This window comes from Citrobacter sp. FDAARGOS_156, from assembly GCF_001559235.2.
GTDB lineage: Bacteria > Pseudomonadota > Gammaproteobacteria > Enterobacterales > Enterobacteriaceae > Citrobacter > Citrobacter youngae.
The window spans coordinates 4,663,869-4,721,539 of sequence record NZ_CP014030.2; the positions used below are offsets into that span (position 1 = coordinate 4,663,869).

The following is a 57,671-nucleotide window of genomic DNA, read 5'->3' on the forward strand; positions in this document are numbered from 1 at the left end:
GGTTTTTAGCAGCCCGGAGAAAACCCCAGCTTTCAGTTGCTGATGCTGCGCCACCAGCAGATTTTCAATCACCGTCATTTCGCGAAACAGACGCACGTGCTGGAAGGTACGCACCACGCCCATACGCGCAATTTGCTGGCCCGGCAGCCCTTCAAGGTGCTGGTCGCGCAGCTTAATCGTCCCGCCGGTCGGCTTATAGAACCCGGTCAGGCAGTTGAAGACCGTGGTTTTCCCCGCGCCGTTCGGGCCAATCAGGGAGACTATCTCTTTTTTATGCAAATCCAGAGACACATTGTTGACTGCCAGCAGGCCGCCAAAACGCATCATCAGGCCGCTAACCGATAATAATGGCTGACTCATGCCTGCTCTCCTTTTGCTTCCCCGTTTTTCAGCTTCAACTGTGGACGGGTCATCGGCAGCAAGCCCTGCGGACGCCAGATCATCATCAGTACCATTAAACCACCCAGCATTAACATGCTGTATTCATTGAAATCACGCATCAGCTCGCGTGACACCACCAGCAGGATGGCCGCCAGGATCACCGCAAACTGTGAGCCCATTCCGCCCAGTACCACAATCGCCAGCACAAAGGCCGACTCGGCAAAGGTGAAGGATTCCGGGCTGACGAAGCCCTGGCGCGCGGCAAACAGCGTACCGGCAAAACCGGCAAACGCGGCGCTGATGGTAAAAGCTGTCAGCTTGATGCGCGTAGGGTTTAAGCCCAGTGAACGGCAGGCGATTTCATCTTCACGCAACGCTTCCCATGCACGGCCCAGCGGCATACGCAACAGGCGGTTGATGACAAACAGCGAGAAGACCACCAGCAGCAGCGCCACCAGGTAGAGGAAAATCACACGGTCAGAGGGATCGTATTTCACGTTAAAGAAGTTGCTGAAGGTATCCCAGCCGCCCTCACGGGCGCTACGGCTGAATTCAAGACCGAAAAAGGTCGGTTTCGGGATCTGGCTGATACCGTTCGGGCCACCGGTGACTTCAGTATTATTGAGCAACAGGATACGCACGATTTCGCCAAAGCCTAAGGTCACTATTGCCAGGTAGTCGCCGCGCAGACGCAGAACCGGGAAGCCAAGCAGGAATCCTGCCGCCGCCGATACCAGTCCCGCCAGCGGCAAACAGGTCCAGAAACCAAGACCGTAATAGTGGTTCAGCAGCGCAAAGGTGTACGCACCAATGGCGTAGAAGCCGCCGTAGCCCAGCACCAACAGGCCGGAAAGCCCCACCACCACGTTTAAGCCGAGGCCGAGGATGATATAAATCATCGTCAGCGTGGCGATATCCACCGTGCCGCGCGACACCATAAACGGCCACGCCACGGCAATCACCAGCAGCGCCACCAGGAACAGCTTCTGTTTAACAGTGGAGCCGTCAATCGCCGGCAGAATAAACTTCGGCCCGGAGACGCTCTTCAGGCTCTTCTGGAAAACGGGACGCAGCAACTGGAAGAGGAAGACCACGCCAGTACCAATAAACACCCACTGCCAGCGAATATCCGCCGCGGAATCCACCACCAGTTTGGTGCCGTCAAGCTCTAACTGAACGCCCATAAAGACGCCCGCCAGGACGAAGAACATCGCGGCAGAGAGCAGCGCCATTGCAAAATGCATCGGTTTCATACTTTCTCTACCTCCGGGCGACCCAGAATACCGGTCGGCATCACCAGCAGCACCAGAATCAGCAGCGCGAATGAAACGACGTCTTTGTATTCAGTACTCAGATAAGCAGAGGAGAGCGCTTCCGCGACGCCCAGAATCAGGCCGCCGATCATCGCCCCAGGAATACTACCGATGCCGCCCAGTACCGCTGCGGTAAAGGCCTTCATCCCGGCCATAAAGCCAATATAGGGGTTAATTACGCCGTAGAACTGTCCAAGCAACACACCTGCTACCGCCGCCATTGCTGCGCCAATCACAAAAGTCAGCGCGATCACGCGATCGGTGTTAATGCCGAGCAGGCTGGCCATTTTCAGGTCTTCCGCGCAGGCACGGCAGGCGCGCCCCATACGGGAATAACGGATAAACAGCGTCAGCGCCAGCATCGCCAGGAAGGTTACAATCCAGATAACCAGCTGCATAGTGGTGATGGAAGCAGAGAAGTTTTCGCTACTGCCAACGGTCCACTGGCCATTAAACAGGCTGGGCAGTGCCACATCGCGCGAACCTTCCGTCAGGCTGACGTAGTTTTGCAGGAAGATGGACATCCCGATAGCGGAAATCAGCGCGATCAGGCGCTTGGAGCTGCGCACGGGTCGATACGCCACGCGTTCAATGCTCCAGCCGTAGGCGCTGGCAATCACAATCGCGCCGACGAAGCCCGCCGCGACCAGTAGCCAACTGGAATCAATGCCCATCATCATTAGCGCGGCGATGATCATAAAGGAGACATAACTGCCGATCATATACACCTCGCCGTGGGCGAAGTTGATCATGCCGATAATGCCGTACACCATCGTGTAGCCAATGGCGATCAGCGCGTAGGTGCTTCCCAGCGTGACGCCGTTAAACATCTGCTGCAAGAAATAGAGGAACTGCTCGGACATAAGGTAACCTTTCTTAACCCGCCCGTTTTACACGGGCGGTGGGATAACTCGTCTTCAGGTATTACTTCGCGACGGTCGATGAACCATCCGCGTGCCACTGGAAGACACCAAACTCAAATCCCTTCAAATCGCCTTTTTCGTCCCATTTCAGCGGCCCAATCACGGTATCAGCCCCGTGTGCTTTCAGATCTTTCACCAGGTCCAGCGGCTCTTTGCTACCGCTACGATCCATTGCGGTCGCCAATGACTGGACTGCTGCATAAGTGATCCACACGTACGGTCCAGTTGGATCTTTCTTGTCAGCTTTGAGCGCATCGACGATAGCTTTATTCGCCGGATCCTGGTCATAGCGTTTTGGCATGGTCACCAGCATGCCTTCAGCGGCATCACCGGCAATGTTAGACAGCGACGCATTGCCGACGCCCTCTGGTCCCATAAACTGGGTTTTCAGCCCGACGGAACGTGCCTGGCGCAGCATTTGCCCCATTTCCGGGTAGTAGCCGCCGTAATAAACAAAGTCGATATTTTCTTTTTTCAGGCGAGCGATCAGCGCAGAGAAATCTTTTTCCCCGGCGGTGATACCGTCAAAGAAAACGATGTTGGCTTTACCTGCTTTCAGGCTGTCCTGCACCGAACGCGCCAGGCCTTCACCGTACTGCTGTTTGTCATGAATGATGGCGATACGCTGCGGCTTCACCTTCTCCAGGATGTATTTCGCGGCAGTCGGCCCCTGAGAGGAGTCCAGACCCGCTGTACGCATAATGTGAGCGTAACCGCGCTGCGTCAGCTCCGGGTTAGTCGCTCCCGGAGAAATCATCAGAATGCCTTCGTCTTCGTAAATATCTGATGCCGGTTGAGTCGATGAAGAACACAGGTGGCCAATTACGTACTGAATGCCGTCGTTGACGATTTTGTTCGCGACGGCAACGGCCTGTTTCGGATCGCAGGCATCGTCATATTCCACAGCGACCAGTTTGTCGCCTTTGATCCCACCTTTGGCATTGATATCTTTAATCGCCTGACGTGCGCCATTAAATTCCATATCGCCCCACTGCGCGACCGGACCTGACATCGCGCCAACAACAGCGACCTTGATATCCTCCGCCATGACAGCGTGCGACATTGCCAGTGCTATCACCCCTGCGATGATTGTTTTCGCATTCCGTTTCATTACCTGAATCCCCATTCGTGACGTAATTAATATTTTGTATTTATGTGGTTAAAAAGCAGTCTGTGCTTTTTTTGAACTGCACTATTTTTACCAGTCTCATTAATGGTTTAGCGCAGTCATTTAAGCAAAATCAGGCTAAAATCTCTATTTTTCAGTCGATTAAGAAAAGATAATATTCTGCTTTTCACTATAGATAAACAAAAAAAAGCACGTTTGTCAGCATAAAATAACGGTACAAAGAGCCGAATAAAATGCTGCATTCCAGGGTATTATTCTGCCTGTTTTTCAATCTCTACGGTTTCAAACTGTCATTACTGTTGTTACAAAATTATTAATCTGGTTATTCACATAAAAAAGAGAAAGCATCCGGACGAATTATTTCGGTACACTCATTCCATCTTTTGTGATTTGGACATGCTGTTAATGAAGCTGACCATCGTTCGTTTAGAAAACTTCAGTGATCAGGATCTCATCGATCTTGGCAAAATCTGGCCGGAATATTCCGCCTCATCATTAAGCGTAGATGAAACGCACCGGATCTATGCAGCACGCTTTAACGAGCGCCTGCTTGGCGCAGTACGTGTCACCCTGAGCGGTACGCAAGGTGCACTGGATTCCTTACGTGTACGCGATATCACCCGTCGTCGTGGCGTTGGGCAGTATTTGGTTGAAGAAACTCTCCGCGAAAACCCGGACGTGAGTTCATGGTGGATGGCCGACGTCGGCGTGGAAGACCGCGGCGTGATGGCCGCGTTTATGCAGGCATTAGGGTTTACGGCGCAGCAAAATGGCTGGGAGAAACGGTAGAAAACTGCCCCCAACCAATTGTATTACGAGTATTTTCCCAAGAATTTCGTGTTGCAGGAAGGCGGCAAGTTATGAAATCCCCGGGAGCTTACATAAGTAAGTGACCGGGGTTGAATAACACAGCCAACGCACCTGCAGCGCAAAAGGCGCCGGGAAAATTACTTGGCGTCTGTCGCCGTCCCGTTGGCATGCCAGTCAAACACACCGAATTCGAAGCCTTTCAGGTCGCCTTTCGCATCCCATGACAGTGGCCCCATTACGGTTTCCACTGAGTTTGCTTTCAGGTATTTGGCAATTTCAGCCGGGTCGTCAGACTGGTTCAGACCGGCCTGCAAGGATTGCAGCGCGGCGTAAGTCGTCCACACAAATGCACCGCTTGGGTCCTGTTTCTTGGCTTTGATCGCATCCACAATCGGTTTGTTTGCCGGAACCTGATCGTAGTTCTTCGGTTTCGTTACCAGTAAGCCTTCTGCAGACTCACCCGCGATGTTAGACAGCGACACGTTCGCTACCCCTTCAGGTCCCATAAACTGAGTTTTCAGACCCGCGGCGCGAGACTGGCGCAGGATCTGTCCCATTTCCGGATGGTAACCGCCGTAGTAAACGAAATCGATGTTCTCTTTCTTCAAACGCGCCACCAGCGTAGAGAAATCTTTCTCACCGGCGGTGATCCCGTCAAAGAACACCACGTCAGCGTTAGCTTTCTTGAGGTTGTCCTGCACGGAACGCGCCAGGCCTTCACCGTACTGCTGTTTGTCATGCACGATCGCAATGCGCTTCGGCTTCACTTTTTCAACGATATATTTGGCGGCCGTTGGGCCCTGATCGGAATCCAGACCAGTGGTACGTAACACCAGGTTATAGCCGCGTGCGGTCAGCTCTGGCGCCGTTGCCGCTGGGGTAATCATCAGAATGCCTTCGTCTTCATAGATATCTGACGCAGGCTGAGTGGAGGAAGAACACAGGTGGCCGATAACGTATTTAATCCCGTCGTTGACCACTTTGTTAGCAACCGCTACCGCTTGTTTCGGGTCACAGGCATCGTCATATTTCACCATGACCAGTTTGTCGCCTTTCACGCCGCCTTTAGCATTGATATCTGCAATCGCCTGCTCTGCGCCGGTAAATTCCTGATCGCCATACTGCGCCACCGGGCCGGACATCGCGCCGACGACAGCAACTTTAATATCCTTAGCAAATGCCATATTGCTCAAAGACAGGGCGATACATCCTGCCAATAACGCTTTACCCTTCATATTCATCCTGACAATCCCCATTATTGTGGTTATTACGTGTGTTGTGATGTTGTTGTTCAGCACTTTATTTCGATTATTGGATAGCCACCCGTGCTTTAGCAGCATACTCTGCTAAAACATACCCGATTTTTATGATTTTGGAATAGCTAAATTTGACATGCAGATAACAACTTGATGACAAAAAGCATAGAACGTCAGGAGAGAGCAGGAGAGATAAAAACAAAAAACCCCGGATTTTCATCCAGGGTTTATCAGCATTTTCAGTTTGGCAGAAAGTTTACGCTTCGATCGCCGCACGCAGTTTTTTCATCGCGTTCTTTTCAAGCTGACGAACACGTTCAGCGGAAACGCCGTAGCGATCGGCCAGTTCCTGCAACGTCGACTTGTTGTCTTCGTCCAGCCAGCGGGCACGAATGATGTCCTGGCTACGCTCGTCCAGACCTTCCATTGCGTGGGTCAGTTTGTTCGCGGCCTGATCTTCCCAGTTATCCTCTTCAATGCCGTCGGCAAAGTTGGAGGATTTATCCTGCAGATACAGAACCGGAGCCATCGGCTGGCTGTCGGACTCGTCGTCCGAAGACATGTCAAACGTCATGTCCTGCGCCGCCATACGGGATTCCATTTCGCGCACGTCTTTGCTGGAAACACCCAGCTCACGAGCAACCATTTCAACTTCGTCCTGGTTAAACCAGCCCAGACGCTGCTTGGTTTTGCGCAGGTTAAAGAACAGCTTACGCTGCGCTTTAGTGGTCGCGACTTTCACGATACGCCAGTTACGCAGAACGTATTCGTGGATCTCGGCTTTGATCCAATGCACGGCGAAGGAAACCAGGCGCACACCCACTTCCGGGTTGAAACGGCGCACGGCTTTCATCAGGCCGATATTACCTTCCTGAATCAGATCCGCCTGCGGCAGGCCATAGCCCGCGTAGTTACGAGCAACATGAACAACAAAGCGCAGGTGAGACAGGATCAGCGTTTTAGCTGCTTCCAGATCGCCCTGGTAATGCAGCTTTTCAGCCAACGCCCGCTCCTCGTCAGCCGACAACATCGGCCACGCGTTCGCAGCCCGGATGTAAGACTCCAGGTTACCAACAGGGGCTAAAGCTAAATTTTGCATTTCTTTGGTCATTCAAATCCTCTCAATCTTTGTCATCTGGCGTTGGTAAAAACCAATAGCAACAACCATGCCAGAGCTTATGAGCAACGAGAATATCATTCAATCTTTTATCAGACAGTGATTTTATCCACAAGTTCCATGTCGTAATGTGTATAAATTACGCACAAAATGTGACATCACGATGAATGCGCCGGGAAGAGAAAACAGGGCTCTTTCCCTGCAGAGCGAACTACTCAGTGCAGGGAAAGATTATACCAGAGATTTTTTAATCGGGGGTAAAGTGGCGTAAATGTTGAACCGTGGCAAGCCAGGCTGCCACCCAGCCAATCATTGAGCATACCAGCAGGAGTAGCAAGCACTCATCGAATGATAAGCCGTTGATATCAAACTTCGTTCCGAAAACCTGTGCCACTTCAGTCACCGCTGATGACAGTCGCATCACCAAAATTTCTGACAAAATCAGTGAAAGAAATGCGCCGGAAAAACCCAGCAGCGCGCCGCCGTAAAGGAACGGACGCAGGATAAATCCATCCGTCGCACCAATCAGTTTCTGTACGTTAATGGTATCGCGACGCGCAAAAATGCTCAGACGCACGCTGTTACCGATGACGAGGAAGACCGCCGCCACCATCAGCACGCCAATCATCGCGGAAACGCGTCCGACCAGGCCCGTTAACGCCGCCAGTCGTGCAAACCAGCTGTCATCCATGCGTACTTCATCGATACCGTTGATTTGTGCAATACGATCACGCAGCGTGTTCAGTGATTCCGTGCCCTGGAAATCCAGTTTCGGGATCACCACCGCCACGGCGGGCAACGGGTTCTCTTCCAGCATATCCAGCGCGCCGCCAAAGCCAGACCAGTTACGGAATTCGCCCAGCGCATCGTCACGGGAGAGGTAATTCACTTTCTCCACGCCCTGTTCGGCCTGTAACTGCCCCACCACACGTGCCGCCGCATCATCATCCAGCGTTTTTTGCAGATATACGGTGATCTGCGGGGACGGGTAATACTGGCTTGCCGCCTGGTTCACGTTCTTGTAGACCATGTAACAAACACTTGGCAACGTCAGTGAGATAGCGATAACCATCACCGTCAGAAATGTCGCCAGCGGTTTACTTTTCAGGTCCTGTAACGCGCCCTGGAACGCATAACGTACCTGCTCGTTAAAGACGTTGGTTTTACGCGAGTTCGGTTTTGGCGACGCTTTCGCACGTTTTGGCGCGTTGCGACCGCCATCACCCGGTGCGCCGCCCGATTTACGAAAGCGATCCAGTCGTCCACCGAACTGTTTGATTTGATTGATAGCGTCACGCCTATTCATGCGCCAGGCCTCCATGCAGGTGTCCGTCACTCAGGACAAGCTGGCGATAAGAACGACGGGAGATCAGCCCAATATCGTGCGTCGCCATTAATACCGTTACCCCGACGCGATTAAACTCTTCGAACAGACGCAGGATCCCTTCTGACAGCGCGTCATCCAGGTTCCCCGTCGGTTCATCCGCCAGCAGTACCGCAGGCTTGTTCACCACCGCGCGGGCGATGCCCACACGCTGCTGTTCACCGCCGGAGAGTTGAATCGGGAAGTTCTTCGCTTTGTCCAACAGCCCGACCTTATCCAGCGCCGCTGACACGCGACGACGAATATCGTCCCCGCTGGCACCCGCAATGATCAGTGGGATTGCCACGTTGTCGAAGACGGTTCTGTCCATCAACAGGTGGTGATCCTGAAAAATCATGCCGATCTGGCGACGCAGAAACGGCACTTCACGGTTTTTCAAACGGCTGATGTCATGCCCGCTGAAGTAGATTTTCCCGGCGCTGGGCCGTTCAATTCCACAGATCAGCTTCAGCAGGGTACTTTTACCCGCGCCAGAGTGGCCGGTCAGAAACGCCATCTCGCCAGGCTGCATATGGAATGTGACTCCCTGCAGCGCTTGTCTCCCACCGAGATAGGCCTTGCTGACATGTTCAAAGCGAATCATTGTTAATCCTCTCGGGCAAAAAGTGCCTCTATAAAATCGCCCGCTTTAAACGGACGTAAATCCTCGATACGTTCGCCCACACCGATATAGCGGATAGGGATGCCAAACTGATCGGCAACCGAGAAAATGACCCCGCCCTTCGCCGTACCATCCAGCTTGGTCAGAGTGATACCGGTTAAGCCCACCGCTTCATGGAACAGTTTGGCCTGGCTTATCGCATTCTGCCCGGTGCTGGCGTCGATAGTCAGCATAACTTCATGCGGCGCATCAACGTCCAGCTTCTTCATCACGCGAACGATTTTTTTCAATTCTTCCATCAGGTGCGATTTATTCTGCAAACGCCCTGCGGTATCAGCGATCAGCACGTCTACGTTACGCGCTTTCGCCGCCTGGATGGCGTCAAAGATAACGGACGCAGAATCTGCGCCGGTGTGCTGAGCAATCACCGGGATATTATTACGCTGACCCCAGACCTGCAGCTGTTCTACCGCCGCCGCACGGAAAGTATCGCCCGCCGCCAGCATCACCGATTTACCCTGCTGCTCAAACTGACGCGCCAGCTTACCGATAGTGGTGGTTTTACCCACGCCGTTAACGCCAACCATTAAGATAACAAATGGCGTCTTACCCTCAACATTCAGTGGTTCGTCAACCTTCGCCAGAATCTCACCCATCTCATCTTTCAGCAGGCCGTACAACGCTTCTGCATCTTTGAGCTGCTTGCGGCTGGCGCCTTCTGTCAGATTTGCAATGATCTTGCGGGTTGTTTCTACGCCCACATCGGCGATCAGCAGTTGCTCTTCCAACTCTTCAAACAGATCATCGTCGATCTTTTTACCACGGAACAGACTGATAAATCCGGAACCGAGGTTTTCTTTTGTTTTCAGCAGGCTGCGTTTCAGGCGCGCAAAGAAACCTTCTTTGGTCGGTTTTTCCTGCTCCTGAACCACCTCTTCTTCTGCCGATTCTTCTACAGCAGGTTCTTCTGGCGGCTCCACTATGACGGCTTCTTCAGCAGCCTCAGCGGCCAGCGCCTGCGCTTCCAGCTCTTCGTCGGTCAGTTGCGGTTCGTTTTCGGCTTCTTCTTCAACCGCCTCAACGATTTCTACGGTTTCCGCTTCGGCCTGCCACTCTTCGGCAGAAACGTCTTCGGTTTTCACCTCTTCCGGCAGCGGTAATTCTTCGCGTTCGATAACTACCGCTGCTGGCGTTTCCATTACAGTTTCAGCAACGGGTTCAGCAACCGGCTCAATTTCCGGCTGCGCTTGTTCGGCGACAGGTTCTTCTTCCGGCTGCAGTTTTTCGATTTCCGCAACCTGTTCAGTGACTTCAACGACTTCAGCTGCAAAGGCTTCTGTTTCCGCCTCGCTATGCGTTTCCTGCGCGCGTGACGGCTCATCAACGACGGTAGCTTCTTCAGTAACCGGTTGTTGTTCTTCGTTTTTTACTTCTGTCTCGTTTTCCGGTGCCTGCTCTTTTTGACCAAAGCCCAGCCAGGAAAAAAAGCCACGTTTTTTCTCTTTCGCCATTTGCGACTACACTCCCCCGCTGTTGCTTCATGGCACAGCGTCAACGCTATGTACATAGCAGCTAAAAAAATGATGAAATAGTCTATCACTTATACCCAATGAATTTCGAGTTACGTCAAGGCGGCAAGCGCACGAATCCCGATGAGCTTACTTTTAGTAAGTGATTCGGGTGAGTAAGTACAGCCAACGCAGAGGTAACTTGAAAGGCGACGGGTTAACTTAACTCACATCACCGCCTGGAATGACATGCTATAGGCGGATTGAGCAATAATAGAAATGAAAAAACCTAATCACTCTGGCAGCGGACAGATCCGCATTATTGGCGGGCAATGGCGAGGCCGTAAACTCCCGGTTCCGGACAGCCCCGGACTGCGTCCGACCACCGACCGCGTACGCGAAACGCTGTTTAACTGGCTGGCCCCGGTGATGGTCGATGCCCGTTGCCTTGATTGCTTTGCCGGCAGCGGCGCGTTGGGTCTGGAAGCACTCTCCCGCTATGCGGCAGATGCCACGCTGCTGGAGATGGATCGCGCGGTATCTCAGCAGTTGCAAAAGAATCTCGCCACGCTGAAAGCACCCCATGCCCGCGTGGTCAACACCAATACCCTGACATTTTTGGCCCAGGCCGGTACGCCGCATAACGTGGTGTTTGTGGATCCGCCGTTTCGTAAAGGATTACTGGAAGAAACATTAACTCTTCTGGAAACTCGCGGCTGGCTGGCAAATGAAGCGTATATTTACGTGGAAAGCGAAGTCGAAAACGGCCTGCCGCCGGTTCCGGTTAACTGGTCGTTATACCGCGAAAAAGTGGCTGGGCAGGTTGCTTATCGTCTGTATCAACGTGAAGCACAAGGAGAGCAACATGCTGATTAATCTGGGACGTCTGTTGATGCTGTGTGTCTGGGCATTCCTGCTACTGAATATTTTTCAACCGTTCCCACGTCCGCTCAATATCTTCGTGAATGTGGCTCTGGTGTTTATGGTGCTGATGCACGGCATGCAGTTGGCGCTGCTGAAATCAACCATGCCGAAAGATGGCCCGCAAATGACCAGCGGCGAGAAAGTGCGTATTTTTCTGTTCGGCGTATTTGAACTGCTGGTATGGCAGAAGAAGATTAAAGACCAGTTGAAGAAGTAATGGTGCTCACTTTGCCTGGTATCGCATAGCGAGCCGGAGCGACAAAACCAGGAGGCCGGATAAGGCGTAAACCGCCATCCGGCATCAGCCAAATGAAACCTTAGCGTTCAGCCGTAAAATCAACAAAACGCGAACCTTTGTAGCTCAGTATACCTTTGTCGCCAACCGTTAACGCATGATACTGCTGGGCATCCAGACGAAATGTCTGCTCCAGGCCGCCGTTTTGTGGCTTAAAGCTGGCTTCATAGCGCATGCTGGTGCCCGCCGGGCTCACTTCCTGTTGACGGGAGCGCCGGTCGTTTAGCGGCTTTTCCCGCTTATTCGTCACCGCCACCTGCTTTTGCACCAGCGGCGCGATCATTATCCGCTTTTTCACGTCGCTGCTGAACAAAGCGAAACGACGCTGCGACAACGATTAAGACAATGATAACAATGAAAAAAAGTGGTGGCTTGCTCATATTATTAACCCATCAGAAAATGCGGAAATAAGCATACATTGCCCGTTATGGTGTTGTCATCTGGCAGTATCGACCTCTACACTGGACAGTAGAGCCGTGAGCACCCCGCTTACGAAAAAATAACGAATTCAAGGAACTAAGATGCTTTGGTCGTTTATCGCTGTCTGCCTTTCCGCATGGTTGTTCGTGGATGCTTCCTATCGTGGGCCTGCCTGGCAACGCTGGGTCTTTAAACCCCTGACGTTACTCCTGCTGGCGCTGCTGGCCTGGCAGGCGCCAATGTTTAACGCTATCAGTTACCTGGTACTGGCCGGCTTGCTGGCTTCACTGCTGGGCGACGCGCTGACGCTATTGCCGCGCCAACGCCTGCTGTACGCAGTGGGGGCATTCTTCCTGTCGCATCTGCTGTATACCATTTACTTCGCCAGCCAAATGACGCTGTCGTTCTTCTGGCCTTTGCCGTTGGTGCTGGTGGTACTGGGGGCGTTGCTGATCGCCGTGATCTGGACGCGCCTGGAAGAGTTGCGCATCGCTATTTGTACCTTTATTGGCATCACACTGATGATGGTCTGGATGGCTGGCGAACTGTGGTTCTTCCGCCCGACCGCTCCGGCGCTGTCGGCATTTATGGGCGCATCGCTCCTGTTCATCGGCAATATTGTCTGGCTGGGTAGCCATTACCGTCGCCGCTTCCGCGCCGATAACGCCATTGCCGCCGCCTGCTACTTCGCCGGACATTTCCTGATTGTTCGTTCGTTGTATCTTTAAAATGCTTGACTCTGGAGTCGACTCCAGAGTGTATCCTCCGGTTAATACGAAATGATTATCAATCGGAGGATGCCATGTCGACACCCGATACCAATGGCAAAAAAGCCCCACAATTCTCTTCTTTCAAGCCAGCGCCTGCGCCAAAGAAGGCTGATGACTGCTGCTGCGAAGGAACTTGCTCCACTACGCCACCCGTATCCGATACCGTTGACGGGACTCGCTATTCCTGGAAAGTGGCAGGCATGGACTGCGCGGCCTGCGCCCGAAAAGTAGAGAATGCGGTCCGCCAGGTCAGCGGCGTTAACCAGGTTCAGGTGCTGTTTGCCACCGAAAAACTGGTGGTCGACGCCGGTTCCGATATCCGCCAGCAAGTTGAAAATGCGGTGCAGAAAGCAGGCTATACCCTGCGTGATGAGCAGGCACCAGAAGAAGCCCCCGAATCGCGGTTTAAAGAAAATCTGCCACTGATTTCGCTGATTATCATGATGGCGATTAGCTGGGGGCTGGAGCAGTTCAATCATCCCTTCGGTCAGATAGCGTTTATCGCCACCACCCTGGTCGGTCTGTACCCCATTGCCCGTCAGGCTCTGCGTCTGATGAAAACCGGCAGCTACTTTGCCATTGAAACATTAATGAGCGTGGCCGCCATCGGCGCACTGTTTATCGGCGCGACAGCGGAAGCCGCCATGGTACTGCTGCTGTTTTTAATCGGCGAGCGTCTGGAAGGATGGGCTGCCAGCCGTGCCCGTAAAGGGGTTAGCGCGCTGATGGCGCTCAAACCGGAAACCGCCACGCGCCTGCGTAACGGCGAGCGCGAAGAGGTGGCTATTAATAGCCTCCGCCCTGGCGATGTTATCGAAGTGGCCGCGGGTGGGCGTTTACCTGCCGACGGCAAACTGGTTTCCGGCTTTGCCAGTTTTGATGAAAGCGCCCTGACCGGCGAATCGATCCCGGTTGAACGCGCCACCGGCGAGAAAGTCCCGGCAGGCGCCACCAGCGTGGATCGTCTGGTTACGCTGGAAGTGCTCTCCGAACCGGGCGCCAGCGCCATTGACCGTATTTTGAAGTTGATTGAAGAAGCGGATGAACGTCGCGCCCCCATTGAGCGTTTTATTGACCGTTTCAGCCGGATTTACACCCCAGCCATTATGGCGGTTGCGCTGCTGGTCACCCTCGTGCCGCCGCTGCTGTTTGCCGCATCCTGGCAGGAGTGGATTTATAAAGGACTGACGCTGCTGTTGATTGGCTGTCCTTGCGCACTGGTGATTTCAACCCCCGCAGCCATTACCTCTGGTCTGGCCGCTGCGGCGCGTCGTGGGGCGTTAATCAAAGGCGGTGCCGCGCTGGAACAGTTGGGTAGAGTCACGCAGGTGGCGTTTGATAAAACCGGCACCCTGACCATCGGTAAACCGCGCGTCACAGCGATTCATCCGGCAAGCGGAATTGGTGAGGCTGAACTGCTGGCACTGGCGGCAGCGGTAGAGCAAGGCGCGACACACCCGCTGGCGCAGGCGATTGTTCGGGAAGCACAAACGCGCGAACTGGCTATACCTGTCGCGAAAGAACAGCGCGCATTAGTCGGATCTGGCATTGAAGCGCGGGTCGACGGCGAGCGCGTGCTGATTTGCGCCGCCGGTAAACAGCCTGCCGATGCCTTTGCCGGGCAGATAAGCGAGCTGGAAAGCGCGGGTCAAACGGTGGTGCTGGTGTTGCGTAACGATACTGTACTCGGCGTGCTGGCCTTACAGGACACGCTGCGCGACGATGCCCGCACCGCCATCAGCGAACTTAATCAGATTGGCGTGAAAGGGGTGATCCTGACTGGTGATAACCCACGTGCAGCGGCCGCCATTGCCGGTGAACTGGGCCTTGAATTCAAAGCGGGGCTATTGCCGGAAGATAAAGTGCAGGCAGTTTCCCATCTTAACCAACAGTCGCCGCTGGCGATGGTTGGCGACGGCATCAACGACGCTCCGGCGATGAAAGCAGCCACCATCGGTATTGCCATGGGGAGCGGAACCGACGTCGCGCTGGAAACCGCTGATGCCGCCCTGACCCACAACCGCCTGCGTGGTCTGGTGCAAATGATTCAACTGGCGCGGGCCACCCACGCCAATATTCGCCAGAACATTGCGATTGCGTTGGGTCTGAAGGGGATTTTCCTCGTCACCACGCTGCTCGGGATAACCGGACTGTGGCTGGCGGTACTGGCAGATACGGGGGCGACGGTACTGGTGACTGCTAACGCGCTGCGGTTGTTACGTAAAGGATAGTTTTTGCCGGATGACGGCGTTGCCCTATCCGGCCTACGGGTTACACGTTCTTTGTTTGCCGGATAAGCGTTAGCGCCATCCGGCAAACAAAACTAGTGACCTTTACGCAGCAGATAGCGGTACGGCAGCGAGTCGGTCTCTTTAGCCACCAGCTCATGCTCCATAAAGGTACAGAAGCCAGGAATATCGCGGGTTGTTGCCGGATCGTCGGCGACAATCAGCAGTGTTTCACCGGCCTGCATGCCACGTACGGTTTTACGCACCATCATCACCGGTTCCGGGCAGCGCAGTCCCTGGGCATCAAGAGTATGGTCGGGAGAGGTAAACAGATCGCTCATCGTAGTCTCGTTCATTCAAAAACGGCGTTATTTTACGCTCTGTTGTGGCGTAAGCCAATCAGGTTAACGATTGCGTGAAAAACAACCATTGCAATGTGCTCTTAAAGCAGTATCATGCGACGGTTTTTTATTGGGTTCCCTCACCCCATCCAACAAAAAGGTCACAATATGACTCCGTTTACACAAACTCAGCGCGTAAAAGCGTTGTTCTGGCTATCGCTATTTCATCTGCTGGTGATCACCTCCAGCAACTATCTGGTGCAGCTTCCAATCTCCATTTTTGGTTTCCATACCACATGGGGCGCGTTTAGCTTTCCGTTTATTTTCCTCGCCACCGACCTGACCGTGCGTATTTTTGGCGCGCCGTTGGCTCGACGTATCATCTTTGCGGTGATGATCCCCGCGCTACTGATCTCCTATGTCGTTTCGTCCCTGTTTTATATGGGATCATGGCAGGGATTTGGCGCACTGCTGCACTTTAACCTGTTTGTCGCCCGCATCGCCGCCGCCAGCTTTATGGCTTACGCGCTGGGACAAATTCTGGATGTGCATGTCTTCAACCGCCTGCGTCAGAACCGTCGCTGGTGGCTGGCGCCAACGGCTTCCACGCTGTTTGGCAACATCAGCGATACGTTAGCCTTCTTCTTTATCGCCTTCTGGCGCAGCCCGGATGCCTTTATGGCCGAGCACTGGATGGAAATCGCGCTGGTCGACTACTGCTTCAAAGTGCTGATCAGCATTATTTTCTTCCTGCCGATGTACGGCGTGCTGCTGAATATGTTGCTGAAAAGGCTGGCAGATAAATCCGAAATCTCTGCATTGCAGACGAGTTAAAGGTTCATTTTCCGAGTTGTGATAAGATGGACGAATGAGCCGTTATGGCCGTTTATCGAAAGGAAGAAGTCAATGCGCAATCTGGTTAAATATGTCGGTATTGGCCTGCTGGTTATGGGGCTTGCGGCCTGTGATAATAGCGATACAAAAGCGCCAGCAGAGAAAGCTGCCGCAGAAAGTAACGCCACCGGACAACCGGTCAGCCTGCTCGACGGCAAACTCAGTTTTTCCCTGCCAGCGGATATGACCGATCAGAGCGGCAAGCTGGGCACTCAGGCGAACAATATGCACGTCTATTCTGACGCAACCGGCCAGAAAGCGGTGATTGTGATTGTTGGCGACAACACCAACGAAGACCTGGCTGTGCTGGCAAAACGTCTGGAAGATCAGCAGCGTAGCCGTGACCCGCAGCTGCAGGTCGTCACCAATAAATCTATTGAGCTGAAAGGCCACACGCTGCAGCAGTTAGACAGCATCATCTCGGCTAAAGGCCAGACCGCTTACTCTTCTGTGGTGTTGGGCAAAGTGGATAACCAACTGCTGACCCTGCAAATCACGCTGCCTGCTGACGATCAGCAAAAGGCGCAGACTACCGCAGAAAACATCATTAACACGCTGGTTATCCAGTAACGGTTAAGACGATGACGCGGCCTCCGGTGACACCACCTGAGGCCGTTTTTTTAACCGCCAGGTCAGCAATAACGCCACCGCCACCAGCCCTGCTGCCGCCAGATAGATAACCGGCACGCCCGCCCACGTCATTACCAGCCCAGCCAGCGGCCCGGTAACACCCAGCGATAAATCCATAAATACCGTGTAGGTCGCCAGCGCAGCGCCCTGATTTTGCTGCGGGACGGCTTTTACCGCTACCACGCCCAGCGCCGGGAAAACCAGTGAAAACCCAGCCCCGGCCAGCAGAACGCCGATTTTCGCCATCCACGGCATGGAAGCCATCCCGACCAGTAGCAGCCCGACAATCTCGACGCTAAAGCAGATCATCGCCACATTCAGCCCGCCTAAACGGTTGATACCATTTGGGAACAACAGACGAGTACCGACAAACGTGCAGCTAAAAAGCGTCAGCGCGAAAGCAGCGCCATCCCAGCCTTTGGCATCATAAAACAGGGTAATAAACGTGGCGATCACCCCAAAGCCGGCAGAGGCCAGCGCCAGCGCCATGCCATACAACCAGACGCGTCCGAGCACCGCGCGGAACGGCAACGGTTTGCCTTTGCTGGCCTTCACCGCAGGACGAGGGAGCGCCAGCAGTATCGCCAGCAGCGCCACGCCCATCACGGTCAGCGCCAGCCCCTGTAAGCCCCCCCAGGCATAAAACAGAACGCCCAGCGGCGCGCCTATCGCCATCGCGCCATAGGTCACGATGCCATTCCAGGAAATCACCCGTCCGATGTGCATTGAGCCAACCACCCCCACGCCCCACAGCGTAGAGCCAGTTCCGGCAAAGCTTTGCCCGACCCCGAGAATCACCCGCCCCAGACACAGCAGCAGCAGACTAGCCAACGGCCAGCCGTTCGTTGATCCAGCCAGCAAATAGCCCAGACCACTTAAAAAGCAGCCACACAGCCCGAATACCACAATCTTCTTTGGCCCCAGCAGATCGGCATAGCGACCGGCATGCGGACGGCTCAGCAGCGTAGCGAAATATTGCAGGCTGATGACCAGTCCAGCCCAAAAGGCGCTGAATCCCATCACATCATGGACGTAGCCCGGCAATACCGCGAGCGGCAGGCCGATGGTCAGATAGCTGGCGAAGTTAAACATCACCACGGAGACAATGCGCAGATTAAGGCGTAAACCGCTCAGCGTCGGTTCAGCGACGGGTTCGGGCATGGAGGGTCACCACATATTCACAACAGTGTTTCATTTCTACCATGTTGCAGCCCAGAAATCAGTAACCAGATTAGGAATATCGGCAGCAAGCCAGCCGCTACACTTAATGCAAAAATGCACACAGGAAGAAGACATGACAACCATTCAGCCTGACAAAACAGGTTTGCACATTTTACTTAAACTGGCCGCGCTGGTGGTGATCCTCGCCGGTATTCATGCCGCGGCGGATATCATTGTGCAACTGCTGCTGGCTCTCTTTTTTGCCATTGTGTTGAATCCGCTGGTCACCTGGTTTATTCGCCGGGGAGTACGTCGCCCGGTAGCCATTACGCTCGTAGTGGTGGTCATGCTGTTCGTCCTCACGGCACTGATCGGCGTTCTGGCGTCTTCGATCACGGAATTCATGGCTATGCTACCCAAATACAATAAGGAGCTGACGCGCAAAGTCCTGTATCTGCAAGAGATGGTGCCCTTTCTGAATTTGCATATGTCGCCAGAGCGCATCCTGCAACGTATCGATTCCGATAAACTCATGACCTTCACCACCACACTGATGACCAGCCTCTCTGGCGCCATGGCCAGCGTCGTTCTGCTGGTGATGACGGTCGTCTTTATGCTGTTTGAGGTGCGCCATGTTCCTTATAAGCTGCGCTTTGCGCTGAACAACCCACAAATCCATATTGCAGGGCTGCATCGGGCGCTCAAGGGCGTATCTCACTATCTGGCACTGAAAACGTTGCTCAGCCTATGGACTGGCGCTATCGTCTGGCTGGGACTGGCGCTGATGGGGATTCAGTTTGCTCTGATGTGGGGCGTGCTGGCCTTCCTGCTCAATTATGTGCCCAATATAGGCTCGGTTATTTCCGCCGTGCCGCCCATGATTCAGGCGCTGCTGTTCAACGGCATTTACGAATGCGTACTGGTCGGCGCGCTGTTTCTGGTGGTGCATATGGTGATTGGCAATATCCTCGAGCCGCGCATGATGGGGCATCGCCTGGGATTATCGACGCTAATTGTCTTCCTCTCTCTGTTGGTATGGGGATGGCTGCTCGGCCCGGTAGGCATGCTGCTCTCTGTGCCGTTAACCAGCGTGTGTAAAATCTGGATGGAAACCACCACCGGTGGCAGCAAACTGGCCATTTTGCTGGGTCCCGGCAGACCCAAAAGTCGGCTACCCTGAAAAACTACCAACCGAGGTAGTTTTTATCTTTTTATATGCCCGTTAAACTGATATCCATACAGGTATATATCGCAATTTATCTTAAATAAAGAGTGAAAAGGATTTCATTTTTTAATAAAGAAAATACATAAGTCAACGTCCGGATGTCTTTGCCAAACCACATATGAATAATGAATCCCCCCACAGCATTTAACTCAAACTATCTGCCTATATTTAAAGGTTATTTTATTTGATACGTTTTATCTAAAAATCTATACTTCTCGCCGATGATTACGCTGAAAAATTTCCGTTGAAGAAAGTCACCGAATATTACCATCCGGCAACCTCATCGCCTTGCTATCGGACACGTGAAATAAAATGCTGATTAGCTTAAATAAAATCACGGGAACTGCAGGGTGATCATTATTTCGAAGCTTATTATTAAACACGTATAAACAGTACTTTGAGAGGGAGTTTTAATGAAACAGTATATTAAGTGGTTTGCGGCCATTGCCGTTGTCGGTGCGCTGGCGGGATGTGCACGTACTGCGCCGATCGATCAAGTTCACACCAGCGTAAGCGCGGGGCACACTCAGGATCAGGTTAAAACCGCCATTCTGAAAGCGGGCATTCAACGCCAATGGGTCATGTCTGAAGCCGGTCCTGGTGTCATTAAAGCACGCCAACAAACCCGAGATCATGTGGCTGAAGTCCGTATCACCTATACCGCCACCAGCTATGACATTAAATACGACAGCAGCCTTAACCTGCAGGCTTCTGGTGGAAAAATTCATAAAAACTACAACCGCTGGGTACGCAATCTGGATAAAGACATCCAGCTCAATCTGTCAGCCGGTGCCAATCTGTAATTACGCCTAAAGTCGGGCCGAAAAGGCCCGATACTCTTACTCTCTGCCATTTAACAGGTTGTCCCCACATGTACGAACAGGATTCGCTTAGCGCACTGGATGCCATTACTGAAGCACAACGTATCGCCTTTGCCCCTATGCTTTTTCAAACCGCGTTGTGTCTGCGAAATGCGGGAGTACTCACCTGGCTGGACAAGCAAGGTAAACGCGGCGCCACGCTCGACGAAATTACCGAAAACAGCACCATCAACGAATATGCCGCCAGCATCCTGTTGGATATGGGGTTAAGTGGGCGAATTATTACCCACAAAGAAGGATATTATTACCTCGCTAAAGTCGGCCACTTCCTTTTACATGACACGATGACGCGTGTGAATATGGATTTCACCCAGGATGTTTGTTATCAGGGACTGTTCTATCTGGAGAATGCGCTGAAAGAAGGGAAGCCCGCGGGATTAAAAATTTTTGGCGACTGGCCAACAATCTATCCTGCACTGTCGCAATTACCCCTGGCTGCGCGTGAAAGTTGGTTCGCTTTCGATCATTACTATTCAGATGGCGCATTTGATGCCGCATTGCCATATGTATTCGCCAGCGCCCCTGCAACCCTGTACGATGTCGGCGGAAATACTGGGAAATGGGCATTACGTTGTTGTCAACATGATGACAATATTGCAGTCACTCTATTAGATTTGCCGCAACAAATTGCACTTGCCCGCGAAAATATCGAAAATACGGGATTATCCCATCGCATAAATTTCCATGCTGTGGATATGCTTAGCGACTCGCCTTTACCCGCAGAGGCAGATATCTGGTGGATGAGCCAATTTCTGGACTGTTTTTCCCCGGAACAAATTATCGCCATTCTGAGCAACATTGCTCGGGTGATGAAACCGGGCGCGAAGCTGTGCATTATGGAACTGTTTTGGGATGCCCAAAAATTTGAAGCGGCCTCATTTAGCCTGAATGCGTCTTCGCTTTATTTTACCTGTATGGCGAATGGCAACAGCCGTTTCTACAGCGTAGAGAAGTTTTATCACTATCTGAATCAGGCAGGTTTTCAGGTAGATGAACGCCACGACAACTTAGGTGTTGGACATACTTTATTGATATGTCAGAAGAAAAAATAAGAAACAATCGGAACAACCGATTTACCGCGGATACGCGTTGATGAAATTTGCTTTCAACATTATCGACTGGCAGGCCAAGGCGCCAGGATTAAGCGAAACAGAACAGTGGCATGAATGGTCACGGTTTTCGCACGCCATCGATCCCACCGCGCCATTGGCTAAACTCAGCGAGTTACCGATGATGACGGCTCGCCGCCTCAGCTCCGGTAGCAAACTGGCCGTTGATTGCGGGCTGGCGATGCTACGCCGTCATGATATCGATGCCGTGTTGTACACCAGCCGCCATGGTGAACTGGAGCGTAACTACAGGATCCTGCACGCCCTGGCGACTGAGCAGGCTCTCTCACCAACCGATTTCGCCCTCTCTGTGCATAATTCTGCCGTGGGAAACCTGACCATCGCCGCGAAAAAGCCGATTGTCTCCTCCTCACTTTCCGCTGGCAGGGATACGTTCCAGCAGGGGCTATGCGAAGTCATCGGGCTGTTGCAGGCGGGATATCAGCGCGTATTGATGGTCGATTTCGACGGTTTTCTGCCCGAGTTTTATCATCCGCAGTTGCCGCCTGATATGCCGACATGGCCGTTTGCCGTCGCGCTGGTTATTGAATCCGGTGATCGCTGGCAATGCGAAACCCGTCCACACTGCGCGCAAGGTGAGACGCCATTGCCACAAAGCCTGTTGTTTTTACAACATTATTTGCAAGATACCGCGGCGTTTACCCTGCCAGGTGAGCGCGTACAGTGGCAGTGGAGTCAGGGATGAACACGATTTTCCTGCGGCTTAATTGGGTATGGCGACTGGTGATGACCGGTTTTTGCTTTGCCCTGTTTGGCCTCGGCGGACTGCTCCTTTCTACTGTCTGGTTTAACGTATTGCTCATCGCAGTATGGGATAAAGCCCGACGTCGGCGTATCGCCAGACGCAGCATTGCTGCCAGTTTTCGCCTCTTTTTAACGGTGGCGAAGCGACTTGGCGTGCTGGATTACCAGATTGCAGGACGAGACATTTTACGCAACGAACAAGGGTGCCTGGTCGTCGCCAATCATCCGACGCTCATCGACTACGTGCTACTGGCCTCGGTCATGCCAGAAACCGACTGTCTGGTGAAAAGCGCATTACTAAAAAACCCGTTTCTTGGCGGCGTGGTCCGGGCAGCAGATTATCTGATTAACAGTCAGGCTGATGCGCTGTTACCCGCGTGCCAGCAACGTCTGGAACAAGGCGATACCATTTTAATTTTCCCCGAGGGAACCCGTACACGCCCCGGAGAGGAAATGACGTTACAGCGTGGTGCGGCGAATATCGCCGTACGCTGCAGCAGCGATTTACGCATCGTAACCATAAGCTGCAGCGAACAAATGCTGGATAAAGAAAGCAAATGGTACGACGTCCCATCGATAAAGCCCATGTTTACCGTTTCAGTACACGAACGGGTTAAGATCGACCAATTTTACGACGCAAATTCACAAGAACCGGCGCTGGCCGCAAGGCAGTTGAACCGGCATCTTTTGCTTCAATTACAACCAGGTACTTTACCTCTTTCAGGAATTAATGATGCAAGCGCTTTATCTTGAAATCAAAAATCTCATTATAACGACATTGAATCTCGACGAACTGACAGCTGACGATATTGATACCGAAGCGGCACTCTTTGGCGATGGATTAGGTCTGGACTCAATCGACGCCCTGGAGCTGGGGCTGGCGGTGAAAAACGAGTATGGCGTGGTCCTCTCAGCAGAGAGCGAAGAAATGCGCCAGCACTTCTTCTCCGTCGCCACGCTGGCATCGTTCATTCACGCGCAACGTGCCTGAGGATAGTCCGTTATGACCGAACAAAAAGCCATTTACGAAGAAGTCTCCTCACTGCTGGTCAAGCTGTTTGAAGTCGACCCGCAGGACATAAAGCCTGAGGCGCGCCTGTACGAAGATCTGGAACTCGACAGCATCGACGCCGTCGACATGATCGTGCATCTGCAAAAGAAAACCGGTAAGAAAATTAAACCGGAAGAGTTTAAAGCAGTACGCACCGTACAAGATGTCGTCGACGCGGTAGAACGCCTTCTCAAAGAAGCGTAATTCACCGTGTCGGGCACTCGCTCGCTGCCAGTCGTACAACTGCTAACAGGCCTACTGTTGTTGGCCTGGCCGTTTTTGATCTGGTTTGGCCTTGCGCATAACAGTCTGCACTGGTTGCTACCGTTGATGGCGCTACTCCTTTTTTTACGCTTTCGCCAGACCCGGCGACAGGCGGGGCCGTTGCGCGTTGTAACACAGGTCGTGGCGGTTGCGGGTATCACGTTGTGCATTGCCAGTTATCTGCTCAAAACGCATCAGTTGCTGCTGTTTTATCCGGTAGTGGTAAACGCCGTGATGCTGTCGGTTTTTGGCGGATCGCTTTGGTCCGCGATGCCCATTGTTGAACGCCTGGCGCGGCTGCGCGACCCAAATCTGCCCGAGGCAGGAGTACGCTACACACGCCGTGTGACACAAATCTGGTGCGCCTTTTTCATCATCAACGGCAGCGTTGCGCTCTTTACCGCACTGAATGGCGATATGACCCTGTGGACGACCTGGAACGGTATGGTTTCCTATTTACTGATGGGAACATTGATGGCCGGCGAGTGGTTAGTTCGCCAACTGGTGATAAAACGAGATACCCAATGAAGCAGCCCCTCACACTTGCGCAATGGCTCTGTGACCCACGCCCGAACGACGTCCCTGTTGCGTGGCAGGAAGAGCATACCTGGACGCTGGGTCATCTGCGCCATGATGTGGCCCAGTTGATAACATACCTGCAGCAGCAGGAAGGCGAGCGCTGGGCATTGTGCTTCGAGAACAGCTATTTATTTATCGTCGCGCTGCTGGCCACACTACATGCTGGCAAAACGCCGGTGATCCCTGGGCATTGTCGCGTTTCGTTGTTAAACGAGCAGCACAGGCTGTTTGACGGCGTACTGAGCGATAAAACGCTGGAGTGGCAGGGAACGCTACGGGTGGTCAGTTCTGCCATGACATCCGTGACCCACGACATCACGTTTCCGGCAATACGCAGCGACGCCTTTGTGGAGTTGTTCACTTCCGGTTCGACCGGCCAGCCGAAACGCGTGATCAAACCGATCGCTCGTCTGGATAGCGAAGCGGCATTGCTCGCGACGCGCTTTGCCGATCGTCTCGCAGGTTGCCGGGTGGTCGCGTCAGTGGTTCCGCAACATCTGTATGGTCTGACGTTTCGTATCTTCTTGCCGATGGCCTTAGGTCTGCCGCTGCACGCGGCAATGCTATGGTATGCCGAACAACTGGCGGCGCTGAGCCATGAGCATCGGTATGCGTTTATCAGCAGTCCGGCGTTTCTGAAACGCCTCGACCACCATCTGGCACCGCCGCCGGTCGAACTGATTCTGTCTGCGGGCGGTATGCTGCCCTGGCAGGACGTCGCACAGGCTGCTGACTGGCTGAATGTCTGGCCCGATGAGATCTACGGCAGCACTGAAACCGGGATCCTTGCGTGGCGTTATCGCCATCAAGATGATGTGGCATGGCTGCCTTTTCCCGGCGTCAGATTTCAGCCAGAAAATGACGCGTTTCGTGTATTTTCACCGCTAATTACCGCTGATGATGGCCTGTTGCTGGATGATATTCTGCAATTTACCGAAAATGGTCAGTTTCGCCTGATGGGCAGGCGCGGGCGAGTCGTCAAGATTGAAGAGAAACGCATTTCACTCAGCGAAGTGGAGCAACGCTTGCTGGCACTGGACGGTATCCGTGATGTCGCGGCATTGCCGGTCTCGCGCGGGGGACGCCAGGGTGTTGGCGTCCTGCTGGTACTGGATGACAAAACCCACCAACGCTGGCTCGCGTGCGGAGGAAAACAGCAAGAACTGACCTGGCGACGTTCGCTGTTGCCCTGGCTGGAGCCGGTCGCCGTTCCCCGCTACTGGCGGGTGATTGATGAGATTCCGGTCAACAGTATGAACAAGCGTGTCTATGCGCAATTACAGGAGTTATTTCATGAAACCCCATGAAATCGAGCGCCATCAGGCACAGCCTCAACAGGCTGAGATTGTTTTACATCTCGACCCTTCGCTGTTTTGGTTCAGCGGGCATTTTGCCGTGCAGCCACTACTGCCAGGCGTTGCACAGCTGGATTGGGCGATGCATTACGCCACCACGTTGCTGGTCCCTGGCTGGCGTTTTCACAGTATTCAGAACGTGAAGTTCCAGTCACCGCTATTGCCTGGAACCACCATCACCCTGAGTCTGAGCTGGCAGGAAGAACGTCAGATGCTCTCTTTTAGTTATCAGCGCCACGACGGTGAAGCGCGCCATACCGCCAGCAGCGGGAAGATTCGGTTATGTCGCTGACGTTTTCCCCGTGCGTGTTGATCCCCTGCTATAACCACGGCGCAATGATGTCGGGCGTATTGGATCGTCTTCAGCCATTCAATCTCCCCTGCATTGTGGTGGACGATGGCAGCGACAAGACCACACAAGATGAACTGGCACGCCTGGCGGCAGAATACGGCAATCTGACGTTAATTCGCCTGCCGGTCAACGCAGGCAAAGGCGCGGCGGTGATTAGCGGAATTCAGGCGGCGGCAGATGCCGGGTTCAGTCATGCCGTGCAGGTCGATGCCGACGGTCAGCATGCCATTGAAGATATTCCCAGGCTGCTTGCATTGGCAAAAGAACATCCGGCAGCGCTCATTTCCGGGCAACCGATTTACGATGATTCTGTCCCTCGCTCGCGCCTGTACGGACGCTGGGTAACCCACATCTGGGTGTGGATAGAAACGCTCTCGATGCAGCTAAAAGACAGCATGTGCGGCTTCCGGGTGTATCCGGTGACACCTACACTGCAACTGGCACAGCGCGTGACGCTCGGCAAACGGATGGATTTTGATACAGAAGTAATGGTGCGTCTCTACTGGCAAGGCAACCCCAGCTATTTTATCCCCACACGAGTCATCTATCCGCAGGACGGGCTATCCCATTTTGACGCGCTCAAAGACAATCTGCGCATTTCATTAATGCACACTCGCCTGTTTTTTGGCATGTTGCCACGCATCCCCTCCCTGCTTTTTCGTCGTTCATCAACACACTGGGCGCAGCAGCAGGAAGTCAAAGGGCTGTGGGGAATGCGTCTGATGTTGCTGGTCTGGCGTTTACTGGGTCGCAAAGCCTTCTCCCTGCTACTGTATCCGGTAGTCGGCGTTTACTGGCTCACCGCATCAACTGCCCGAAAAGCCTCTCAGAGCTGGATTCGCCGCGTACGGGCGCAACTGATCGCACGCCGGATGCCAGTACCGTCAAACCTGACCAGTTATCAGCATTTCCTGCGTTTTGGCGGCGCGATGCTGGATAAAATTGCCAGCTGGCGCGGTGAGCTGCACCTCGGCCGCGATGTTGTTTTTGCACCAGGCGCAGAAGAGACGCTAAATGTCAGCGACCCGCGAGGAAAACTGCTGCTGGCCTCACATTTGGGCGATGTCGAAGCCTGTCGGGCACTCGCCCAGCTACAGGGCAGTAAAACAATCAATGCGCTGGTATTTAGCGATAACGCCCAACGCTTTAAAAAAATTATGGAAGAGATGGCCCCGCAGGCCGGGTTAAACCTGCTACCGGTGAACGATATTGGCCCGGATACCGCCATTCTGCTCAAAGAGAAACTGGATCGTGGCGAATGGATAGCCATCGTTGGTGATCGCATCGCAGTCACTACCCAACGTGGCGGCGAATGGCGTGTCTGCTGGAGCCGCTTTATGGGGCAAGTTGCGCCCTTCCCACAGGGCCCGTTCATTCTTGCGTCTATTTTACGCTGTCCGGTGGATCTGATTTTCGCCCTGCGCCAGCAGGAGAAACTACGCATCCACTGCGAACCATTTGCTGACCCGCTGCTCTTGCCGCGTGCCACCCGACAACAGGCATTACAGAATACCGTCGATCGCTACGCCGAACGCCTTGAGCACTATGCACTTCAGTCGCCACTCGACTGGTTTAACTTTTTCGATTTCTGGCAGTTGCCGGACACCAAAGACAAGGAGTAAAGGGTGCTTAACGATCCCCGCTTTACGGCTGAAGTCGAGCTGACTATTCCGTTTCACGACGTCGATATGATGGGTGTAGCGTGGCATGGCAACTACTTCCGCTATTTCGAGATTGCCCGCGAGGCACTGCTGAACCAATTCAATTACGGTTATCGGCAGATGAAAGCGTCCGGCTATTTGTGGCCCGTGGTCGACACCCGGGTGAAGTATCGCAACGCCCTGACTTTCGAGCAGCGTATCCGTGTGCGTGCCCGTATTAAAGAGTTCGAAAATCGCCTGCGTATCGACTACGACATTTTCGATGCTGAAACAGGAAAACGCGCCACAACGGGCTATACCATCCAGGTCGCCGTGGACGAAAAAAGCCGTGAGCTGTGCTTTGTCAGCCCGGATATTTTGTTTGAACGAATGGGAGTGACGCCATGAAATTATGGCCATTGTTGGTGCTGCTCATCAGCCCTTTTGTCAGCGCCCTGACGCTTGATGACCTGCAACAGCGTTTTACCGAACAGCCGGTCATTCGCGCCCATTTCGATCAAACCCGGACGATAAAAGATCTGCCGCAGCCGCTGCGGTCTCAGGGCAAAATGCTGATCGCCCGTGACCAGGGTCTGTTGTGGGACCAAACCGCGCCGTTCCCGATGCAACTGTTGCTTGATGATAAGCGGATGGTTCAGGTGATTAACGGTCAGCCACCGCAGACCATCACCGCCGAAAACAACCCGCAAATGTTCCAGTTCAATCATCTGCTACGTGCATTATTCCAGGCGGATCGTAAGGTGCTGGAGCAAAACTTCCGCGTGACCTTTACCGACGTAGGGGAGGGGCGCTGGACGTTACGCCTGACGCCAATCACCACGCCACTGGATAAGATTTTCGCGACGATTGATTTAGCTGGCAAGACCTACCTGGAGAGCATTCAGCTCAATGACAAGCAGGGCGATCGCACCGATATCGCGCTTTCCCAACACCAACTGACGCCAGCGCAACTGACCGATGATGAACGCCAACGCTTTGCCGCCCAGTAAACGTCCCGCGCTGTTATGGGGGCTCGCCTGCCTGATTATGCTGGGCGTCTTGTTGACGCTACTCCCGCAGGCCAGGCTCAATAGCAGCGTGCTGGCCATGCTGCCAAAACAGGCAATGGGCGACATTCCCCCGAGCCTGAACGAAGGCTTTATGCAGCGCCTCGACCGGCAACTGGTCTGGCTGGTGAGTCCCGGTAAGCAACCGGACCCGTCGGCGGCGCAAGACTGGCTGACGCTGCTGCAAAAATCGCACGCGCTGGCCCAGGTGAAAGGCCCGATGGACACCGACAGCCAGCAGGCATGGGGGGCTTTCTTCTGGAAACACCGTAACGGCCTGATAGATAACGATACCCGCGCTCGTCTGCAAAACGGCGGCGAAGCCCAGGCCCAGTGGATCCTGTCCCAGCTTTACTCCGCATTCTCCGGTGTCAGCGGCAAAGAGTTGCAAAACGATCCCCTCATGCTGATGCGCGGCTCGCAGTTGGCCATGGCCAAAAATGGCCAGCGTTTACGCCTGATGGACGGCTGGCTGGTCACTCAGGACGAGCAAGGCAACTACTGGTATCTGTTACATGGCGAGCTGACCGGCTCATCGTTTGATATGCAACAGACGCACCAATTGGTCACCACGCTGAATACGCTGGAAGGTGAGTTCAAAGCCCACTATCCGCAGGCACAATTACTGTCTCGCGGAACGCTGTTCTACAGCGATTACGCCAGCCAGCAGGCGAAACAGGATATCTCGACCCTCGGCATAGCGACCGTGATCGGGGTGATCCTGCTCATCGTGGCCGTGTTTCGTTCGCTGCGTCCGCTGCTGCTGTGCCTGATTTCAATTGGTATTGGCGCGCTGGCGGGAACCGTCGTCACGTTGCTGATTTTTGGCGAACTCCATCTGATGACGCTGGTGATGAGCATGAGCATCATCGGTATTTCCGCCGACTATACGCTCTACTATTTGACCGAGCGGATGGTGCACGGTGCAGAAACATCGCCATGGCAAAGCCTTGCCAAAGTACGCAATGCCCTGCTCCTGGCACTGCTCACTACCGTGGCGGCTTATCTGATTATGATGCTGGCCCCCTTCCCCGGTATTCGCCAGATGGCGGTATTCGCGGCGGTGGGTCTGAGTGCCTCGTGCCTGACGGTCATTTTCTGGCACCCATGGTTGTGTCACAGGTTGCCGGTGCGCCCGGTTCCGGCAATGGTACTCATGCTACGCTGGCTTGCCGCCTGGCGGCGGAATAAGAAATTATCCGTTGGCCTACCGGTGGCGCTCGCGTTGTTCTCGTTGGCAGGCATGGCGACGCTACGCGTAGACGATGATATCTCCCAGTTACAGGCGCTACCGCAGGACATTCTCGCTCAGGAAAAAGCGATTACCGCCCTGACCGGGCAAAGCGTCGACCAGAAGTGGTTTGTCGTGTACGGCAAATCTGCTCAACAAACGCTGGAGCGACTGGAAGCCTTTACTCCCGCGCTGGAAGAGGCAAAAAAAGACGGATTACTCAGCGGATATCGCACTATTCCGTTAAATTCGCTCGCCCGGCAGCAGCAGGATCTCACCCTGTTAAAAGATGCCGCGCCCGCCGTCACAAAAGCCTTAAACAGCGCCGGGCTGACAACGGTGAAACCCGATCTTAGCGCTATGCCGGTCACCGTCGATGCCTGGCTTTCCAGCCCGGCCAGTGAAGGCTGGCGCTTACTGTGGCTGTCGCTGGCAGACGGTGAAAGCAGCGTGCTGGTTCCCGTTGAAGGAGTGAAACAAAGTGATGCTTTAAACACGCTCAGCACGAAATATTCCGGCGTTGCGTGGGTGGATCGTAAGAGCAGCTTTGACACTCTGTTTGCGCTGTATCGCCATATTCTGACGGGCTTGCTATGCGTTGCGCTGGCAGTAATTGCCTGTGGCGCCGTCATTCGACTTGGCTGGCGTAAAGGCTTTATTAGCCTGGTCCCCTCGGTGCTGTCTTTAGGTTGTGGTCTGGCGGTACTGGCTCTGAGTGGGCACGCGCTCAACCTGTTCTCGCTGCTGGCACTGGTGCTGGTGCTGGGGATTGGCATTAACTACACGCTGTTTTTCAGTAATCCACGCGGTACGCCACTGACGTCGCTACTGGCTATCACACTGGCGATGATGACTACGCTCCTGACGCTCGGCATGCTGGTCTTTAGCGCCACTCAGGCAATCAGCAGTTTTGGCATTGTATTGGTGAGCGGTATTTTCACTGCATTTTTGCTGTCACCGCTGGCGATGCCAACGAAAAGAGAGAAGAAAAAAAGATGATGTTATCGACATTTTTTGCCGGGTGGCGGATTCGCCTTATCAGGCCGTTAATGATAGCGCTCGCCGCACTGATTCTTGCCGGTTGCAGCCACACACAGCCGGAACAGCAAGGCCGCCCACAAGCCTGGTTAGAGCCGGGAACACGTGTGACGCTACCTGCTCCGGGGATTTCTCCCGCGGTGAATTCACAACAGTTGCTGACCGGAAGTTTTAACGGCAAAACGCAGTCGCTGTTGGTCATGCTTAATGCTGATGATAAGAAAATCACACTGGCCGGGTTGTCATCAGTTGGCATTCGCCTGTTCCTCGTGACTTACGATGAAAAAGGATTGCACACCGAACAATCGATCATCGTTCCGCAACTGCCGCCCGCAAGCCAGGTGCTGGCTGACGTGATGCTTAGTCATTGGCCAATTAGCGCCTGGCAACCGCAATTACCTCAAGGCTGGACGCTCGTCGATACGGGCGATACACGTGAACTGCGCAATAGCCGCGGCAAACTGGTCACGGAAATCACGTATCTGAATCGCAAAGGAAAACGCGAACCGATCAGCATTGAGCAGCACGTATTTAAATACCACATCACCATTCAATACCTGGGTGACTGAGATGATCTACATTTCTGCCGTTGGCATGATTAACGCGTTGGGCAATAACACCGATGAAATCGCCGCCAACCTCACACGTGGCATAGCGCCGGGAATGCGTCCGCGCGCGAACTGGCTACAAGGACATCCACCCGCCGTATTAGCAGGTGTAGACGGTGATCTGCCCGCGATCCCTCAGCAATTTAGCGCACATCGTTCGCGCAATAACCAGCTACTGCTGGCTGCACTGGCACAAATCCAGCCACAGGTAGACGACGCTATCGCCCGGTTTGGCCGCGATCGTATTGCTGTCGTTCTCGGCACCAGCACCTCCGGTCTGAATGAAGGTGACGTTCACGTTGATCTGATGCTCAACGACAAAGAGAGCACCGACTGGCGCTACCCGCAGCAGGAACTGGGCGATCCGTCGCGTTTTCTTAGCCACTGGCTGGCGCTGGATGGCCCGGCCTTTACGCTCTCAACCGCCTGCTCGTCCAGTGCACGGGCAATCATGAGCGGGCGTCGCTTAATCGAATCTGGTCTGGTGGATATTGCCATTGTCGGCGGTGCCGATACGCTAAGTCGGATGCCCATCAACGGTTTCCACAGTCTGGAATCGCTCTCCCCAACGCGATGTCAGCCGTTTGGCCGCGACCGCAATGGGATCACCATCGGCGAAGGCGCCGCATTGATGGTATTAACCCGCGAGCCACAGCCCATTGCGCTGCTGGGTGTCGGCGAATCCAGCGATGCATACCATATTTCGGCTCCCCACCCGCAGGGAGAAGGTGCCATTCGCGCCATAGGCCAGGCACTTAACGACGCAAGAATGACACCGGAACACGTGGGCTATATCAATCTGCACGGAACGGCCACTCCGCTCAACGATCAGATTGAGTCCAACGTCGTAAGCACGCTATTTGGCGACACGGTCCCATGCAGTTCAACCAAACACCTGACCGGGCACACGCTGGGCGCGGCCGGGATCACCGAAGCAGCAATCAGTATGCTGATTCTGCAACGCAACCTGCCCCTGCCACCGCAGGATTTTAGCCAGTCGCCGCGCGATGAAACATTGCCACCCTGCGGCATCATTGAACAACCGCAGCCGCTGACTCGCCCGGTAATCTTATCTAACTCGTTCGCCTTCGGCGGTAATAATGCCAGCATCCTGCTCGGGAGAATCTCATGAGCCACTATTTATCACCGGGCGATTATTTACCGCATGACGCGCCGATGCAGCTCCTTGAAGAGGTCGTCAGTGTGGCGGACGAAACCGCCACCTGCCACGTGACGGTATCGGCAAACAGCGTACTGGCCCCTTTCCTCGACCCCGATGGCAATCTGCCCGGCTGGTTCGCACTGGAATTAATGGCGCAGACCATTGGCGTCTGGTCTGGCTGGCACCGCCAGCAACACGGTCAGGCGAGTATTGCATTAGGTATGGTGCTGGGCGCACGCGAGTTAGTCTGTGCTGCGGGTGTTCTGCCTGCCGGAAAGCGGCTGAGCATTCATGTCAAATTGCTGATGCAGGATGCACGATTCGGTAGCTTTGAATGCGTCATTCAGGCAGACAACAAGACGCTGGCAACCGGTCGCGTCAACACCTTCCAGCCGACAACAGAAGAAATTAACACGCTATTTCAACAAGGAGCGTCCACATGAGTCGTTCAGTTTTAGTTACGGGTGCCAGCAAAGGTATCGGTCGCGCCATCGCCAGACAACTGGCGGCAGACGGCTTTGTGGTCGGCGTGCACTATCATCGCGATGCACAAGGTGCACAAGACACGCTGGAGGCTATCCTCGCCGCTGGCGGCGCAGGGCGTCTGTTGACGTTTGACGTTGCCAATCGCGAGCAATGCCGTGAAGTACTGGAGCACGATATTGAGGTTAACGGCGCATGGTACGGCATTGTCAGCAACGCCGGGGTAACGCGTGATGCCGCCTTCCCTGCGCTCAGCGATAACGACTGGGATGCGGTGATCCACACTAACCTCGACAGCTTTTACAACGTCATTCATCCGTGCATTATGCCGATGATTAGCGCACGCCAGGGGGGTCGTATCATCACACTGTCTTCGGTATCCGGCGTGATGGGCAACCGCGGTCAGGTTAATTACAGTGCAGCAAAAGCCGGTATTATTGGCGCCACCAAAGCGCTGGCCATCGAACTGGCAAAACGCAAAATTACCGTAAACTGTATTGCACCAGGACTGATTGATACCGGGATGATCGAGATGGAAGAAGCCGCATTGAAAGAGGCGATGTCGATGATCCCCATGAAACGGATAGGTCAGGCTGAAGAAGTGGCCGGGCTTGCCAGTTATTTAATGTCGGATGTGGCGGGCTATGTCACTCGCCAGGTGATTTCCATCAATGGAGGGATGTTATGACACGTCGTGTCGTGATTACAGGCATGGGCGGCGTCACCGCCTTTGGGGAAAACTGGCAGGATGTCTCAGCCAGGCTATTGGCGTATGAAAATGCGGTACGCAAAATGCCGGAGTGGCAGGTTTATGACGGACTGCACACGCTGTTGGGTGCGCCGATCGATAACTTCACTCTGCCGGAACACTATACCCGCAAGCGCATTCGCGCCATGGGTCGCGTGTCGCTGATGTCCACTCGCGCATCAGAACTGGCGTTAGAACAAGCCGGACTGATTGGCGATCGGGTACTGACCAACGGTGAAACCGGAATAGCATACGGTTCCTCCACAGGCAGCACCGGGCCGGTGAGTGAGTTCGCGACCATGCTGACCGAGAAGCACACCAATAACATCACCGGCACGACCTACGTGCAAATGATGCCGCACACCACGGCTGTTAACACCGGATTGTTTTTCGGCCTGCGTGGGCGAGTCATCCCGACATCCAGCGCCTGCACCTCCGGTAGCCAGGCAATTGGTTACGCATGGGAAGCCATCCGACACGGTTATCAAACGGTGATGGTTGCCGGCGGTGCAGAAGAACTGTGCCCTTCCGAAGCCGCCGTATTTGATACGCTGTTCGCCACCAGCCAGCGCAACGACAAACCGAAAACCACCCCCTCCCCATTCGATGAAAAACGCGATGGTCTGGTCATCGGGGAAGGTGCTGGTACGCTGGTGCTGGAAGAGTTGGAACACGCTAAAGCGCGCGGAGCAACGATTTACGGTGAAATCGTCGGCTTTGCCACTAACTGCGATGCTGCCCATATCACCCAGCCACAGCGTGAGACAATGCAGATTTGCATGGAAAAATCGCTGAGCATGGCCGGTATTAGCGCCCGGGATATCGGCTATATTTCAGCGCACGGTACCGCTACCGATCGTGGCGATATTGCAGAAAGTCAGGCGACTGCCGCAATTTATGGTGATAATGTGCCGCTATCCTCGCTTAAAAGCTATTTTGGGCATACCCTTGGCGCTTGTGGCGCACTGGAGGCCTGGATGAGTCTGCAAATGATGCGTGAAGGCTGGTTTGCGCCTACGCTGAATTTGAGTCAGCCAGATGCCAATTGTGGCGCGCTGGATTACATTATGGGTGAAGCCCGCAAGATTGATTGCGAGTTTTTGCAGAGCAATAACTTTGCGTTTGGCGGCATCAATACTTCTATCATCATCAAACGTTGGCCGTGATATGTACCGGATCGTTCTAGGGAAAGTTTCTGATTTAAGCACCGGCGTGCTGCCTCATGCGCTCTATGAGCAGGCACCGCAGGGTGCTCGCCGCGCACGCTGGTTGGCTGGCCGCGTGCTGCTTTCCCATGCCCTTTCCCCATTGCCTGATATCGTCTACGGCGAGCAAGGAAAACCGGCCTTTTCAGCCGACACGCCGCTGTGGTTCAATCTTAGCCACAGCGGTGATGACATTGCTCTGCTGCTTAGCGACGAAGGGGAAGTGGGCTGCGATATTGAAGTCGTGCGCCCGCGCGAAAACTGGAAGACGCTGGCGAATACGGTGTTCAGTCTTGGGGAACATGCCGAAATCGAAGCAGAACATCCGGACCACCAACTGGCGGCTTTCTGGCGCATCTGGACGCGCAAAGAAGCCATCGTTAAGCAGCGTGGCGGCAGCGCCTGGCAAATTGTCAGCGTCGATAGCACTACACTGACATCCTCGCTCTCCGTTAGCCAGTGCCAGCTCGAAACCCTGAGTCTGGCCGTGTGCACGCCAACGCCATTTACCCTGACAGCCGACGCCGTGCAGAGGCTGTAACTCCCGCATTCCCTGTGCGCCGACGCGCGACATGAAAGGTTAACTGCAGATGCAACGAGTCACCATTACTCTCGATGACGATTTACTGGAAACGCTGGATAGCCTGAGCCAGCGCCGTGGTTACAACAACCGTTCTGAAGCGATTCGCGATATTTTGCGTGGTGCGCTGGCGCAGGAAACGACCCAGGAGCATGGCACTCAGGGCTTCGCGGTACTCTCGTATGTTTATGAACATGAGAAGCGTGATTTGGCCAGCCGCATTGTTTCGACGCAGCACCATCACCATGATTTATCGGTCGCTACGCTACACGTTCACATCAACCATGACGACTGCCTGGAAATCGCCGTACTAAAAGGCGACATGGGCGATGTTCAGCATTTTGCCGATGATGTGATTTCCCAGCGCGGAGTGCGCCACGGTCATTTGCAGTGCCTGCCGAAAGAAGAGTAATTACCTGTTTCGTTGCCGGGGGCGCTTCGCTTACCCGGCCTACACCCGTTCTCGTTTGTAGGCCGGATAAGGCGTAGCCGCCATCCGGCAATAATGTTCACGCCATCGTGCCAATCGTCTTTCTAAAGCGCAGCAGCGCTATCAGGAAGAATGCACTGCCAATCGCCAGCAACGTCAGAAACTGCGGCCAGACGATGCCGAACCCTGCGCCACGATAAAGAATCGCCTGCGCCAGGCTGACAAAGTGGGTGGTCGGCATCGTCAGCATGATGTCCTGTACGGCCTGCGGCATGCTTTCACGCGGCGTGGAGCCACCGGAGAGCATCTGTAACGGCAGCAGCACCAGAATCATCAGTAACCCTAGTTGCGGCATAGAGCGCGCCAGCGTGCCCATAAAAATGCCGATCGAGGTGGTGGCGAACAGGCTCAGCGCCACGCCCAGCATAAACAGCGGTATCGAACCTTCAATCGGTACGCCGAGCACGCCTTTTACCATCAGCATCAGCGATAAACCGGAAACCACCAGTACCACCAGACCCATCGACCAGATTTTTGCCATCATGATCTCAAACGGCGTCACCGGCATCACCAGCAGATGCTCAATGGTCCCGTGCTCGCGCTCGCGGATCAGCGCCGACCCGGTAAGCACGATCGCCAGCATGGTGATGTTGTTGATAATCGCCATCACCGCGCCAAAGCGGGCGGGTTCCAGATTAGGGTTAAAGCGCATGCGCATTTCCAGCGCCACCGGCGGCTCACTGTTGTCACGGTATCGGGCCACAAAGCTGTTCACCTCGCCGCTGATAATGTTCTGGATATAGCTGTTGCCGGTAAAGGCCTGGCTCATCCGCGTGGCATCGACGTTAACCTGAATATCCGGCTGCCGCCCGGCCAACACGTCACGCTGAAAATCAGGCGGAATGTTCACGGCGAAGGTGTAGCGCCCGGCGTCCAGCCCGGCATCCATCTCATCAGCGGTGATCATCTCCGGCGGTAAAAACCACGGGCGATAAAAGCTGTTCACAATCCGGTTCGACAACTGCGACTGGTCCATATCGGCAATAGCAATCGGCGCCAGATGCAGCGAACCCGGCAGGACGGTCGCGGAAGAATAAACCGAAATCGTGAAGGCAAAGACGATCAGCGTCAGCATCGCTTTGTCACCCAGCAGGCTGCGCAACTCTTTGATACCGAGGTTATAAATATTGCGTAATCGGCGCATCACCCCTCCTGTTTTTTCAGCAGTAATACGCTCAAACCAATCACCACCGGAATGGCTACCGCCAGCGGCATAAACAGCTGCCAGAGATCCGTCAGATCCAGCGCTTTAGAGAACGTCCCGCGTGCGATAGTCAGAAAATGGCTGGTCGGGTAAATTTCACCAATCCACCGTCCAGGCCCTTCGAGCGAGGCGACCGGGTCGATCATCCCGGAGAACTGCGTCGCCGGGATAAGCGTAATAATCGCCGTTCCAAAAATGGCGGCGATCTGGCTTTTCATAAACGTGGAGATTAACAGCCCCAGCCCGGTGGCAATGGTGACGTACAGCAGCGCGGCCAGCGTCAGAGTCATAAAGCTGCCCTTATGCGGGACGCCGAACACAAACACCGACAGCGCGCACAGCAGCAGAAAGTTCAGCATGCCCAGCACGATGTAAGGCAACTGTTTGCCGAGCAAAAACTCACTGCGGGTCGTGGGCGTGACGTACAGGTTGATAATCGATCCGAGCTCTTTCTCGCGCACTACGCTGAGTGCGCTGAGCATGGAAGGGATCATCATCAACAACAGCGGGATCACCGCCGGAACAATCGCCGGCAGACTCTTCACATCCGGGTTGTAACGATAACGGGTTTCAATGGTCATCAGCCCGTTTTGCCCACTGGCATTGGGTTGACGCGCCATCGCATCCTGCAGCCAGGTCTGGTGCATCGCCTGCACGTAACCTCTGACCGTTTCAGCGCGGCTCGGCATTGCGCCATCGACCCAGACGCCAATCTTCACCGGCGTGCCACGCGCGATATCGCGGCCAAAGTTTGGCGGGATCTCTATTGCTACCGCCACTTCGCCCGAACGCATCCGTTTGTCCAGCTCGTCATAACTGGTGAGCGGCGGCTGTTCGATAAAATAGCGCGATCCCGCCAGATTCAGCGTCCACGCCTGGCTGCTGACTGTCTGGTCACGATCGAGCACCGAAAAACGCAGGTTTTCCACGTCCATGCTGATGCCGTAGCCCATGATCAGCATCAGGATCACCGTCCCCATCAGCGCCAGCGTTGAACGCACCGGGTCCCGCCGCAGCTCCAGCGCTTCACGGCGGCTGTAGCTGAACAAGCGCCGCAGGCTAAAGCCCTGCCGCGGCGGCTGACTGTTTTCATGCACCAGCGGAGCAGTCGCTTGCGAAAGCGTCGCTTCCGGTGCCGGGCCTGCTGCTTCCTGTAGCCAGGAGATAAACGCCTCTTCCAGGCTGGCGGCACCACGCTGTTTCACCAGCTCCTGCGGCGTGCCGCTGGCGAGTACTTTTCCGGCGTGCATCAGCGACATACGGTCGCAGCGCTCCGCTTCATTCATAAAGTGGGTAGAGATAAAAATGGTCACTTTATCCTGACGCGACAGATCGACCATCAGTTGCCAGAACATGTCCCTCGCCACCGGATCGACCCCGGAGGTCGGCTCATCAAGAATGAGCATTTCAGGGCGATGGATCACCGCCACCGCCAGCGACAGGCGTTGACGGATCCCCAACGGCAGCGCACCGGGCAACGTGTCTTCGACATCGGTCAGCGAAAAGCGCTCGCTCATCTCTTGTACCCGCCCGGGGATTTCCGCTTCGGGGATATGGAACAGTCGCGCGTGTAGCTCAAGGTTTTGCCGCACGGTCAGCTCGCTGTAGAGCGAAAACGCCTGCGACATATAGCCTACCCGGCGGCGGGTATCGATATTCTTCGGGTCAACCGCTTGCCCAAACAGCCACGCCTCACCTTCGCTTGCGGGTAGCAGACCGGTGAGCATCTTCATGGTGGTGGATTTACCGCAGCCGTTGGAGCCGAGAAAGCCGAAGATCTCCCCGCGGGGAATACGAAAGTTAACGTGATCAACGGCGACAAACTTGCCGAAGCGCATAGTCAGATCTTTCGCCTCAATGGCAATCTCTTCCTGCTCAGCGTGATACGGCGGGATCACCACCGGTTTGTGCGCCTGACGCTGCGCTTCAGGTAACAACGCAATAAACGCCTGCTCCAGCGTGGCGCTGTTGGTTTGTTCTCGTAGCTGCTGGGCGCTGCCGGTGGCCAATACCTCACCCGCGTTCATCGCCACCAGCCAGTCAAAGCGCTCGGCTTCTTCCATATAGGCGGTGGCGACCAGCACGCTCATATTGGTCTGACGCTGGCGAATGCTGTTAATCAGATCCCAGAACTGGGCGCGGGACAGCGGGTCTACCCCGGTGGTGGGTTCATCAAGAATGAGCAATTCCGGGTCGTGGATTAACGCGCAGCACAGCCCCAGCTTTTGCTTCATCCCACCCGAGAGTTTCCCGGCAGGACGATCGCGAAACGGCGCCAGTCCGGTGCTGTTCAGTAGCTCGGTAATCCGCGCTTCGCGTTCCGCTTTGTCATGACCAAACAGCCGGGCAAAGAAGTCGACGTTCTCATACACCGACAGCGTGTGGTACAGGTTTTTACCCAGCCCTTGCGGCATCCAGGCAATACGCGGGCAGACATCACGACGATGCTTCGGGTCGCGCATATCGCCACCCAGCACCATCACGTTGCCCTGTTCAATCACCCGCGCACCGGAAATAAGCGACAGCAGGCTCGATTTTCCGACGCCATCCGGGCCAATCAGCCCCACCATGCAGCGGGCGGGGATATCCAGCGTGATATTGTTCAGCGCGACCGTTGTCCCGTAATGCTGACTCACGCCGTCAAGGTGCGCCACGGGAGGAACGGGAACCAGCGCCAGATGCGTCATTGCGGCAACCTCACCACCAGCTCGTCAGGCCAGGGGCGATTTTCATCCAGACGCACCCAGGCCATGCCCGGCAGACCGGTTTTCACGTACTCCAGATGCTGCTGCAACAGCTCTGGCGGAATACGCGCTTTGACGCGAAACATCAGCTTCAGCCGTTCATCACTGGTTTCGACCGTTTTCGGTGTGAACTGCGCGACGCTTGCCACAAAGCTGATGGTCGCAGGAATACGCAGATCCGGCGCGGCATCCAGCACCAGGCGAGCTTCACCGCCAATCTTCAATAAACCAGCCTGTTCGGTAGGTAAGAAGAATGTCATGTAGACATCGCTGAGATCGACCATATTCAGCACGCGCCCGCCCGCGGAAAGCACCTCGCCCGGTTCGGCGACACGGTACTGCACGCGACCATCGCGCGGGGCTTTCAGCTCGCTGTCATCAATATCAGCGGCAATACGACGTTCGGTGGCCTGCGCGGCTTCAACGCGGGTTTGCGCCTGAATAATGCTGGTACGGGCGGCTTCAATCGCGGCTTTTGCCGCAGAGACCTGCGCCCTTGCAGATTCCAGTGCCGCGCGCGCACTTTCTGCCGCAGCCCTGTCGTCATCCAGCTGTTGCTCAGACACGGCCCCACGCTGGGATAGCGAACGGGAGCGAACGTGACGTTTAGAGACCGACTGCAGTTCCGCCTCGCGCTGTTTTACCACCGACTGCGCGGCGCGCATTTCACTTTGCCGTTGTTCCAGCAACGCCCGTGCCGCCGCAACTGCACTTTCCGCTTCTTTGATTTGCGCGACCGCTTCCAGCCGCTGCTCGTGCAGCACGCGGGTATCCATTTTCGCCAGCACCTCGCCCTGACGAACGAACTGCCCTTCCGATACGAGGATCGTATCAATACGTCCGGCAATTTTGGTGGCAATATCCACTTCAGTGGCTTCAATTCTGCCGTTGCTGGCGGCAAACCCTTCCGGTATCCCCGCAGGACGCAACATCCACCATGCTATTGCAGCAACCACCACCACAATACCCGCGCCCCACCACACCAGATGACGCTTAATCTTATCCATATTCGACCCGCCGTAATCCCTGTTATCAAACGATGCGTGTCACAAAACCCACTGAACTGCTATTCAGTGAGAGATTCCATCCGGGATGAGAAGGAATGATAAACGATGGCCAAAGAGCGGACAGGCGTTATAGCAACGCATACCGCGAAGGAAGTGAATGACGAAAATGCTGTGAAATCGGGTAGTAATGTTGTCATCATCAGCGTTCCTGGCCGGAAATGAAACACGCATACTCATAACTGCTATCTATTGAATACTAACACCTGGATTCGATATGTCTATTCGGTTGTTCTCGCGATGTCATCGGGCAAAACAGTGTCCGGCAATCCACTCGCCGGACAAGCTTTTGGCGAGTGTTCTGTTTAAAACGCGTGTTGGTATAGCCGCAACGCATCATCTGCCGTGAGCGGAACAGGATTGTTATCCAGAAGACGAGTCTGCTGCATGGCATCCTGAGCCAATATCGCCAGCGTTTCAGCAGGTATATCGACATCGCGCAGCTTTTTCGGTGCACCCGATTCAGCAATAATGCGTACCATCGCAGCAATAAATATCGCGGCATCTTTCTCCATATTCCCCGACACCTCCTCGCCAATAACAGCAGCCAGCTCGGCATAGTACGGCGCAGCGACTGGCGCATTAAACTGCAGCACCGGAATCAGCATCAACGCATTCGACAACCCATGTGGAATATGGTGTCGTGCGCCAAGGGGATAAGCCAGCGCATGCACTGCGGCCACTGGGGAATTGGCAAAAGCCTGGCCTGCCAGCATCGCGCCCAGCAGAACATTTTCTCGCGCTTCACGGTTGTTCCCATCACGACAGGCAGTCACCAGATGGCGGCTAATTAAGCGTAATGCTTCCCGCGCCAGCGCATCCGAAATGGGGTTCTTCTTATGTTTACCGGTATAAGCCTCAATGGCATGCACCATCGCGTCGATGCCAGCCGCCGCCGTATGAACCGGAGGAAGTCCAAGCGTCAATTGCGCATCCAGCAGCACCAAATCGCCATATAGCTGTGGTGCGACAATCCCCATTTTGCTGTCATCATTGGTCGTCAAAATCGAAATATTAGTGACTTCTGAGCCCGTCCCTGCCGTGGTAGGGATGTTAATCAGCGGCAGACGCTGCCCGGAAACTTTGCCAATACCGTAAAGCGCCTGCAGATCTTGCTCAGAGTTGATTAACACGGCCACCAGCTTCGCGACATCCAGCGAGGAGCCGCCGCCCAGACCAATGACCATGTCGCAATGGTCATCACGAGCAACCTGTAAGGCTTCCCGGACAAGACGTTCCTGCGGATCGGGTTGGACCCGATCATAGACCGTCACCTGAAACCCTGCCTCTTGCAGGCTATGCAAAACAGGCGGCAGAATCCCTGCTTTGACCAGTCCGGGGTCGGTCACCAACAACACGCGACGCGCGCTAAATCGCGGCTGAATAATCTCCCCTGCTCGTGATGCTCCTGCCCACTCGACGATAATTTCCGGTACAGTTGAAAACGTAAAATCCTTCATGACATTGTTCATTGATGTACTCCTGGTAGTAAAAATGGCCAGCTTTTAACTACGCGGTGTATCGGCATGAGTGAGAAAGCTTTTCACCTCTTTACGCTCAAGCAACGGGTTGATAATCCCAACGCCAATACGTTGAAAATGCTCCGTTTGTCGATGAAGTTCGAGACCCTCAGGACAACGATAGGTTTCAATAATCACAAAGCGATCGCCGTCTTCCGTAGAACGGAAAAACTCATAGGTGATGTTTTCAGGCTCCTGACGCGAGGCCTGGGCAAGCAGTCTGAGCGCATCATTGACCTTGTCTCCCATTCCCTTACGAGAAAAATAATGTGCAATAACAAAAAGTTGTGAATTCTCCATGGTCGGGCTCCCGGTGTTCTAACGGTGAAGGTCTATATCCCATAACGCGCTATCACTGCTCGAAACGGCTATCGCGCCGTGTAACAGCGCCGTTTGAGCATGTTCCTCGTTACAGACGAAGCCTGATGCCACTATTGGCGGCAACACATTACGGTCAGCCTGTGAGAGTAGCGGCAACATCTGCGCGGGCATCAGTTGCACGTAATCGGGTTCGCTTTGTTCTACGGCTTTCAGGCTGCGTAGCCAGGTAGAACGGTCGGTGACAAAGATTTTCTGCATCGTCACCAGTCCACACTTTTTCGCTCGCTGTACGGTTTGCAAACGCGTCGAGAGCAACCCCATCGCTCCCGTTTCGGCCACATAATCAATGCCGCCCTTATCCTGGGACAGCCCATTGCAGCTGTCGATATTCACGATGACGTACTTCCCCGCCTGCGACAGCAGTTCTATCACCGGATGGAGCTTAATCAGGTCAATATTGGCAATAATGCAGACTTCCGCCTTGCTGGACAGCGCGGTTTTCAATTGCTCAATACCGTAAATCGCCATAATGACGGGCTGCCGTGCCAGGAGCACGCCAAGATTTTTGATCATTACTGACCTGCCTGATGTGAAGGAAGATCGACGCTTAACCCCAGTTTGCCTGGGTTAAGAATGTTTTTCGGATCCAGCGCGTATTTGATATCCGCCAGAACGGAAAGCGATTCGCCTAAAGAAGCCTGCATATAGGGCGAACGCAGGAGACCAACACCATGATGGTGGCTAAGGGAGGTGTTGTGCTTAATTAGCACCGCATTCGCTGCATCCCATGCCGCACGATACCAGGCCGCACGTTGCTCAATCGCCACATCACCGCGCAATGAGAAATAGAGGCATGCGCCGTCGATGTAGGCGTGAGACTGATGCGCCGAACCGGCCAGCGTGCCGGGTACGGCGTTAATAGCGGCCACCACATCATCATACACGTCGCTAAGATCGCGCCAACGTCCCACCATTTCCAGCGTATCCGCCACCAGACCCGGGCTCTTTTTAAAACCTTCAGCACTTTTTCCGGTCAGATATCGGGTGTCCAGCCAGCGTTCAAAAATAGCCTCGCCGTCGAGTTGTTGTCCGCCGCGTTGGCACACACGTTCGCTGATAGCCATTACTGCATCGACAATCTCAGACTCCCCCTCATCCGCAATCAACAGGACATTGGTCTCTGGCAGACCAAACTGCACGCCGCTTTCCAGGTTATCGTACAAACGCAGTGCCGCCGGATTCGCCCCATGCTGTAAGATTTCGCGACATGCCTCCAGTCCACTGGCGAAGCTGGAAAAACCCCAGGCGATGGCGCGGCCATAATCCGGCAGGCGATGAAGCTTCAAACGCACACGGACAATCACACCCAATGTGCCTTCAGAACCAATAAACATCTGCTGTAGATCAGGCCCCGTTGCGCTACGCGCATAGCCACCCACGGTGATTAAGCGGCCATCAGCAAGGACGACATCCATCCCATAAACCATATCTTCAATTTTGCCGTAGCGGGTCGACAGCTGTCCCGCGCCACGACAGGCCACCCAACCGCCCACGGTACTGATACCAAACGATGACGGCCAGTGGCCCATCGTCATGCCGTACTCTTTTTGGATAGTTTGTTCAAAAATGTCGCCGAACATGCCGGCTTCAACGTCAACAATCTGGCTTTGTGGATCGAAGTCGATAAGTTTGTTGAGTTCGCAAACGTCCAGCACAATGCCTCCCCGCAACGGCAATGCGGCACCAGTGACGTTACTGCGCCCGGCGGAAACCGTGACCGGGATTGCCAACGCATTCGCCAGACGCATCACATCCTGAATTTGTTCTACCGTAGAGACACGTACAATCGCCCCTTTTGACGTGGCCGGTGCGCCCTGGGTTTCCGCAATCATCGAACCGGCCCACCAGTCGCGGGTCCAGGTAATCACATCAGATTCCGATGTCAGCACCTCATCTGCAATGACCCGCAGTCGATCAAACGTCGCTTCGCTCATCGCCACCGGATCAATCTGCATCCCTTTCGCGCCACCGCTGCTTTTGATATCCGTCGCCCATGCCGGGCGCGTGTGTGCACCTACAGTATAATTTCCACGGTTGTAACCGCGTTTAATCGCTTCTTTACTGATCATTCGGATGTCCCCATAAGTGTTGATTTTTCATGTTTAATTGCCGTCTGATAGCTGGCTACCTGCCGGGCCACCTGTTCAGGCTGAAGCTTGAGCTCTTGTTGCAGAATTTCCCCCACGCGTTGCGCAGCATTCGCTGACGCATCACGAGCCATCAGACGGGCACGAATTCGGCGCGATAACACATCATCAATGGTGCTGGCGAGTTCATGGCGCACGGCATACACCACTTCAGCTTCGGTATAGGGAAGCCCTTCCACAATTGGCTTTGCCAGTAAGGGATTGGACTGGATAAGGTCACTGACAAAATGCGCTTCAGTCCCGTAGCGCTCCCCCAGGTGCGCAGACAAACCGCCCGATGCCAGAATCGCCTGCGGGTCATAGCCCGCCGCCCCCAGCAACCAGGCGGTTTTAGTTGAGCAGGCCTTTTTACGGCCGAGTATTTTGCTGGCGGCATCGATGGTCTCTTCTGCCATATGACGTGATGTCGTCAGCTTGCCGCCGACAATCGTAATCAGACCATCTGCCGCAACCGTGATTTCATGATTACGTTTCATTTCAACGGTCTTGCCTCCCGCCGTCCCCACCAGAGGGCGGCAACCGGCGATACTACCCACCACGTCTTCCGGGCGGAGATCGGTTTTCAATGCCGAATTCGCACCTTCCAGCAGAAAGTCCAATTCAGCGCGATTGCAGTGAACATCATTGAGATCGCCCTGATAATCCTCATCCGTGGTCCCCAAATAGGAAACGTTGCCCCAACGGGTGATCGTCGCGCGGCGGCTGCGCCCGGCAACCGGGATCGTCACCGTGCAATCATTGCGGATCTTCATCCACGGAATAGCAACATGTACCCCCTTGGCAGGACGGATATTCAGCGGTGATGCGTCACCTTTTTTCAGCCCATTCCAGTCACGCAGCCAGACGCCCGTCGCCATGATGGCAACCCGCGCGTTGACCTGAATTTCTCTGCCATCGGCACAGACGATGGCCCCATTCACTTTGCCGTGCTGGTCGCGCGTGGTTTCGATGACTTCCGCATGGTTGGTCACCACCGCGCCATGAAACGCCGCCGTGCGCACCAATGCCAACGTAAGTCGGGCATCGTCGACACGGGCATCGAAATACATAAAACCACCGGATAGCTGTTCTTCTTTGAGCGTCGGGCAATGCGACAGCACTTCCGCAGGGGTAAGTTTTTGGTGAAGGATGCCTTCCCGCCATCCTCCCGCAAGGTCGTAGGTCCAGAGCAGGCTTTCAAATGCAGCAGACATCCGCTTGTCGAATACGCCATTTTTATCGAGTACCGGGAATAAAAAGGGTAACCGTTGCACCAGATGACGGGCATTCCTCCGCATACGCTGGCGTTCGAGTAAAGAGTGGCGAACCAGCCCCAGATTCCCTTGTTCGATATAGCGCAGACCGCCGTGTACCATTTTCGATGACTTTGATGACGTGCCTGAGGCAAAGTCACTTTTCTCAATCAGCGCCACCCGGTAGCCACGCAGACTGGCATCCAACGCCGCGTAGGCTCCGGTTACGCCACCACCGACAATAAGAATGTCGTAGGTGTCGCTTTCCAGTCGATCCAGTTGTTCAGCGCGCTGGAGACGTAATGGCTCTGCACCGTACATCTCACTACAGGTTTTGTTGGGCTTTCGCGAAGGGAAAAACTTCATGAGTAAGTGTGCTCCTGATTAGCTGAGGTGAGGCTGTCGGCGGCTTCCATTTCGAGTGCAATACGCATCGCCCAGCGGTTAATTTTTTGTTCGCGAAGGTCATGACTGATTTTCGGCTCAAATAGCCGCGCGGTTTTTAGCATGGCGCAGGCATCCGGCAGCGAGTCCCACAGCAGCCCATCGGCACCAGCCAAAAACGCAACGCCACGTAAGCTTGCCCGCGCCGTTTCGGCCATTCGCCGCACGGGAATACCGCTAAGATCGGCCTGGATTTGCAATAACGTATCGCTATTGGATAACCCTCCCCCGACTACCAACTCTTTTGTGGGGATCCCGGTTGCCGCTTCATTTGCGCGAATACAGGCCGCGACCGAATGCGCAATCCCTTCCAGAATCGCGTAGGCCACCTGCGAGCGCGTGGTCGAGATTGAGATACCGTTCAGGGACGCACGGGCATGAGGCTGGAGATGGGGTACGCGTAGCCCCGTTAGCGCCGGAATAAAACTCACGCCACCCGCGTCGCTAGCCTGCGCGGCCAGTTCGCTGATCTGTTCGGGTGAGTCAAACCAATGCAGTTTTTCGCACACCCAGTTGAGCGCCGAACCGGTAGTGGGGACAAAGGTTTCGACAGAGAAATGCGAAAGCCCTTTTTGGCGGCGCGCCGTCATGGTGAGCGTACTTTCACAGCCCTTTTGCAAGGTTGGTACCGTTGGCCCCATCATTAAATCAACAAAGCTGCCAGTGCCATGCATACAAAAAGCCTGTCCTCGCTCGGTACACCCCAGCCCAATAGCCCCTGCAAACTGATCCCCTGCGCAGGCCAGGATCGGCACGCTTATCCCCAGAATATCTTCATGAGTGGTGCCGAAGTCATCGGCATCATCATGTAATTCAGGCAGCAATGACGCCGGGAAGCCCAGAGTCTGTAGCCATGGCAAATGATAGTGATGCTCTTTGAGGCAATACGCGCCAGCGGAGGTGGCATTTGTCGGTGTGGTGACACTTTTTTTCTCCTGCGCCAAATGCCAAAGCAACCAGCTATCAACGGTACCAAAGACCAGCGTTCCAGCCTGATACGCCTTCGCCACCGCAGGCGTATTGGCAAGATGGCGCGACGCCCAAAGATAAGGAGAGCGTATCCCAACCGGTCGCCCAATCCGCGGCAGCAGTTTTGCATCCCATTCAGGGGCTAACTGGGCCAGTTCATCCGTGAAACGCGCATCCTGCCATACCATCGCCGGAGTTAATGCCTTACCCGTTTGCGCATCCCACAGCACTGCCGTTGAGCGTTGGGTCGCAATCGCCAGCGCCACAATGCGCATCTTGTTGCATTGCGCGTTAGCTATCGCTTTGCGACAAACCTCAATAGTGGCCTGCAAGACCTCATCAGCATCTTGTTCCACCACACCATGACGCAGACTGCTGACCTGAAGCGGCTGGTATTCCAGGCAGTGAACCTGGCTATTTTGTGCAACAACTGCCGCACGGGTCCCCGATGTACCTTCATCGATAGCCAGAATGACATCTTCGTATTCACTCATTTCGTACTCCTGTTTGATTCTGGGGTCATCGACTCTGGATAAGGTGAATGGGGTGATTCGAACTGCGGCGCACCTGGCTCGTTATCCGGCTGAATAATGGTGCGAGTGGGGTCCCACGGAATAACAAAACAGATAATGCTCGCAAACAGCGGCACGGCAGACATGATCAGGAAGGTCGTTTGCAGGCCATACAAATCACGGAATACCGGGAAAATAAACAGCCCGAGCGCCGCACCTATTGCCCCGAGCGCACCGACCACGCCGTTCGCGCCAGCCCGCAGTTCACTGCGAAAAGAGAGTGACGACAGGCTTTTCCCGTTTGCACCAGGTCCGCCAGAGTGGCAAAGAATAAACAGTGCAGGGACCAGCAAAGAGGCCCAAAGTGGCATAGTGTCACTGAACAGACCCAGCGTGAGTAGCACGAGGAAGGCCACGGCAAAACCGATCGCCGAGGAGCGGCGCAATCCCAGACGGCGGCCAATCGCGGGAGATAAGAAACCGCCGACGATACCGAAAACGTTAAAAAATAGTGAACATAAGGTTGCGTAAACAAAATTTTTACCAAACATCGCAGCACTAATAACCGGTAAATACCAGCCCACACCGAAATATTGGATTGACTGACAGATTTGAACGGTCGAAGCCAGAATCGTACGTGGTAAATAGACGCCACGGAATATTAACAGCACATTTCTTGCGCCTTTTTCAGCCTGACCAATAACGGGTTTCTGTTCTACTTTCGGCGCCAGAATAAACTGTTCACCATATATTTTATTCATGGAAACGATAGCTTCAGGTAATCGGGATTTCCTTGCCAGCCAAACCGGGCTTTCCACTAAATAACGGAACTGGAAAAACAGAACGATGATTCCACATAACGCCGTTACAGCAATGGAATAACGCCAGATGGCATCACCTACGTCCCATGAGTAAAACATCAGCGCTAATACCAAATTTAAACAAACGGCAACATACCAGACACCCTGCCAGGTATTTAGACGGCTTTTGAGTTTCACAGGCGTGAACTCTGCCAGCATGGCCATTGCCACAGCAAAGTCCATCCCGTAAGAGACGCCAACAAAGAAGCGACCCACGATTATCGTGCTAAAACTGGAGGATGACATCACCAACAAAGCACCAATCACCGCCATTATTTTGGCAATGATCAGCGGTGGCACACGACCCCAGCGATCGGCTATCCAGCCGCCAATCGGGTTAAATAATATGGCGACCCAGGATGAAAATGAGGTAAGCAGTGCAACTTCGGTCGCAGTAAGATTTAAATTGCGGGTCATTGGGTTTAATCCAGCACTGAGAGCTGAATTTGAAAAAGCATCAAGAAAAAGGCCGCCTAGTGCCAACCACCAAATAACACCAGCTCTGCCACTGATTTTTCCCCTGGCATCGATGCAATTAATGACATCATCTACACCGCGGATTTTTATCGGATTTGAGAATGAACATGCGGACATGGCTTTCCCCTTCATAATATTCGGAAGAAGGTCGCCATTAGCTAAAAAAATGCAATAAGAGACCATCTTAATTTCACAGATAGTCTCTTATCTAAAATCTGTATTTTTCCACTCTAGAAGGTAACCCAAAGCGTGTCAAAGCGACTTTTAGTCTCATCGTTGATTCTGTGACATGTAGCCCAAATGTTAATGAATCATTACAAAACGAGGTCATTATGAGCCATTTTTCTGTTCTCAGCGGGTGGGATACCACTGTGACTGTACGTAGCCGCCTGATTTGCGCTGAACGTTCGCCGTTCTCCCTGTACGACGCTATTGCAATATCCATCCAAAATAGGTGTTGAATACCAAGTTCGCTTTTATCCTAAATTTTACCGCTCACAACAAAAACCTTAAAATTCATAAAGATATGCCAACACACATTTGATCGTGATTATTTAAAGCACTAATTTTTCGTTATGTTGATCACATTCGCATCAAAAGAATGGTGATCTTAAAATAGGTTTTAAATATTGTGGTCAGGCCGCTAGACCACAATAAGAGGATATATCATGAAAAGAAAAACAATGGGATGGCTTATCGTTTTTCTTCTTTTTATAGTTTACATGCTTAACTATATGGATCGTTCAGCATTGTCGATCACCGCTCCACTCATCGAAAAGGAATTAGGATTCAATGCTGCTGAGATGGGTATGATATTCAGCGCATTCTTTGTTGGTTATGCACTGTTTAACTTTATCGGTGGCTGGGCCAGTGACCGATTTGGTCCCAAAACAGTATTTCTGGTCGCCGCGTTACTCTGGTCAGTATTTTGTGGGATGACCAGTCTGGTTACTGGATTATGGACTATGCTGGCTGTCCGCGTATTATTCGGCATGGCTGAAGGGCCGGTCAGTGCTGCAGGTAATAAAATTATCAATAACTGGATTTCGCGTAAAGAATCTGCCACTGCCATCGGTATTTTCAGCGCTGGCTCGCCGTTGGGTGGCGCAATTTCCGGTCCGGTAGTTGGCCTGCTGGCTCTTTCATTAGGCTGGCGTCCGGCGTTCGGTATTATTTTCCTGTTTGGTTTAGCCTGGGTATTACTTTGGTATTTCATTGCCAGTGATAAACCTTCAAAAAGTAAACACCTCGCCCCGGAAGAACGTGTCGATTTTGAAAACCATGATGACATCATTTTAGCGGATGACGGTAAAGCGATGCCTTCTCTCGGCTACTACATGAAGCAGCCGATGGTGTGGGCAACGACGCTGGCCTTCTTTAGCTATAACTACATACTCTTTTTCTTCCTGACCTGGTTCCCAAGCTATCTGAACCACTCGCTACACCTTGATATTAAAGAAATCAGCATTGCAACGGTGATCCCCTGGGTGATTGGTGCAATCGGCATGGTATTGGGTGGCGTATGCTCTGACTTTATCTATCGGGTAACGGGCAATGCCCTGCTTTCTCGCCGTCTCATTCTCGGTGTTTGCCTGGCTGGAGCGGCAATCTGTGTAGCGGTTTCTGGAACAGTTACCACTATCGGCAGTGCCGTTGGATTGATGTCAGTCTCGTTATTCCTGTTGTATTTAACTGGACCTATTTATTGGGCAGTTATTCAGGATGTCGTACACAAAGATAAAGTGGGTAGCGTCGGTGGCGCCATGCATGGGCTGGCAAATATCTCCGGAATCATTGGCCCTCTGGTCACCGGATTTATTGTTCAGTTCAGCGGTAAATATGATTACGCATTCTATCTGGCTGGTGCTATTGCGATTGTTTCCAGCTGTCTGGTATTCGTATTTGTCAAAAATAAAGGATTAAAAACAAATGAAAGTCAAAGCTGTCTACATCAATAAACCTGGTGAAATTGAAACCCGTTGGGTTGATTATCCAGAAAAGAAAGATAATGAAGTATTAATAAAAGTTGATGCTGCTGGAATATGTGGCTCTGATATAGGTGCATTTCGCGGCACTAATCCCCTGGTGACCTATCCACGTATTATTGGACATGAAGTCACTGGTATTGTTATTAAACAAGGCAATGGCATGCCAGCAAATATTAAGGAAGGTGACCGCGTTATTGTTGATCCTTATATTTATTGTGGCCATTGCTACCCCTGTTCAGTGGGGAGAACAAATTGCTGTGAAAACCTGAAGGTAATTGGCGTACATATTGATGGTGCGATGCAGGAGGTGGTTGCTCACCCCGCGCATTTGATTCACAAAATCCCGGATGACGTCGCCACTGAGATGGCTCCGTTGGCTGAACCACTGACTATCGCACTGCATGCGCTACATCGCGCCAAACTGACGGCCGGGGAGCATATCGCCATTATTGGAGCCGGTGCGATTGGTCTGATGGCAGCATTGAGCGCATTGCGCTACGGTGCGACGCCAATTCTGATCGATATCGTGGACGAACGACTTCAGTACGCAAAATCGCTGGGCGTGCCTTACGTCATCAATCCGTCGAACACCCAGGTTGTTGAGACGATAAAAGATATCACACAGGGGACGATGGCACAGGTTGTCGTCGAAGCATCTGGTGCCAACAGTGCAATTCGCGAAACGCTGGATCTTGCTTCGTTTGCGGGTCGTATTGCTTTCACCGGCTGGCCAAAACAGGAGACATCGTTACCCACTAACCTGATCACGTTTAAAGAGTTGGATCTGCGCGGATCACGTACCAGTGCTGGCGAATTCGAAGAAGCGTTACAGATGCTGGCTACGCTGAACATTAATCCTGCGGATGTCGTCAGCAAGGTGGTGAATATTGATGATGTGCCTGACGCCGTGAAGGAACTCGATCAATACCCGGAACGCTATCTGAAGATCAATGTGACCTTTCATTAATTTTTCCAGGAGATAAAGCGATGGAACAAACCTGGCGTTGGTATGGCCCGAATGATCCCGTGTCGTTGTCCGATGTTCGTCAAGCCGGTGCAACGGGTGTGGTAACTGCGCTGCACCATATTCCAAACGGTGAAGTCTGGTCCGTAGAAGAAATTCTCAAACGCAAAGCGATCGTGGAAAAAGCCGGTCTGGTCTGGTCGGTCGTGGAAAGCGTGCCGATCCATGAAGACATCAAGACCCACACGGGCCAGTACGATCTGTGGATCAAGAATTACCAGCAGACGCTGCGCAATCTCGCCCAATGCGGCATCTTTACCGTGTGCTACAACTTCATGCCGGTTCTGGACTGGACCCGTACCGACCTGGAATATGTGCTACCCGACGGTTCAAAGGCTCTGCGCTTTGACCAGATTGAGTTTGCCGCCTTTGAACTGCATATCCTCAAGCGTCCCAGTGCAGAAGCGGACTACAGCGCAGAAGAAATTGCACAGGCGCACCAGCGTTTTGTGAATATGAGCGAAGAGGACAAAGCTCGGCTGACGCGAAATATCATTGCAGGTCTACCAGGTGCTGAGGAAGGCTATACGCTGGACCAATTCCGTAGCCACCTTGCAACCTATAAAGATATCGACAAAGCGGCCTTACGGGAAAATTTCGCCTGGTTCCTGAAAGCCATTATTCCGGTAGCGGAAGAAGTGGGTGTACGTATGGCGGTTCATCCGGACGATCCACCGCGCCCAATTCTTGGCCTGCCGCGCATCGTTTCTACTGTAGAAGATATGCAGTGGATGGTGGATACCGTAAACAGTACAGCCAACGGTTTTACGATGTGTACAGGCTCTTACGGCGTACGCGCAGACAACGATCTGGTTGATATGATCAAACAGTTCGGCCCACGGATTTACTTTACGCACCTGCGTTCCACACAACGTGAAGAGAATCCCAAAACCTTCCATGAGGCGGCACATCTCTCCGGGGATGTCGATATGTACAGCGTAGTGAAAGCGATAGTCGAAGAAGAACAGCGACGTAAAGCTGAAGGCAACGCCTCACTTATCCCCATGCGACCAGACCATGGTCATCAAATGCTTGATGATCTGAAAAAGAAAACCAACCCAGGGTATTCCGCTATTGGTCGCCTTAAGGGCCTGGCTGAAGTACGCGGCGTTGAACTGGCTATCCAACGCGCCTTCTTCAATCAGTAACCACATTGCCGCATGGTATCCCTGCCATGCGGTTTTTCACTTTCAGTCAGGACCGGTCTTTGATAGCGCATTATCAAAGAAGATCATCAATGACAGGAGTTTGTCATGGACAAGAATCTCGCCACTGCCCAGATTTCCACCCCACGACCACGCTGGGATCGTTCACGCCTCGTTTCGCGCATCGTACATCTTGGTTGCGGCGCTTTTCACCGCGCTCATCAGGCGCTCTATACACATCATTTGCTGGAAAGCAGTGACAGCGACTGGGGTATCTGTGAGGTCAACCTGATGCCCGGAAACGATGCCACACTGATTCAAAACCTGAAGGCGCAGGATCTGCTGTACACCGTTGCCGAGCGCGGAGCACAAACGACAGAGCTTAAAATCATTGGCGCGATGAAAGAAGCGCTGCATCCTGAATTTGACGGCTGTGAAGCCATTATCCACGCAATGGCACGTCCCGAAACGGCCATCGTTTCGCTGACCATCACCGAAAAAGGATATTGCACAGATGCCGCCAGCGGCGAGCTGGATCTGAATCATCCGTTTATCCAGCACGACATTGCTCACCCACTGTCCCCCAAATCAGCAATGGGTTATATCGTCGAAGCCCTCGCGCTACGCCGTCAGCAGGGATTGAAGGCTTTTACTGTGCTGTCCTGCGATAACGTACGAGAAAATGGCCACGTCGCAAAAACCGCTGTCCTGGGTTTAGCCGCCGAGCGCGATCCGCAGTTGGCTGAGTGGATTGCCGAACAGGCAACGTTCCCATGCACGATGGTAGACCGCATCGTTCCGGCAGCGACAGAAGAGACGTTAGCGCAAATCGCAGAACAGCTGGGGTAGATGATCCCTGTGCCATTGCCTGTGAGCCGTTCCGTCAGTGGGTGATTGAAGATAACTTTGTCAATGGACGCCCGGACTGGGATCGCGTGGGCGTACAGTTTGTAGCAGATGTGGTGCCATTTGAGATGATGAAGTTACGCATGCTCAACGGCAGCCACTCTTTCCTGGCCTACCTTGGTTATCTGGGCGGTTATGAAACGATTGCCGATACGATGACCAACCCGGCGTATCGCAACGCTGCGCGTGCTTTGATGCTCAATGAACAAGCGCCGACACTGTCGATGCCGGAAGGAACAGACCTTGCGGCTTATGCAGAGCTGCTGATTGCGCGCTTTACTAATCCATCACTGAAGCACCGAACCTGGCAAATTGCGATGGATGGCAGCCAGAAACTACCACAACGCTTGCTGGACCCCATTCGACTCCATCTGAAAAAAGGCGAAGATGCCCGCCATCTGATGTTGGGAGTCGCCGGTTGGATGCGCTACATCAGCGGTGTGGATGAACAAGGTCATCCGATTGAGGTGATAGATCCGCTGTCAGCACAGTATCAGGCTATTTATCAACAGTATCCATCAATAGAAGAACGTGTCCGGGCGCTGTTAGCAATTGACACTATCTTTGGGCGAGACCTTTGCGAGAACACAGACTTTATCGAACGCGTAACCGCTGCCTGTCAGCAATTGCACAGCGTAGGCGCACGTGCAGCGGTAGCCGCTCTGAGCCAATAGCGTGGTGTTATTAAAGACCCACTATCTGTCTGACATAGGCCAGATGTTCCAGCGATTTTTGGTAAGCACCGTCAGCATCAGCCTGGCGGATCGCATCCACAATCGCTTTATGCTGTGTATTCATGCTGGTTAATACATCCCGATTGCCGGAACGTTTGTCCAGTCCGGCATACGGGATGTTAACGCGCTGCTCCCACAGCATTCGCGACATATCAAGCAGTACGCGGTTCTGGCTGGCTTCTGATACTGTTAGATGGAATTGCTTATCGAGGGAATAAAAACCATGCACATTGTTTTCGCTAATGGCCTTTTCCATGCTGAGATGCAGTGCTTCAAGCTGGCTAATTAGATCTTCTTTCCCGGCCTGAGCAGCAAGACGCGCACAATGGCTGTCGACCAACTCACGCGAATAGAGGATTTCTTCAATCGTATAATCACTGGTGGAATGCTTTTTATCAGCAACAATCACACCATTACCTGACTGGATGGTGATCCATCCGGAAATCTCCAGCACAATCAGCGCTTCTCTGAGCGATGCGCGACTTACACCGAGTTGCTTCGCCAGCTCACGTTCGGGTGGTAAGAAGCTTCCCGGCGGAAAAATACCATCATTGATGAGCTTAATGATGAGATTGGCTATCTTTTGATAGAGCCGCTCCTGTTTTACCTCAGGAATAACCATGTGTCTCCCGTTCTCTTATCTGTGCGATTTTAACTGATTTATCATATCATTCCTGGAGTTAAGAAACGCACGTCAGAGTCAGTTCATGTATCACACATCACTATGATATTTTTTCTTATTATGTGCAGACAGAGTCTTTCACTTATTCAGACACCAAATCCTGTGCACATGCCCAGGCGCTCGACCACGCCCACTGGAAGTTATACCCACCCAACCAGCCGGTGACATCCATCACTTCACCAATAAAGTACAGCCCTGGCACTTTGCGGGCTTCCATCGTGCGCGAAGACAGTTCGTTGGTATCCACGCCTCCCAGCGTGACTTCCGCTGTGCGATACCCTTCGGTACCGTTCGGCTGCACCCGCCATTCGGTCAGCGTTTCGACCAGCAATTGCTGATCGCGCACGTTAAGTTGTTTCAGCGTCACATCCGGGATTTGCCCTAATTGCTGCAGGCATTCCACCAGACGTTTCGGCAACTGCATCGCTAACGTGTTCTTTAAGCTCTGATTTGGATGTGCGCTTCGTTGTTCATCGAGGAAGCTCGCAAGGTCAACATCCGGCAACAAATTAATGCTGACAAATTCGCCGGGCTGCCAAAAACTGGAAATTTGCAAAACGGCCGGCCTGAAAGCCCACGGTGCGTAAAGAGCAGGTTTTCACGAAATACGGTGCCGTCTTCAGCGGTGATAACGGAAGGAACAGACACGCCTGAGAGTACCTGAAGCTGCTCCAACAGTGGCTTATGCAGCGTGAAAGGCACCAAACCGGCACGGGTCGGCAGAACCTTCAGACCAAACTGTTCGGCAATTTTATAACCAAACGGCGTTGCTCCCAGACCCGGCATGGAAAGCCCACCGGAGGCAATAACCAATTTCTTCGCACCGACCGTCATCCCGTTCAGTTCCAGAATGAAGCCATCATCATCCTGTGCGACGCTCAGGACTTCGCTACGTAAACGCATCGTAACGTTACCTTTTTCGCATTCGGCCACCAGCATATCGACGATTTGTTGGGCCGAATCATCGCAGAACAGCTGGCCGAGCGTTTTTTCATGCCAGGCAATGCCGTGTTTACCCACCAAATCGATAAAGTCCCACTGCGTATAGCGAGCCAGCGCCGATTTGCAAAAATGCGGGTTTTGACTCAAATATGCAGCCGGTTCCACATAAAGATTGGTAAAGTTACAGCGCCCTCCGCCGGACATGAGGATCTTACGTCCAGGCTTTTTTACCATTATCAATCAGCAGTACTTGACTGCCTGCTTGCCCTGCCTGCGCGGCACAGAACATACCCGCTGCGCCAGCGCCTATAATAACGGTATCAAACCTTTCCACGTTGCGATCCTCTCTAAAAAGCGGGCGTGAATTGTAAAGATTCCTCAGTGGTCGCACCAGCACCAAACTATCAATAATAGGTATTTACCTGAATTCTATAGGATAATTCTTTAGTGGTGTAAAACAAAGCAGGAGACAAATCAAAAAAACTCTATATTTCACTTTGCCCGCGCCGCCAAAGTCACTGATAATGCGCCGCGTTCATGTCCTCAAAATGGCGTAACGTCCTATGCTACATTTGTTTGCTGGCCTGGATTTACATACCGGGCTTTTATTATTGCTTGCTCTGGCTTTTGTGCTGTTCTACGAAGCAATTAACGGCTTCCACGATACAGCCAATGCTGTCGCAACCGTGATCTATACCCGTGCAATGCGTTCGCAATTGGCGGTGGTCATGGCTGCGTTGTTCAACTTCTTTGGTGTTTTGCTGGGTGGTCTCAGCGT

General features: G+C 53.6%; 53 protein-coding genes and 4 pseudogenes (2 of these 57 cut by a window edge). 33 read left to right on the top strand and 24 right to left on the bottom strand.

All coding sequences use genetic code 11. The features are described from left to right. The 4 genes from livG to livK form a co-directional block, all read right to left on the bottom strand. A protein-coding gene (gene livG, locus AL515_RS23080; protein WP_061068754.1) for a high-affinity branched-chain amino acid ABC transporter ATP-binding protein LivG crosses the window boundary here: on the bottom strand, positions 1-360 show its 5' end (the start). Its footprint begins 408 nt before the window's first position; only the first 360 of its 768 coding nucleotides appear in the window; it begins with the start codon at positions 358-360; its stop codon lies beyond the left edge, outside the window. Then, positions 357-1,634 carry a branched chain amino acid ABC transporter permease LivM gene (gene livM, locus AL515_RS23085; RefSeq protein ID WP_061068755.1) on the bottom strand — a complete coding sequence of 426 codons (1,278 nt, stop codon included), beginning with the start codon at positions 1,632-1,634 and terminating at the stop codon, positions 357-359. Before livM ends, livG begins: the two co-directional genes overlap by 4 nt. Then, positions 1,631-2,557: a high-affinity branched-chain amino acid ABC transporter permease LivH gene (gene livH, locus AL515_RS23090; protein ID WP_003023435.1), complete on the bottom strand. Its 927-nt coding sequence runs from the start codon at positions 2,555-2,557 to the stop codon at positions 1,631-1,633. The genes livM and livH overlap by 4 nt, the downstream gene beginning before the upstream one ends. Positions 2,558-2,618: 61 nt before the next feature. Beyond that, on the bottom strand, positions 2,619-3,728 hold the full coding sequence (livK, locus tag AL515_RS23095) for a high-affinity branched-chain amino acid ABC transporter substrate-binding protein LivK (RefSeq protein WP_061068756.1): 1,110 nt from the start codon (positions 3,726-3,728) through the stop codon (positions 2,619-2,621). A gap of 423 nt (positions 3,729-4,151) precedes the next feature. Here livK and panM point away from each other — a divergent pair, with 423 nt between their 5' ends. Continuing rightward, positions 4,152-4,535 (top strand): aspartate 1-decarboxylase autocleavage activator PanM, encoded by a 384-nt coding sequence (gene panM / locus AL515_RS23100; protein ID WP_061068865.1) that lies wholly within the window; start codon positions 4,152-4,154, stop codon positions 4,533-4,535. Positions 4,536-4,693: 158 nt separating this feature from the next. Here panM and livJ read toward each other — a convergent pair whose 3' ends face one another. From livJ to ftsY, 5 genes are all read right to left on the bottom strand, one after another. Further along, a complete protein-coding gene (livJ, locus tag AL515_RS23105) occupies positions 4,694-5,797 on the bottom strand; it encodes a branched chain amino acid ABC transporter substrate-binding protein LivJ (RefSeq protein ID WP_140168316.1) in 1,104 nt (367 codons plus the stop codon). Positions 5,798-6,068: 271 nt separating this feature from the next. Beyond that, entirely contained in the window at positions 6,069-6,923 is an 855-nt protein-coding gene (rpoH, locus tag AL515_RS23110) for an RNA polymerase sigma factor RpoH (protein WP_003023425.1), read from the bottom strand. Positions 6,924-7,176: 253 nt separating this feature from the next. Next, on the bottom strand, positions 7,177-8,235 hold the full coding sequence (ftsX, locus tag AL515_RS23115; RefSeq protein ID WP_048213585.1) for a permease-like cell division protein FtsX: 1,059 nt from the start codon (positions 8,233-8,235) through the stop codon (positions 7,177-7,179). Continuing rightward, the gene (ftsE, locus tag AL515_RS23120) at positions 8,228-8,896 is read right to left on the bottom strand and encodes a cell division ATP-binding protein FtsE (RefSeq protein ID WP_006687468.1); all 669 of its coding nucleotides are present in this window, start codon (positions 8,894-8,896) and stop codon (positions 8,228-8,230) included. Before ftsE ends, ftsX begins: the two co-directional genes overlap by 8 nt. 2 nt (positions 8,897-8,898) lie before the next feature. Beyond that, the gene (ftsY, locus tag AL515_RS23125) at positions 8,899-10,425 is read right to left on the bottom strand and encodes a signal recognition particle-docking protein FtsY (RefSeq protein ID WP_061068757.1); all 1,527 of its coding nucleotides are present in this window, start codon (positions 10,423-10,425) and stop codon (positions 8,899-8,901) included. Between the two features lie 276 nt (positions 10,426-10,701). Here ftsY and rsmD point away from each other — a divergent pair, with 276 nt between their 5' ends. Continuing rightward, the gene (gene rsmD / locus AL515_RS23130; RefSeq protein ID WP_048213587.1) at positions 10,702-11,298 is read left to right on the top strand and encodes a 16S rRNA (guanine(966)-N(2))-methyltransferase; all 597 of its coding nucleotides are present in this window, start codon (positions 10,702-10,704) and stop codon (positions 11,296-11,298) included. Next, positions 11,288-11,563 (top strand): DUF1145 family protein, encoded by a 276-nt coding sequence (locus AL515_RS23135; protein ID WP_048213588.1) that lies wholly within the window; start codon positions 11,288-11,290, stop codon positions 11,561-11,563. The genes rsmD and AL515_RS23135 overlap by 11 nt, the downstream gene beginning before the upstream one ends. Positions 11,564-11,663: 100 nt before the next feature. Here the strand turns inward: AL515_RS23135 and AL515_RS23140 are convergent. Then, positions 11,664-12,021: pseudogene (locus tag AL515_RS23140) on the bottom strand (DUF2500 domain-containing protein). 141 nt (positions 12,022-12,162) lie between these two features. On the opposite strand from AL515_RS23140, the gene AL515_RS23145 reads away from it, so the two are divergent. Next, positions 12,163-12,789, top strand: coding sequence for a lysoplasmalogenase (locus AL515_RS23145; protein ID WP_016151123.1), 627 nt, complete (start codon positions 12,163-12,165; stop codon positions 12,787-12,789). A gap of 74 nt (positions 12,790-12,863) precedes the next feature. Beyond that, positions 12,864-15,062, top strand: a complete 2,199-nt coding sequence (zntA, locus tag AL515_RS23150; protein ID WP_061068758.1) for a Zn(II)/Cd(II)/Pb(II) translocating P-type ATPase ZntA — start codon at positions 12,864-12,866, stop codon at positions 15,060-15,062. 92 nt (positions 15,063-15,154) lie between these two features. On the opposite strand, the gene tusA is transcribed toward zntA, so the two are convergent. Further along, positions 15,155-15,400: a sulfurtransferase TusA gene (gene tusA / locus AL515_RS23155; RefSeq protein WP_003023404.1), complete on the bottom strand. Its 246-nt coding sequence runs from the start codon at positions 15,398-15,400 to the stop codon at positions 15,155-15,157. A gap of 168 nt (positions 15,401-15,568) precedes the next feature. Between tusA and AL515_RS23160 the strand changes: the two genes are divergently transcribed. Beyond that, positions 15,569-16,234 carry a 7-cyano-7-deazaguanine/7-aminomethyl-7-deazaguanine transporter gene (locus AL515_RS23160; protein ID WP_003827549.1) on the top strand — a complete coding sequence of 222 codons (666 nt, stop codon included), beginning with the start codon at positions 15,569-15,571 and terminating at the stop codon, positions 16,232-16,234. A gap of 72 nt (positions 16,235-16,306) precedes the next feature. Further along, a complete protein-coding gene (locus tag AL515_RS23165; protein WP_048213591.1) occupies positions 16,307-16,864 on the top strand; it encodes a DcrB family lipoprotein in 558 nt (185 codons plus the stop codon). 3 nt (positions 16,865-16,867) lie between these two features. Here the strand turns inward: AL515_RS23165 and AL515_RS23170 are convergent, their stop codons facing one another. Then, positions 16,868-18,085, bottom strand: a complete 1,218-nt coding sequence (locus AL515_RS23170; protein WP_061068759.1) for an MFS transporter — start codon at positions 18,083-18,085, stop codon at positions 16,868-16,870. Positions 18,086-18,218: 133 nt separating this feature from the next. Between AL515_RS23170 and AL515_RS23175 the strand changes: the two genes are divergently transcribed. The 21 genes from AL515_RS23175 (at position 18,219) to nikR (ending at position 35,840) form a co-directional block, all read left to right on the top strand. Then, entirely contained in the window at positions 18,219-19,265 is a 1,047-nt protein-coding gene (locus AL515_RS23175) for an AI-2E family transporter (protein WP_048213592.1), read from the top strand. Between the two features lie 470 nt (positions 19,266-19,735). Then, entirely contained in the window at positions 19,736-20,113 is a 378-nt protein-coding gene (locus tag AL515_RS23180; RefSeq protein ID WP_122973906.1) for a hypothetical protein, read from the top strand. A gap of 68 nt (positions 20,114-20,181) precedes the next feature. Then, the gene (locus AL515_RS23185) at positions 20,182-21,243 is read left to right on the top strand and encodes a class I SAM-dependent methyltransferase (RefSeq protein ID WP_040231691.1); all 1,062 of its coding nucleotides are present in this window, start codon (positions 20,182-20,184) and stop codon (positions 21,241-21,243) included. A gap of 40 nt (positions 21,244-21,283) precedes the next feature. Next, complete coding sequence (locus AL515_RS23190) at positions 21,284-22,006, top strand: beta-ketoacyl synthase chain length factor (protein WP_048213594.1); 723 nt, start codon at positions 21,284-21,286, stop codon at positions 22,004-22,006. Continuing rightward, entirely contained in the window at positions 22,003-22,818 is an 816-nt protein-coding gene (locus tag AL515_RS23195) for a lysophospholipid acyltransferase family protein (RefSeq protein ID WP_061068760.1), read from the top strand. Before AL515_RS23190 ends, AL515_RS23195 begins: the two co-directional genes overlap by 4 nt. Then, complete coding sequence (locus AL515_RS23200) at positions 22,799-23,056, top strand: phosphopantetheine-binding protein (RefSeq protein ID WP_048213596.1); 258 nt, start codon at positions 22,799-22,801, stop codon at positions 23,054-23,056. Before AL515_RS23195 ends, AL515_RS23200 begins: the two co-directional genes overlap by 20 nt. A gap of 12 nt (positions 23,057-23,068) precedes the next feature. Further along, complete coding sequence (locus AL515_RS23205) at positions 23,069-23,320, top strand: acyl carrier protein (protein ID WP_005121566.1); 252 nt, start codon at positions 23,069-23,071, stop codon at positions 23,318-23,320. 6 nt (positions 23,321-23,326) lie between these two features. Beyond that, positions 23,327-23,908, top strand: coding sequence for a hypothetical protein (locus tag AL515_RS23210; RefSeq protein ID WP_048213597.1), 582 nt, complete (start codon positions 23,327-23,329; stop codon positions 23,906-23,908). After that, positions 23,905-25,266, top strand: a complete 1,362-nt coding sequence (locus AL515_RS23215; protein ID WP_048213598.1) for an AMP-binding protein — start codon at positions 23,905-23,907, stop codon at positions 25,264-25,266. Before AL515_RS23210 ends, AL515_RS23215 begins: the two co-directional genes overlap by 4 nt. Further along, positions 25,253-25,606, top strand: coding sequence for an ApeI family dehydratase (locus tag AL515_RS23220; protein WP_061068761.1), 354 nt, complete (start codon positions 25,253-25,255; stop codon positions 25,604-25,606). Before AL515_RS23215 ends, AL515_RS23220 begins: the two co-directional genes overlap by 14 nt. Next, positions 25,597-27,288, top strand: coding sequence for a glycosyltransferase family 2 protein (locus tag AL515_RS23225; RefSeq protein WP_061068762.1), 1,692 nt, complete (start codon positions 25,597-25,599; stop codon positions 27,286-27,288). Before AL515_RS23220 ends, AL515_RS23225 begins: the two co-directional genes overlap by 10 nt. A gap of 3 nt (positions 27,289-27,291) precedes the next feature. Then, positions 27,292-27,714, top strand: a complete 423-nt coding sequence (locus AL515_RS23230) for an acyl-CoA thioesterase (protein WP_048213601.1) — start codon at positions 27,292-27,294, stop codon at positions 27,712-27,714. Further along, positions 27,711-28,316, top strand: a complete 606-nt coding sequence (locus AL515_RS23235; RefSeq protein WP_061068763.1) for a LolA family protein — start codon at positions 27,711-27,713, stop codon at positions 28,314-28,316. The genes AL515_RS23230 and AL515_RS23235 overlap by 4 nt, the downstream gene beginning before the upstream one ends. Further along, positions 28,285-30,603, top strand: a complete 2,319-nt coding sequence (locus tag AL515_RS23240) for an MMPL family transporter (protein ID WP_061068764.1) — start codon at positions 28,285-28,287, stop codon at positions 30,601-30,603. The genes AL515_RS23235 and AL515_RS23240 overlap by 32 nt, the downstream gene beginning before the upstream one ends. Continuing rightward, positions 30,600-31,211 carry a DUF3261 domain-containing protein gene (locus tag AL515_RS23245; RefSeq protein WP_071887398.1) on the top strand — a complete coding sequence of 204 codons (612 nt, stop codon included), beginning with the start codon at positions 30,600-30,602 and terminating at the stop codon, positions 31,209-31,211. The genes AL515_RS23240 and AL515_RS23245 overlap by 4 nt, the downstream gene beginning before the upstream one ends. Position 31,212: 1 nt before the next feature. After that, on the top strand, positions 31,213-32,382 hold the full coding sequence (locus tag AL515_RS23250) for a beta-ketoacyl-[acyl-carrier-protein] synthase family protein (RefSeq protein ID WP_061068765.1): 1,170 nt from the start codon (positions 31,213-31,215) through the stop codon (positions 32,380-32,382). Continuing rightward, a complete protein-coding gene (locus tag AL515_RS23255) occupies positions 32,379-32,855 on the top strand; it encodes an ApeP family dehydratase (RefSeq protein ID WP_061068766.1) in 477 nt (158 codons plus the stop codon). Before AL515_RS23250 ends, AL515_RS23255 begins: the two co-directional genes overlap by 4 nt. After that, positions 32,852-33,583: a 3-ketoacyl-ACP reductase FabG2 gene (locus AL515_RS23260; protein WP_048213606.1), complete on the top strand. Its 732-nt coding sequence runs from the start codon at positions 32,852-32,854 to the stop codon at positions 33,581-33,583. Before AL515_RS23255 ends, AL515_RS23260 begins: the two co-directional genes overlap by 4 nt. Continuing rightward, on the top strand, positions 33,580-34,809 hold the full coding sequence (locus AL515_RS23265) for a beta-ketoacyl-ACP synthase (RefSeq protein WP_061068767.1): 1,230 nt from the start codon (positions 33,580-33,582) through the stop codon (positions 34,807-34,809). The genes AL515_RS23260 and AL515_RS23265 overlap by 4 nt, the downstream gene beginning before the upstream one ends. A 1-nt stretch (position 34,810) precedes the next feature. Further along, the gene (gene acpT / locus AL515_RS23270; protein WP_061068768.1) at positions 34,811-35,389 is read left to right on the top strand and encodes a 4'-phosphopantetheinyl transferase AcpT; all 579 of its coding nucleotides are present in this window, start codon (positions 34,811-34,813) and stop codon (positions 35,387-35,389) included. A 49-nt stretch (positions 35,390-35,438) separates the two neighbouring features. Then, positions 35,439-35,840: a nickel-responsive transcriptional regulator NikR gene (nikR, locus tag AL515_RS23275; protein WP_005121550.1), complete on the top strand. Its 402-nt coding sequence runs from the start codon at positions 35,439-35,441 to the stop codon at positions 35,838-35,840. A 97-nt stretch (positions 35,841-35,937) separates the two neighbouring features. On the opposite strand, the gene AL515_RS23280 is transcribed toward nikR, so the two are convergent. The 10 genes from AL515_RS23280 to AL515_RS23325 all read right to left on the bottom strand — a co-directional run bounded on the left by AL515_RS23280 (position 35,938) and on the right by AL515_RS23325 (position 49,412). Further along, positions 35,938-37,062, bottom strand: coding sequence for an ABC transporter permease (locus tag AL515_RS23280; RefSeq protein ID WP_048213609.1), 1,125 nt, complete (start codon positions 37,060-37,062; stop codon positions 35,938-35,940). Beyond that, complete coding sequence (gene rbbA / locus AL515_RS23285) at positions 37,062-39,809, bottom strand: ribosome-associated ATPase/putative transporter RbbA (RefSeq protein WP_061068769.1); 2,748 nt, start codon at positions 39,807-39,809, stop codon at positions 37,062-37,064. The genes AL515_RS23280 and rbbA overlap by 1 nt, the downstream gene beginning before the upstream one ends. Then, a complete protein-coding gene (locus AL515_RS23290) occupies positions 39,806-40,873 on the bottom strand; it encodes an HlyD family secretion protein (RefSeq protein ID WP_061068770.1) in 1,068 nt (355 codons plus the stop codon). The genes rbbA and AL515_RS23290 overlap by 4 nt, the downstream gene beginning before the upstream one ends. A 362-nt stretch (positions 40,874-41,235) precedes the next feature. Then, positions 41,236-42,402, bottom strand: a complete 1,167-nt coding sequence (locus tag AL515_RS23295; RefSeq protein WP_061068771.1) for an iron-containing alcohol dehydrogenase — start codon at positions 42,400-42,402, stop codon at positions 41,236-41,238. Between the two features lie 33 nt (positions 42,403-42,435). Continuing rightward, entirely contained in the window at positions 42,436-42,750 is a 315-nt protein-coding gene (locus tag AL515_RS23300) for a putative quinol monooxygenase (RefSeq protein ID WP_048213613.1), read from the bottom strand. 18 nt (positions 42,751-42,768) lie between these two features. Then, positions 42,769-43,344 (bottom strand): glycerol-3-phosphate responsive antiterminator, encoded by a 576-nt coding sequence (locus tag AL515_RS23305; protein ID WP_048213614.1) that lies wholly within the window; start codon positions 43,342-43,344, stop codon positions 42,769-42,771. After that, on the bottom strand, positions 43,344-44,900 hold the full coding sequence (locus AL515_RS23310) for an FAD-binding oxidoreductase (RefSeq protein ID WP_061068772.1): 1,557 nt from the start codon (positions 44,898-44,900) through the stop codon (positions 43,344-43,346). Before AL515_RS23310 ends, AL515_RS23305 begins: the two co-directional genes overlap by 1 nt. Beyond that, complete coding sequence (locus AL515_RS23315) at positions 44,897-46,576, bottom strand: glycerol-3-phosphate dehydrogenase/oxidase (RefSeq protein ID WP_061068773.1); 1,680 nt, start codon at positions 46,574-46,576, stop codon at positions 44,897-44,899. Before AL515_RS23315 ends, AL515_RS23310 begins: the two co-directional genes overlap by 4 nt. Then, complete coding sequence (locus AL515_RS23320) at positions 46,573-48,117, bottom strand: FGGY family carbohydrate kinase (protein WP_061068774.1); 1,545 nt, start codon at positions 48,115-48,117, stop codon at positions 46,573-46,575. The genes AL515_RS23315 and AL515_RS23320 overlap by 4 nt, the downstream gene beginning before the upstream one ends. Beyond that, the gene (locus AL515_RS23325) at positions 48,114-49,412 is read right to left on the bottom strand and encodes an MFS transporter (protein ID WP_236871741.1); all 1,299 of its coding nucleotides are present in this window, start codon (positions 49,410-49,412) and stop codon (positions 48,114-48,116) included. Before AL515_RS23325 ends, AL515_RS23320 begins: the two co-directional genes overlap by 4 nt. A 728-nt stretch (positions 49,413-50,140) precedes the next feature. Between AL515_RS23325 and AL515_RS23330 the strand changes: the two genes are divergently transcribed. From AL515_RS23330 to AL515_RS23345, 4 genes and pseudogenes are all read left to right on the top strand, one after another. Then, complete coding sequence (locus AL515_RS23330) at positions 50,141-51,430, top strand: MFS transporter (protein ID WP_048213619.1); 1,290 nt, start codon at positions 50,141-50,143, stop codon at positions 51,428-51,430. After that, positions 51,402-52,427 carry a zinc-binding dehydrogenase gene (locus tag AL515_RS23335; protein ID WP_061066767.1) on the top strand — a complete coding sequence of 342 codons (1,026 nt, stop codon included), beginning with the start codon at positions 51,402-51,404 and terminating at the stop codon, positions 52,425-52,427. The genes AL515_RS23330 and AL515_RS23335 overlap by 29 nt, the downstream gene beginning before the upstream one ends. A 20-nt stretch (positions 52,428-52,447) precedes the next feature. Beyond that, positions 52,448-53,632 (top strand): mannonate dehydratase, encoded by a 1,185-nt coding sequence (gene uxuA, locus AL515_RS23340; protein WP_061066768.1) that lies wholly within the window; start codon positions 52,448-52,450, stop codon positions 53,630-53,632. A gap of 105 nt (positions 53,633-53,737) precedes the next feature. After that, positions 53,738-55,209 (top strand): annotated as a pseudogene (locus AL515_RS23345) (fructuronate reductase). Positions 55,210-55,219: 10 nt separating this feature from the next. On the opposite strand, the gene AL515_RS23350 reads toward AL515_RS23345, so the two are convergent. Continuing rightward, entirely contained in the window at positions 55,220-55,891 is a 672-nt protein-coding gene (locus tag AL515_RS23350) for a FadR/GntR family transcriptional regulator (RefSeq protein WP_048213623.1), read from the bottom strand. Positions 55,892-56,033: 142 nt separating this feature from the next. Beyond that, a pseudogene (locus AL515_RS23355) lies at positions 56,034-57,227 on the bottom strand (NAD(P)/FAD-dependent oxidoreductase). 229 nt (positions 57,228-57,456) lie between these two features. Between AL515_RS23355 and pitA the strand changes: the two are divergent. After that, positions 57,457-57,671 (top strand): annotated as a pseudogene (pitA, locus tag AL515_RS23360) (inorganic phosphate transporter PitA); it runs 1,282 nt beyond the window's last position.

What these genes read in the sequence shown, in the direction of transcription:
- livM (WP_061068755.1), bottom strand. Translation starts at nt 1,634, where the DNA reads ATGAAACCGATGCATTTTGCAATGGCGCTGCTCTCTGCCGCGATGTTC.
- AL515_RS23295 (WP_061068771.1), bottom strand. Translation starts at nt 42,402, where the DNA reads ATGAACAATGTCATGAAGGATTTTACGTTTTCAACTGTACCGGAAATT.
- panM (WP_061068865.1), top strand. Translation starts at nt 4,152, where the DNA reads ATGAAGCTGACCATCGTTCGTTTAGAAAACTTCAGTGATCAGGATCTC.
- AL515_RS23265 (WP_061068767.1), top strand. Translation starts at nt 33,580, where the DNA reads ATGACACGTCGTGTCGTGATTACAGGCATGGGCGGCGTCACCGCCTTT.
- AL515_RS23315 (WP_061068773.1), bottom strand. Translation starts at nt 46,576, where the DNA reads ATGAAGTTTTTCCCTTCGCGAAAGCCCAACAAAACCTGTAGTGAGATG.
- AL515_RS23135 (WP_048213588.1), top strand. Translation starts at nt 11,288, where the DNA reads ATGCTGATTAATCTGGGACGTCTGTTGATGCTGTGTGTCTGGGCATTC.
- AL515_RS23185 (WP_040231691.1), top strand. Translation starts at nt 20,182, where the DNA reads ATGTACGAACAGGATTCGCTTAGCGCACTGGATGCCATTACTGAAGCA.
- nikR (WP_005121550.1), top strand. Translation starts at nt 35,439, where the DNA reads ATGCAACGAGTCACCATTACTCTCGATGACGATTTACTGGAAACGCTG.
- AL515_RS23195 (WP_061068760.1), top strand. Translation starts at nt 22,003, where the DNA reads ATGAACACGATTTTCCTGCGGCTTAATTGGGTATGGCGACTGGTGATG.
- AL515_RS23245 (WP_071887398.1), top strand. Translation starts at nt 30,600, where the DNA reads ATGATGTTATCGACATTTTTTGCCGGGTGGCGGATTCGCCTTATCAGG.
- livK (WP_061068756.1), bottom strand. Translation starts at nt 3,728, where the DNA reads ATGAAACGGAATGCGAAAACAATCATCGCAGGGGTGATAGCACTGGCA.
- AL515_RS23160 (WP_003827549.1), top strand. Translation starts at nt 15,569, where the DNA reads ATGACTCCGTTTACACAAACTCAGCGCGTAAAAGCGTTGTTCTGGCTA.
- AL515_RS23215 (WP_048213598.1), top strand. Translation starts at nt 23,905, where the DNA reads ATGAAGCAGCCCCTCACACTTGCGCAATGGCTCTGTGACCCACGCCCG.
- AL515_RS23225 (WP_061068762.1), top strand. Translation starts at nt 25,597, where the DNA reads ATGTCGCTGACGTTTTCCCCGTGCGTGTTGATCCCCTGCTATAACCAC.
- AL515_RS23170 (WP_061068759.1), bottom strand. Translation starts at nt 18,085, where the DNA reads ATGCCCGAACCCGTCGCTGAACCGACGCTGAGCGGTTTACGCCTTAAT.
- AL515_RS23175 (WP_048213592.1), top strand. Translation starts at nt 18,219, where the DNA reads ATGACAACCATTCAGCCTGACAAAACAGGTTTGCACATTTTACTTAAA.
- livJ (WP_140168316.1), bottom strand. Translation starts at nt 5,797, where the DNA reads ATGAATATGAAGGGTAAAGCGTTATTGGCAGGATGTATCGCCCTGTCT.
- AL515_RS23280 (WP_048213609.1), bottom strand. Translation starts at nt 37,062, where the DNA reads ATGCGCCGATTACGCAATATTTATAACCTCGGTATCAAAGAGTTGCGC.
- AL515_RS23310 (WP_061068772.1), bottom strand. Translation starts at nt 44,900, where the DNA reads ATGATCAGTAAAGAAGCGATTAAACGCGGTTACAACCGTGGAAATTAT.
- AL515_RS23250 (WP_061068765.1), top strand. Translation starts at nt 31,213, where the DNA reads ATGATCTACATTTCTGCCGTTGGCATGATTAACGCGTTGGGCAATAAC.
- AL515_RS23240 (WP_061068764.1), top strand. Translation starts at nt 28,285, where the DNA reads ATGATGAACGCCAACGCTTTGCCGCCCAGTAAACGTCCCGCGCTGTTA.
- AL515_RS23305 (WP_048213614.1), bottom strand. Translation starts at nt 43,344, where the DNA reads ATGATCAAAAATCTTGGCGTGCTCCTGGCACGGCAGCCCGTCATTATG.
- AL515_RS23220 (WP_061068761.1), top strand. Translation starts at nt 25,253, where the DNA reads ATGAAACCCCATGAAATCGAGCGCCATCAGGCACAGCCTCAACAGGCT.
- tusA (WP_003023404.1), bottom strand. Translation starts at nt 15,400, where the DNA reads ATGAGCGATCTGTTTACCTCTCCCGACCATACTCTTGATGCCCAGGGA.
- ftsX (WP_048213585.1), bottom strand. Translation starts at nt 8,235, where the DNA reads ATGAATAGGCGTGACGCTATCAATCAAATCAAACAGTTCGGTGGACGA.
- AL515_RS23350 (WP_048213623.1), bottom strand. Translation starts at nt 55,891, where the DNA reads ATGGTTATTCCTGAGGTAAAACAGGAGCGGCTCTATCAAAAGATAGCC.
- AL515_RS23335 (WP_061066767.1), top strand. Translation starts at nt 51,402, where the DNA reads ATGAAAGTCAAAGCTGTCTACATCAATAAACCTGGTGAAATTGAAACC.
- rsmD (WP_048213587.1), top strand. Translation starts at nt 10,702, where the DNA reads ATGAAAAAACCTAATCACTCTGGCAGCGGACAGATCCGCATTATTGGC.
- AL515_RS23300 (WP_048213613.1), bottom strand. Translation starts at nt 42,750, where the DNA reads ATGGAGAATTCACAACTTTTTGTTATTGCACATTATTTTTCTCGTAAG.
- livH (WP_003023435.1), bottom strand. Translation starts at nt 2,557, where the DNA reads ATGTCCGAGCAGTTCCTCTATTTCTTGCAGCAGATGTTTAACGGCGTC.
- AL515_RS23290 (WP_061068770.1), bottom strand. Translation starts at nt 40,873, where the DNA reads ATGGATAAGATTAAGCGTCATCTGGTGTGGTGGGGCGCGGGTATTGTG.
- AL515_RS23235 (WP_061068763.1), top strand. Translation starts at nt 27,711, where the DNA reads ATGAAATTATGGCCATTGTTGGTGCTGCTCATCAGCCCTTTTGTCAGC.
- uxuA (WP_061066768.1), top strand. Translation starts at nt 52,448, where the DNA reads ATGGAACAAACCTGGCGTTGGTATGGCCCGAATGATCCCGTGTCGTTG.
- AL515_RS23260 (WP_048213606.1), top strand. Translation starts at nt 32,852, where the DNA reads ATGAGTCGTTCAGTTTTAGTTACGGGTGCCAGCAAAGGTATCGGTCGC.
- AL515_RS23190 (WP_048213594.1), top strand. Translation starts at nt 21,284, where the DNA reads ATGAAATTTGCTTTCAACATTATCGACTGGCAGGCCAAGGCGCCAGGA.
- AL515_RS23200 (WP_048213596.1), top strand. Translation starts at nt 22,799, where the DNA reads ATGCAAGCGCTTTATCTTGAAATCAAAAATCTCATTATAACGACATTG.
- zntA (WP_061068758.1), top strand. Translation starts at nt 12,864, where the DNA reads ATGTCGACACCCGATACCAATGGCAAAAAAGCCCCACAATTCTCTTCT.
- AL515_RS23330 (WP_048213619.1), top strand. Translation starts at nt 50,141, where the DNA reads ATGAAAAGAAAAACAATGGGATGGCTTATCGTTTTTCTTCTTTTTATA.
- ftsY (WP_061068757.1), bottom strand. Translation starts at nt 10,425, where the DNA reads ATGGCGAAAGAGAAAAAACGTGGCTTTTTTTCCTGGCTGGGCTTTGGT.
- AL515_RS23255 (WP_061068766.1), top strand. Translation starts at nt 32,379, where the DNA reads ATGAGCCACTATTTATCACCGGGCGATTATTTACCGCATGACGCGCCG.
- AL515_RS23320 (WP_061068774.1), bottom strand. Translation starts at nt 48,117, where the DNA reads ATGAGTGAATACGAAGATGTCATTCTGGCTATCGATGAAGGTACATCG.
- AL515_RS23165 (WP_048213591.1), top strand. Translation starts at nt 16,307, where the DNA reads ATGCGCAATCTGGTTAAATATGTCGGTATTGGCCTGCTGGTTATGGGG.
- rpoH (WP_003023425.1), bottom strand. Translation starts at nt 6,923, where the DNA reads ATGACCAAAGAAATGCAAAATTTAGCTTTAGCCCCTGTTGGTAACCTG.
- ftsE (WP_006687468.1), bottom strand. Translation starts at nt 8,896, where the DNA reads ATGATTCGCTTTGAACATGTCAGCAAGGCCTATCTCGGTGGGAGACAA.
- acpT (WP_061068768.1), top strand. Translation starts at nt 34,811, where the DNA reads ATGTACCGGATCGTTCTAGGGAAAGTTTCTGATTTAAGCACCGGCGTG.
- rbbA (WP_061068769.1), bottom strand. Translation starts at nt 39,809, where the DNA reads ATGACGCATCTGGCGCTGGTTCCCGTTCCTCCCGTGGCGCACCTTGAC.
- AL515_RS23325 (WP_236871741.1), bottom strand. Translation starts at nt 49,412, where the DNA reads ATGACCCGCAATTTAAATCTTACTGCGACCGAAGTTGCACTGCTTACC.
- AL515_RS23205 (WP_005121566.1), top strand. Translation starts at nt 23,069, where the DNA reads ATGACCGAACAAAAAGCCATTTACGAAGAAGTCTCCTCACTGCTGGTC.
- AL515_RS23145 (WP_016151123.1), top strand. Translation starts at nt 12,163, where the DNA reads ATGCTTTGGTCGTTTATCGCTGTCTGCCTTTCCGCATGGTTGTTCGTG.